Genomic DNA, 54,690 nt, shown 5'->3' on the forward strand with positions numbered 1-54,690 from the left:
ACACCGAAGCCGACCGCAACACCGGCTCCGACCGCTACCCCGGCGCCGACCAATGTGCCGACTGCTACACCGAAGCCGACTGCTACACCGGTCCCGGGCACCCCGACCGCGACCCCGGTTCCGTCGGCAGGCGGCAAGGAAGTCGGTTCCTACTTCGCTCAGTGGGGCATCTACGGCCGCAACTACCAGGTAAAGGCCATCCAGACCAGCGGCTCCGCGGCCAAGATGACCTTCCTGAACTACGCCTTCGGTAACGTCTACCAGAAGAACGGCGGCTACGAATGCGACATCCAGTACCGTACCGAATCGGGCAATGGTGACGGTGGCGATCCGTTTGCCGACTACAGCAAATCGTTCGATGCCGCTTCGTCGGTTGACGGCGTGGCTGACAAGTGGGACGACGCACTGCGCGGCAACTTCGGCCAGATCAAGCGCCTGAAGGCCCTCAACCCCAACCTGAAGGTGTACATCTCGGTCGGCGGCTGGTCGTGGTCCAAGTGGTTCTCGGCCGCATCCGCGACCGACGCCCTGCGCAAGCAACTGGTCTCCTCGTGCATCAACACCTACATCAAGGGCAACCTGCCGGTGTATGACGGTGCAGGTGGTACGGGTGCCGCTGCCGGCGTATTCGACGGCATCGACATCGACTGGGAATTCCCGGGCGTACAAGGCTTCGGCTACAACACCGTCTCGGCGGCCGACAAGCAGAACTACACCCTGCTGCTGAAGGAATTCCGCACCCAGCTGGATGCAGTCACTGCCACCACCGGCAAGAAGTACGGCCTGACCGTCGCGATCAGCGCGGGCAAGGACAAGATCGACATGACCGAGCCGGCTGCCTACAGCCAGTACCTCGATCACATCAACATCATGTCCTATGACTTCCATGGCGGCTGGGAAGCCACGGGTCCGACCGACTTCCACAGCAACCTGTACGCCGATCCGGCCAGCCCGAACTACAACGACCCGAAGACCGGTCAACCGGGCCTGGGCGCCACCTACAACATCGACAGCGCAGTGAAGAACCTGATCGCTGCCGGTGCACCGGCTGGCAAGCTGATCGTGGGTGTACCGTTCTACGGTCGTGGCTGGACGGGTGTGACCAACGCCAACAACGGTCTGTACCAACCGGCCGCCAAGGCAGCCACCGGTACCTACGAAGCGGGCATCGAAGACTACAAGGTGCTGAAGAACGCAGCGGGTACGGTGTACACCAACGCGATCACCAAGCAATCGTGGAAGTTCGATGGCAGCACGTTCTGGTCGTATGACACGCCGGCGGACATTGCCACCAAGGTGAGCTATGTGAAGTCGAGTGGTCTGGGTGGCGTGTTCAGCTGGGAGCTGGATGGTGATGACACCGCTGGTACCCTGATGAGCGCAATGAGTGCAGTTCGCCAGTAAACCGGCGAGCATCACAGAATAACTAAGCGCGGTAAGTTGAGCCCTCCTGGCAACAGGAGGGCTTTTTTCTTTGTGTGCGTCTCGCCGGGGTGTGCGTTGCGGCTGTTCAGGGGCGCAGGCGTGCCCGAGTACCGGCCGTGCCGCCGGTGGCCGCTATGGCCGGGCTGCTGCGTGGTTCTGGGGGCTTGCCGGTCTGCTTGGGGTAGCGACCCACCCAGCCGGCATCCCGTTGCTGTGAGCATGGTCTGCCGCGCAGGTCTTTGGTGTGCGCCACTCCTGCAAATCAATCCATCGGGCGTGGGCAGGGCCCCAGGGCAAGCGAGGAAGGGGCGTCTTAGAAGGGGGGGAATTGCTGGCCGGATGCGCGATTTTGCATAAACCGGCAAATACGCAGTGCGGTGGTGGCGGTAAACCGACAATGTGCCCGGCGGCGCGCTGCAGTACCGCCGGGAAAGTGCTGCAGAGGGCCTAATTGCGGCGGCGCAACACGGTGCTTGGTGCCATGCCGAAGTGCTGGGTAAAGCGGCGCGAGAAACTGGCGATTTCCTCGTAACCGATCGCGGAGGCAACCTCGCCCACGCTGCCTATGCCGGCTTGCAGCATTTCCATGGCGCGGTTCATGCGGTGCGACAGCAGCATCTGCTGCGGCGATACGCCCAGATAGCGCACGCACAGGCGCTGGAAGTGCGCGACGCTGACGCCAAACTCGGCCGCCAGCGCATCGACGCGCCACGGGCGGGCCGGGTACAGCAGCACCGGGCCGAACAGCCGTTGCAGGCGCAGCGCGATGTCGCTGGTCTGCGGCTCGGTATTGAGTTCGCGCTGCAAGAGCTGCATCACCAGCGTCAATGCCGGCGTGGCAAAGGATTGGTCGAACTCGGACAGCCATGCTTCCTCGCACAGTGTCAGCACGGCCGGATAAAGGCTGGCGGGGCTGCGGGCGGGGCGGATCAGTGGCTCCTCGCGCTGCAGGCTGCTCCAGCGTGGGCAGTCGTTGAGCAGGAACCATACCAGTCGCCAGTTCGGGCCCGTCAGTTCGAAGCCGGCGCGCTGCCCGGCGGGCAGGATGGCGAAATGGCCTGCCGGTAGTGGTTGTGCGGTTTCACCGTTAGTGATCTGGCCCTCACCCTCCAGCGCGAACAGTACGACATGGAACGGTGCGCCGGTGCGCTCGACATGGAACATGTCGTGGGCATCGGTAATACCGGCCAGCAAGACGTCGTAATCGTTCAGCGCCCGCAGGTAGGGTTTATAGAAGACCCGCGCGCCCACGCTTTGCTGGATCGTGGTTGGCGAGACTTCAAAGTATTCATGGAATGGGGTGGTCATTGCGTGATTTGAACAAACCAAAGTCGTATTCAGACATTCTAGCTACCCACGCAAGCCTGTATCTTTCGGGGTGTCGTGCGAAAGCATGTATTTGCCTTCGTGGTATTTCGACAAGGATCAACAGGCTCGGCGGGGTGTGGACTACCCAGCCTTACGTCGTTGGTTCTCCTTCTTCATCATCTTGATGGCCGGACTCTTGTCCGGCTATTTTTTTGCCTGCGCACCCGGCCGGATGTGGTGCTCGGCGATCTTCTCCAAGCCGCAGTGTGCACGGAAATCGCGCATCGTGCGATAGCACTGTGGTGCATCTCTCTCTGGCATATGGTGCACGGTCAACTGGTTTTGTCTAAATCGCGCACAACTGTAATAAATTAGAATTTTCTCAATTAAATCAACGGGAAATATCTTTGACATTTCCCGGCCAAACACCGCAATATGGACGCGCAGGCCAGCATAGGCACTAAAAGCAATGCCACAGAGGCATTGCGCTGCGGGCGGGCGCATTCAGCCTGCTGACGAAGGCGCGCAAATCACCGGGAAATATCCTGCGGTTCGCACCTTCCAAGCCACCAGAGGAAAAAAAGCAGTGCCGGCAAGGCCGGCGGATGACGTCAGCAGTGTGTGACGGCATGCGCGCGACCATGGCCGCGTGTTGCGCAGTAACCGGCATGGCGCACAGCCAGCCGTCCCTACAAGAAGGAATGGAGAAGAGTACGATGAAAAGCTCGCGTCTCACGCGACTGCTGACGGCCATGTTCATGGCTGGCAGCGTGATCGCCGCATTCGCTGCCCCTGCGTGGCAGGAAGGCAACACCTATACCGCCGGTACCGTGGTGACCTACAACGGTCACGACTATCAGGCTCTGGTCACCCACACCGCTTATGTCGGCGCAGGCTGGAACCCGTCCAGCACCCCGACGCTGTGGAAGGACCTGGGCGTGACCACCGGCACGACCACCCCGACACCGACCACGGCACCGACCGTGACCCCGACCAGCAAGCCGGTCACCCCCACACCGACCGTCACCAATACCCCGACACCGGTTGTCACCAGCACCCCGACCCCGGCCACCGGTTCGTGTACCGCTCCCGCCTGGAGCAGCAGCACTGCCTATAACGGCGGCGCGCAAGTGAGCTACAACGGCCACACCTACTCCGCCAAGTGGTGGACACAGGGCAATGTGCCGTCCAGCAGCACCGGCGATGGCCAACCCTGGAATGACGTTGGCGTGTGCAGCGGTGGCAACAACACGCCGGTGCCGACCGTGACCCCGACACCGACCAAGGTCGTGACCCCGACCCCGGTGGTTACCAGCACACCGACCCCGGTCGTGACCGTGACCCCGACGCCGGTAGTGACCCCGACCGTCACCCCGACCCCGGGCCCGACCCCGACACCGGGTCGCAAGCAACTGGTGGGCTATCTGCACGCCAGCTTTGCCAATGGCTCCGGCTATATCCGCATGGCCGACATCTCGGATGACTGGGATGTGATCAACCTGTCGTTCGCCGAGCCGGATTCGCCGACCAACGCGCTGCTGCACTTCAACCGCTGCTCGGTTGCCGAGTGCCCGAACGTTGAAAGCGATGCCGACTTCCTGGCCGGCATCAAGGCCAAGCAAGCCAAGGGCAAGAAGGTACTGATTTCGATCGGTGGCCAGAACGGTGAAATCCAGCTCACCACGACCGCTGCGCGCGACAACTTCGTGAATTCGATCTCGGCCATCATCGACAAGTGGAATCTCGATGGTCTGGATATCGACTTCGAAGGTCACTCGTTGCAACTGAACCCGGGCGACAACAACGTTGCCGCACCGACCACCCCGGTCATCGTCAACCTGATCTCGGCACTGAAGACGCTGAAGGCCAAGTATGGCAGCAAGTTCATGCTGACCATGGCGCCGGAAACCTTCTTCGTCCAGCTGGGTTACCAGTTCTACGGTGGCAACTGCTCGGGTTGCGATACCCGCGCGGGCGCTTACCTGCCGGTGATCTACGCCATGAAGGATGACCTGAGCTGGCTGCAGGTGCAGGACTACAACTCGGGCCCGATCACCGGCCTGGACAATGCCTACCACACCATGGGCAGTGCTGATTTCCATGTCGCGATGACCGACATGACCCTCAGCGGCTTCAAGGTGGCCGGCAACGGCTTTGCCTTCCCGGCGCTGCGTCCGGATCAGATCATGATCGGCATTCCGGCCAACGCCAATGCAGGTAACGGCTACATCACCCCGACGGAAATGACCACGGCGCTCAATTGCCTGACCAAGGGCACCAATTGCGGCACCTACAAGCCGGCCAAGACCTATCCGGGTCTGGGTGGTTTGATGACCTGGTCGATCAACTGGGACAAGTACACCAACTACGAGTTCTCCAAGAGCTACCGCGCGTACTTTGGCCAGTAACCGTCCCTGAAAGCAGCCCCCGCCCGGAATGGCCGGGGGCTGTTTGCATGACCCCATAAAACCGATAACGCTGTCGCAGCGCACTGGCTGCTGCGCGACAGCAGGAGTACGGACATGAATACACGCAATATCCGCCCGCTCAAGGGCTGGCTGCTGGCCATCGCCATGGCCGGCGCCGTCATGGCTGCCCACGCAGCACCGGCCTGGCAGGAAGGCAACACCTACAGCGCCGGCACCGTGGTGAGCTACAACGGCCACGATTATCAGGCACTGGTCACTCATACCGCCTATGTGGGCGCAGGCTGGAACCCGGCCTCGACCCCGACGCTGTGGAAAGACCTTGGCGTGACCACCGGCGCTACGCCGACGCCCGCCCCTACCGCCACGCCGGCACCGACTGCAACACCGAAGCCGACGGCTACCCCGGCCCCGACCGCTACGCCGGTACCGAGCAGCACACCGACTGCCACACCCAAGCCCACCAGCACTCCGGTACCGACCGTCTCCCCGACCCCGACTACCGGTGGCAGCTGCACCGCAGCCGCATGGAGCGCCAGCGCTTCCTACAACGGTGGTGCACAGGTCAGCTACAACGGCCGCAATTACACCGCCAAGTGGTGGACCCAAGGCAACGTGCCGTCCAGCAGCACCGGCGACGGCCAGCCGTGGGCCGACAATGGTCCGTGCTCCGGCGGCAATCCCAGCCCGACGCCGGTTGTGACCGCCACACCGACCCCGGTGACCCCGACCGCCACGCCGGTACCGGGCCCGACGCCGACACCGGCGCCGGTCAGCGGTTATCGTTTCGCGCCGTATATCGATGTGAGCGGCAGTGTGGATCTGGCCGGCTGGGCGCAAGCCACTGGCGGCCGTTTCGTTTCGCTGGCCTTCTTCAACTCGGCGGGTGGCTGCAATGGCGGCTGGCCGGGCAGCGAATCCAACCTGATCAGCCAGGCCGCGTCGCTCAAGGCGCTGGGTGGCGGCGTGATCCTGTCGTCCGGCGGCTGGAATGCCAGCGACATCGCGCGCAGCTGCACCGATGCAGCCTCGATTGCCACCGTGTACGAGAACGTGCTGGAGCGCTTCGGTGCCGATCACCTCGATATCGACCCGGAACATGGTGACAGCCAGAACAATCTGGAAGCCGCCATCGTCGACCGTCGCAATGCCGCGCTGAAGATCCTGCAGGATCGCTTCAAGGCCAAGGGCAAGACGGCCTATGTGTCGTTCACGCTCGGCGTGCATCCGGTCAGCGGCTTCGACGCCGAAAACCTCTATGTGCTGCAATCGGCCAAGGCCGCAGGCGTGGAAGTGAACGTCGTCAACCCGATGATCATGGATTACTACGACGGCGTATCGGGCAACCAGATGGGCGCCCGCTCGGTATCGGCGCTGCAGGGCGTGTTTGCGCAGATCAAGAACCTGTGGCCGGGCAAGACCGATGCACAGTACTGGGGCATGCTGTCGGCCACCGCCATGATCGGCCAGAACGACAACCCGAGCGAAGTGTTCACGCTGGCCGATGCCGCCATCGTGCGCGATTTTGCCAAGCAGAACGGCATGGCCCGCCTGGCCTTCTGGTCCATGGGGCGTGACAACGGCAACTGCCCTGGCAACACCACCGCCAACTGGCAATGCAGCGGCATCAGTCAGCAGCAGTGGGACTTCAGCAAGATTTTCGGCGCATTCTGATACGCGTTTTACGTGCGCCAGGCGAGGGCGGTTGACCACCCCGCCAAACTCACGCGGCGAAGTCTGGCCGCGTGATGCGGGCGACTGCCGCAAGGCAGCCGCCCATTCCGAAAATGATGGAGGATGACATGCAACATACCAAGCACCGCGCGTCGTTGATGACACGCGTCCTTGCTGCCGTGGTGATGGCAGGCGGCATCATGGCCGCCCACGCTGCACCTGCGTGGCAAGAAGGCACGACTTACACCGTCGGTACCGTAGTGACCTACAACGGTCATGACTACCAGGCACTGGTTGCCCATACCGCCTATGTGGGCGCCGGCTGGACACCGTCCAGCACGCCGACCCTGTGGAAGGATCTGGGCGTAACCACCGGTACCACACCGACTGCTACACCGACGTCGACACCGGTGCCGACCGTGACGCCGACGACCCCGGTAACCAGCATCCCGCTGCCGACCGTGACCCCGACGACCGTGACCGGCGGTTGCACCGCCGCGGCCTGGAGCAGCAGCACCGCTTATAACGGCGGCGCGCAAGTCAGCTACAACGGCCGCAACTACACCGCCAAGTGGTGGACACAAGGCAATGTGCCGTCGAGCAGCACTGGTGATGGCCAGCCCTGGAACGATGCCGGTCCTTGCGCAGGCGGCCCGACCGCTACGCCGAAGCCGACCGTGACCCCGACCCCGGAAATCCCGCCGGTCACCCCGACGCCGACCATCAAGCCGACAGTCACCCCGATCCCGTCTGTCACGCCGACACCGACCAACAAGCCGACCGTGACCCCGACGCCGACCGCTACGCCGACGCCGGTTGTCACCCCGACACCGACCACAGTGCCACCGACCACCGTACCGGGCACGGGCACACTGCCCAAGCACGCGCTGGTGGGCTACTGGCACAACTTCACCAATCCGGCCGGTGACACTTTCCCGGTGTCGCAAATCTCCGATGATTGGGATGTGATCGTCATTGCGTTTGCCGACAACGCCGGCAACGGCAATGTCGCCTTCAACCTCGACAGCCATGCCGGCAGTGAAGCGCAGTTCATCGCCGACGTCGCCGCCAAGAAGGCCAAGGGCAAGAAGGTCGTGCTGTCGCTGGGTGGCCAGGATGGTTCCATCACGCTGAACACCGCGTCCGATGTGACCAACTTCGTCAACAGCCTGTACGGCATCCTGACCAAGTATGGCTTCGACGGTATCGACCTTGATCTGGAGAGCGGCAGCGGCGTATCGAGCGGCGCACCGATCATCAACAACCTGATCACCGGCGTGAAGCAGCTGAAGGCCAAGATCGGCCCGAGCTTCTACCTGTCGATGGCGCCTGAGCACCCGTATGTCCAGGGCGGCTATATCTCGTACGGCAGCATCTGGGGCGCCTATCTGCCCATCATCGATGGCCTGCGTGATGACCTGAGCATCCTGCACGTGCAGTACTACAACAACGGCGGCTTCACCTACACCAACGGTGCCATGGTGAATGAAGGCACCGTGGATGCACTGGTCGGTGGCAGCCTGATGCTGATCGAAGGTTTCAAGGTCAACTACGGCACCGGCTGGGAATTCAAGGGCCTGCGTCCTGACCAGGTGGCATTCGGTGTGCCGTCGGGTAGCCAGTCGGCTGGCCGTGGCTTCGTGACCGCGCAAGTCGTGTCTGATTCGCTCAACTGCCTGACCAAGCTGCAAGGTTGCGGCTCGATCAAGCCGGCCAAGGCTTATCCGGACTACCGTGGCGTGATGACCTGGTCGATCAACTGGGACAAGCACGACGGTTACAACTTCTCCAAGCCGGCTGCTGCCGCGCTGAAGACACTGCCGTAAGCAGTATCAAGCTGTATCGGGAGCGGGCCGCTTTGGCGGTCCGCTGTCAGGAACCGGGGCATACGCCCCGGTTTTTTATTGCCTGTCTTTCGGAGGCGGAAAGCATTTGCTGCCGACCAACCACCGTTTATCGGCATTCATCGGGACACGGTGTCAGCGGTAACAATTTTTTATGTAGCCGGTTGTTTTTTACTACACCTTGTCTGTAAGATCGCCACACGGTTCCCCCGCATGAGCGGGGCGGGCCGAAGCGAACCGGGACTTGATCCTGGCCAAGAAGGGCCGGCTCCGTGGCAACGGCGCCGGCTTAAAAAGAATCCTGATGGAGGATGACCATGCAAAATCGTAAACGCGTTAGCGCGCGTATGACGGGCCTGCTTGCTGCCGTGATGCTGGCCGGTTCGATTACCGCTTATGCCGCCTACCCGACCTGGGCCGAAGGCAATACCTATAGCGCAGGCACCGTTGTTTACTACAACGGCCATGACTACAAGGCCGTGGTCACCCATACCGCTTATGTGGGCGCAGGCTGGAACCCGGCTTCGACCCCGACGCTGTGGCAAGACCTGGGCGTAGACACTGGCAGCGCCACACCGACTCCGGCGCCGACTGCCGCTCCGACTGCAACACCGAAGCCGACAACAACGCCGGCCCCGACCGTGACCCCGGCGCCGACCAGCACGCCGACCGCTACACCGAAACCGACCAGCACCCCGGTGCCGACCGCGACGCCGACGCCGGTTGCTGGCGGCTGCACTGCTGCTGCATGGAACACCGGCACCGCTTATAACGGTGGCGCACAAGTGAGCTACAACGGCCACACCTACACTGCCAAGTGGTGGACACAGGGCAATATCCCGTCGTCCAGCACCGGTGACGGCCAACCGTGGACCGATAACGGCGTCTGCGGCCCGACCCCGACACCTGGCCCGGCCACACCGACCCCGGTTGCTACCGCAACACCGAAGCCGACTGCTACGCCGGTGCCGACGGCTACACCGCTGCCGACCGCTACACCGGTTCCGGGTGTCTCCCCGACACCGGCACCGACCGGCGTACCGGTTACCGGCCTGCCCAAGCACGTGGTGGAAGGCTACTGGCACAACTTCGACAACGGCACTGGCACCATCCGCATCAAGGATGTGCCGGACCAATACGACATCATCAACGTGTCGTTCGCTGAAGGCGACCAGTCGGCTGCAGCCGGCACCGCCGTGTTCGTGCTGGACAAGGCATTCAACGAAGCGGACTTCATTGCCGACATCAAGGCCAAGCAGGCTGCCGGCAAGAAGGTGCAGATTTCGCTGGGCGGCGCCAACGGCGTGATCGTGCTGGGCACGACTGCCGCGCGCGATACCTTCGTCAAGACCATGGGCGACATCATTGCCAAGTATGGCTTTGACGGTATCGACCTCGACATCGAAAACAACCTGTCGATGGGAGCCAACGAAGACTTCCGCAACCCGACTACCCCGCAGATCGTCAACCTGATCGCCGCTACCAAGGCACTGAAGGCCCGCTTCGGCGCGAACTTCATGATCACCATGGCGCCGGAAGTGGCATATGTACAAGGTGGCTATGGCGTTGCCGGCGGCATCTGGGGTGCTTACCTGCCGATCATCTACGGCCTGAAAGACGACCTGACCATCCTGCACGTGCAGCTCTACAACACCGGCAGCATTACCGGTGCGGATGAGAAGAACTACACCCAGGGTACGGTTGACTTCGCTGTGGCGATGTCCGACATGCTGCTGAAGGGCTTCAACGTGAACCGTGACCCGAGCAAGCCGTTCCCGGCACTGCGCCCGGATCAGGTCAGCCTGGGCCTGCCGGCCACCAGCGGTGCCGCACCGTCGGGCGGTTACCTGAACAACGCCGGTGTACAGCAAGCGCTGGATTGCCTGATGAAGGGCACCAACTGCGCCAGCTTCAAGCCGAGCGCATCGTACCCGGGCTTCCGCGGTGTGATGACCTGGTCGGTGAACTGGGACAAGACCAACAGCTATCAATTCGCGACTGGCCACAAGGCTTACCTGAACCAGTACCCGAACTAAGGCGTAATGCCTGATTGAAGGGCGCCCCATGTGGGCGCCCTTTTTTATTGCCGTGATCCGGGGCGTGTATCGATTCCGACAAATGGGTATGTGAGCGTCATCTTATGCAGATAGAATGTGCCCGCCCCCGGCTTGCAGGCTGGCCAGGCAGGGCGTCAAACAATAACGATATCCATCAAGAAGGACACTCATGAAACCCCACGTACCGAAGATAGTCGGCGCGCTGGCCTGCCTGTGCCTGATGGCACCGGCGCTGGCCGAGCCCGTGCTGTTGCTGCAACTTGAGCGTGATCAGAACGGCATTCATCTGGTCAGCCAGGAAGTGCGCGACATCGCCTACAAACCGTCGCGCAGCGCGCAGAAAGACGCCGCGCAAGGCCGCGTGCACAAGGCGCGTGCCGGCTGGCTGGCGCAGATCGTGCGTGCCGACGGCAGCATCGAACGCGAGGTCGAGCTTGAAGACCCGCTGGCCATCCGGGGTGAGTTTGCTGCCAGCCAGCCGGGCCGCGACAGCCATAACGATCGCGTCGATCAAAGCCGCAGCAGCGGCCAGTTTACCGTGCAGGTGCCGGTATCGAGTGGTGACGTGAGCGTGCGCATCATCGAGCGCAAGGTTGCGCAACACGCCGCCGCCAAGGCGCGCCGCATGGCATCGGCAGCAGATGATGCCGGCAACGCGGACAGCGATGGCGATGACATCAAGGGTGAATTCAAGGTGAAGGGGGGCAAGCGATGAACAAGCCGCTGCTGCTGCCCCTGCTGTTTGCCGCCGCCATGGCGCAGGCCGCCACGCCGACGCTGGTCGAATACCAGGTGAACGGCCCGCGCGACAAGCGCGTCAACATCCTCTTCCTGGCCGAAGGCTATGTGGCCGGCCAGGAGGCGCAATTCCAGGCCGACATGGCCAAGTTCAATACCGCGCTGATGGATGCGCCGTGGTCGAGCTACACCAGGTACTTCAATACCTATGGCGTATTCGTGGCCTCGAATGCGCAAGGAGCGTCCAAAGAAGACGGCAGCACCGTCAAGGACACCTATTTCAACTGCAGCTATTACACCTCCAACATCGACCGGCTGCTGGCATGCAATACCAGCAAGACCACGGCGATCAAGAACCAGTACCTGCCCGAAGCCGACATCGTGATGGTGATCGTCAACAGCAGCAAATACGGTGGTTCGGGCGGCAGCATTGCCGTCGCCAACCGGCTGGATCCGGAAATCGTCGCGCATGAAGTCGGCCACAGCTTTGCCAAGCTGGCTGATGAATACGAATATGCTGGTGGTACACCGCACGAAGCGCCCAACGCCACCGCCATCATCTCGCCGCGCACCAGCCTGAAGTGGAATTACTGGGTGGATGGCAGCACACCGATCGCCACGCCGGAGACCTCGACCTATGGCAGCGTCGTCGGTGCATTTGAAGGTGCTGTGTATAGCGCCAGCGGCTGGTGGCGGCCCACGCAGAACAGTCGCATGCGCAACAACGGCATTCCGCTCGGCCCGGTGAACTCCGAACAATTCGTACTGGCCATGTATGACCATGTATCGCCGCTGGACGGCTACAGCCCGGCAGCGGGCACCGTCGCCTGGCAAGGCCCGGGCACCCTCAGCGTGGCCCCCAAGCAGCCCGATGGTTTTGATCTGGCGGTGGAGTGGTGGGTCAACGGCGTAAAGACCGCCGAAACCGGCAAGAGCTTCAACGGCAGCAACCTGCCGCTGACCGGCTCGGCCACCGTAATGGCCAAGGTCATCGACCGTGGCAGCTGGGTGCGCCAAGACCCCAAGGGCCTGCTGGATGATAGCGTGAGCTGGACGGTGACACGCAGCGCCACTCCCACGCCAACACCGACCATGGCGCCAACCAGCACCCCGGTGCCGACAGCCACGCCCAAGCCGACCGTGGTACCGACCAGTACACCGGTCCCTACCGCTACACCCAGGCCAACCGTAGCACCGACCAGCACGCCGGTACCTACGGCCACACCGAAGCCGACCGTGGCTCCGACCAGCACGCCGGTGCCGACGGCGACGCCCAAGCCGACCGTAGCTCCGACCAGCACGCCGGTGCCGACGGCTACGCCGAAGCCGACCGTAGCGCCAACCAGCACACCGGTGCCGACTGCCACCCCCAAGCCCACGGCGGTGCCGACCGTAACACCGACGCCGGTAGCAGCGTGCCCGGCCGCATGGGATGCCGGTGCCATTTATGTGGGCGGCAATCAGGTCAGCTATCAGGGCAAGCGTTACCAGGCCAAGTGGTGGACACGTGGCGATAATCCGTCGCTGTCCGGCCAGTGGGATGTCTGGCAGAACCTGGGCAACTGCCCTTGATGGATTGTGGCTGACCAGTGACCTCGCTGGTGAACCATGCAGTGCAAAGAACCCGGCTCAGGCCGGGTTTTTTGCGGGTGATTGCGCGAGCTGTCACCTGCGCATCGTTGTAAATACAACACGGTATGCGTGCTTACCCGCGTGCGCCGTCGTGGCTTTGCATGTTCAGGTTTTGTAAGCCTGTGGCCCGTTTCACAGCTGCTTATTCATGCCGTTTCTGCGCCGTCATGGTGCATTGCATCGCGGCTACAAGCCAACTCCCGCCTCATGACACCGACATTGCGCATGCCCGGGGTCATTACGCTTCATCCGCTCACCCTCCTGATTGCCGTTTTGTTTCTGTAATAAAGCGCGGCAATCAGGCAGGAATGGGCAGCGTATTGATTACCAGCTTACCGTAAATGAAAATACGCTAATATTTTCAAATAAAAACATTGAAAATCAGTGGCTTGTATTTGATTTGCACGCATTGACAACGGTGCTGGTTTAACTACGATGGCCCAGTTTGCGCTTGGTGCAGTACGGGTCGGCGACCGTTTGCATTTCCATCAAAAGTCCCGGCGCAGGCCCAGACCGGCTGCAAATGACGATTGCCCAAAGTGGCATTCATTCATCTGGTTTATAAGAAGAAGGATAGGAAGAGATGGCAAACAAGAAACGGTGGGCCGGGCTATTGCTCGCGCTCATGACGGCGGCTGTCGTTTACGCCGCGCCTGCCTGGCAGGAAGGCAGCACCTATACCAGCGGTACCGTGGTCAGCTACAACGGCCATGATTACAAGGCACTGGTAACCCACACCGCTTATGTCGGTGCCGGCTGGAACCCCTCGTCGACGCCGACGCTGTGGCAGGATCTGGGCCCGTCGAACAACGTCACACCGACCCCGGTCGTGACTGCGACGCCAACACCGACCGTTACGCCGACTCCCAAGCCGGTCACACCGACCCCGGTCGTCACACCGACGCCGGTTGTTACCCCGACCACCAAGCCCGTCACCCCGACCCCAGTGGTTACACCGACCACTACGCCGACGACCACACCCACCACCACCCCAACAGTCACGCCGACCCCGACTACCGGCTGCACCGCTTGGGCGCCGGGCCTGGCTGTGACCGCAGGTTTGAACGTCAGCTACAACGGCGTAGGCTATACCGCGCGTGCCGCACACACCGCACTGGCCGGCTGGGAGCCGCCCAATGTACCGGCGCTGTGGCAACCGGGTGGCCCGTGTGGCACACCGACACCGGTGCCGACCACCGTGCCGGGCCAGCCAACCCCGACCCCGCTGCCGACCGCCCACTACTGCGCGCCGGACTATCTGGCTACCAAGATCTATGCCAAGGGCGCGCTGGCCGGTTACAACGGCAAGGCCTATCAGGCACTGGTCGATACCTATGCCATTCCGCCTGACAGCACCGTGTACACCAATCAGTGGAAGCTGGTCGGCGTGCCGGATGTCGAGCTGTGCCCGGTCACCATCCCGAACACCATCAACTACGGTACTGCGCAACCGGTGGGTGGCAACACCAATTCGGGCAAGGTGCAGGCCTCCGGCAAGCTGTCGGCTGCACGCATCTCCAATACCGCGTCGACCCTGACCGGCGTGCGCGGCGGCATCAACCCTGCTACCGATCCGGGCGGCAACCATCCGGGCTTCGATTCGGATACCGGTGGTCGTGTGGCCAAGTTGCCGTCGGGCACCTTGCCGCTGCAGTACAACACCTATGACACCGGTGCCGGCCAGGAACGCGTGGCCTATCTGGGTGACTGGGCCATCTATGGCCGCCAGTATGACTTCAGCCGCCTGCCGGTGAAGAACCTGGACCGTCTGGTGTATGGCTTTGCCGGTATCTGCTTCCCGGCGGCCAAGAACACCCAGGAGCCGGGCTTCCCGACCACGGCACCGGCTGCGGTGCTGCGTACCTGCAAGCAGTCCAAGCTGCCGGATGGCGCCATGGCCATGGCCGACTTCGAGGCTGCTTTCCTGCGCACCTTGAATGGCGGCCAGACTGCCAAGATCAGCGGCACCGAGAGCATGTACGACATCGGCAAGGATGATGTCGCTGGCGTGTTCGGCGTGCTGTACAACCTGCGCAAGGCCAACCCCAACCTGCACCTCGATCTGTCGATCGGTGGCTGGACGCTGGGCGAAGGCTTCCCGTGGATGGCGTCCGATACCACCCGTCGCAAGGCCTTCGTGGATTCGGTGGTGAGCTTCCTGCAGCGCTATGACTTCGACGGCATCGACATCGACTGGGAATACCCGGGTACCGATGGCGCAGTCGCCGGCATGGCGCGTCCGGATGATCCGCAAAACTACCTGCAACTGTTGAAGGACCTGCGTGCCGGTCTGGACTGGCTGACGGTGAAGACTGGCAAGAAGTATCGCCTGTCGTCCGCCATCCCGGCCACCAAGGGCCCGCTGGACAAGCTCGACTGGCGCCAGATCAACCAGTACCTCGACCGTCTGTACGTGATGACCTATGACCTGACTGGTGCATGGGAGCGCAATATCAGCCATCACACCCCGCTGTACAACAACCCGAACGCCAATGGTTCTTCCACCGGTGTATCGGCCAGCTGGACGATCGAGTACCTGAACAGCCAGTACGGTGTGCCGTTCAACAAGATGATGATCGGCGTGGCGAATTACCACCGCGCCAAAGCCATCCTGCCGGGCGATATCAAGGAGTACACCAATGGCCTGAAGGGTGATTCGACCTTCGGTGACGTGAACGCCACCGGCGTAGCCAGCATCCTGGCGATTGCCGGCGTGGGTTCGTGGGAAGCCGGCGTGGTCGAAGGTTACGATTTCTACCAGAACTACCTGGATCGTGACCTGAAGCCGCGCAATGGCTACCACCTGTACACCGACAAGGTCACCAATGCCGATTATCTGGTGAACCCGATCGGCCCGGCCGGCTGGTCCTTCATCACTGCCGAAACCCCGCGCACTGCCGGTCTGAAGGCGCAATACGCCAAGGACAAGCAGCTGGCTGGCGTGTTCTTCTGGCAAGTGGAGCAGGATAACGGCTACAACCTGAACGCCGTCAACTACGTGCTGGGCAACAAGGTGCTGAGCGACGTGGCTGACGGCAAGCCGCAAGACCAGATCGCCACCTGCGGCGAGAACGTTACCGCGGCCGAGTGCCAGGCATTGATCGGCGCCATCAAGTAATTCGCCTTATAACGGGCCGCGTTCTCCAGGCATGGTCGGGTCTCACCGGGCCGCTGACCATGCCAGGCCCGCTCTCTCATGCCGGAACGGTTACGCCGTTCCGGCTTTTTTCTGCCTGCGGCTTTGAGGGGGCGGGGGCATGCCGGATAATGGGCAGCTTGTTTCCGCACCTGCCACGCCATGACCGCCATCCACACCGATGCTGCGCTGACCTCCCTCAATACACTGGGCCTGACTGCCTCTGCCGCACGGTTTGCGACGGTGCGCGAGCACGCCGACCTGCTGCAACTGCTGGCCGATGCAACGCTGCGCGCGCAGCTCTGGCATGTGCTCGGTGGCGGCAGCAATCTGGTACTGCCCGAAAGGGTAGAGGGCCTGACCGTGCAAGTGGCCGTGCCCGGCCGCCGGCTGCTGCGCGAGGATGACGACGCGTATTACGTGGCGGCGGGTGGCGGCGAGAACTGGCACGACTTCGTGCAATGGACGCTGGCGCAGGGCTGGGGCGGGCTGGAAAACCTGTCCTTGATCCCCGGCACGGTGGGCGCTGCCCCGATCCAGAACATCGGCGCCTATGGTGTCGAAGTGAAAGACCGGCTGTTTGCGCTGACCGCTTGGTCGCTGCAGGATGGCGCGCCGCGCGTGTTCAGCAATGCCGAATGCGCGTTTGCCTACCGCGACAGCATTTTCAAGCAGGCCGAGGCGGGCCGCTGGCTGATTGCCGAGGTGGTGTTCCGCCTGCCCAAGAATGCGCCGCTGGTCACCGGCTATGGCGATCTGCAGCAGGAAATCGCTGCTCAGGGCTTGCCGCTGTCACATGCCGGCGTGGCACAGGCGGTGATGGCGGTGCGCCGCCGCAAATTGCCCGATCCGGCGCAGATCGGCAATGCCGGCAGTTTCTTCAAAAACCCCATCATTGCCGCCAGCCAGCGCGATGCGCTGCTGCAGCAGTTTCCGCAGCTGGTGTCCTATCCGGCTGGCGAGGGACTGGCCAAGCTGGCTGCCGGCTGGCTGATCGAGCAGGCGGGCTGGAAGGGCCGCCGCTTGGGCCCGGTGGGCATGTACGAGAAACAGGCGCTGGTGCTGGTCAATCACGGTGGGGCTGCGCGTGCCGACGTGGCAGCGCTGACCGCTGCGGTACAGGGTGACGTGGCCGCCCGGTTTGGTGTGCAGCTGGAGGCCGAGCCGGTCTGGTGGTAACGCCGCTGCGCCTGGCGCGACGGTAGCGCTGCTGGCGGGGTCAGTGACGGTTGAGCATTTGCCGTTTGGCTTGCGCATCGGTTTGGGATGCATGCATTCCGCCGCCGCGCGTGCCAGCGGCCAGCATGCCGACCAGCGCGTTGGTTTCGCGCAGCCGTTCGGCCAGCATCAGCGCCAGGTTGTGATACAGCTTGGTCTGCAGCAAGGGAATGCGCACCAGCTGGCTGCGGTCGAACTCCAGCAGGCGCACTTCGGTCAGCGTATCGACACAGGCCGAGCGTGCGCCGAAATCGAGCAGCGCCAGCTCGCCGAAGGTATCGCCGGCAGCGAGCTCGGCCAGTTGCACGGGTGGGTAGACGGCGGTATTGAGCACCCGCAGCGTGCCGGCCAGCACGATATACATGGCGCGGCCGTGTTCGCCCTCGGCGATGATGCGTTCACCGGCAGAGCGGTTTTGTGCGCTGCAATGGCCGACGAACTCGCGCACATCGTCGTCGGAAAAGTCGTGCAACAGCGCTACGCCATTGCGCAATCGGTGCAGCAGGGCATCACTGAGCATGGCGGCAGGCCGGCAGGGGCGATGCTTACGTTATAGCGCGCCGGCTGGCGCTGCCAACAGCCGTTCAGCCGCTGGCAGTCGAAGTTGGTGGCCGGATTATTCAGCCGCTTCCTTCTTGCCGCCAAAAAACTTGCGGATGGCGGCAAAGCCACCGGCAACTGCCAGCAGGATCAGCTTGAATGATTTGACGAAGAAGGCGCCCATGATGGCAAGCAGGCCCAGTTTCTTTGCGCCCACGCCGGCCACCAGTGCGGCCAGACCATACTCGGCAATATGGTCGGTGGACGCGTTGAAGTCCTGATAGCGCTTGCCCTCGTTGAAGTTCAGCGCTGCCAGCATGGCTTTGACTTCGGGTTTTTCCTGTTCCACCGTGTTCATGCCGGTCACGAGGTTCATGCTCACATAACCTTCACGGCCCAGCGCATAGGTGTTGTAGTTGACGCCTTGTTCCTCGCTGGCCGGTGCACCCTTGTTGCGGGTATTGGCCGACCAGACCAGCTGGTGTGCATCGGCGCGGTAGTTCGGTTTTTCCACCCAGCCTAGCACCTCGAATTCCTGGATGCCGCGCTCCTTGCGCATCTTGTTGCCGTCCTCGGTACCTTCCTTGAGGCTGGTCAGCAAATCGTCGGCATTCCAGTCCTTGGCGTCGTCATCCTTGATGTAGCCGGATTTCTCGAAGCTCAGCTCCATGAACCAGCTGGATTTTTCGTTCTCGGGCAGGATGATGCCCAGCAGGTCATCGCTGGATTGATTGCCCATGGCATCCAGCAACTGGGCGGCTTCAGCCTTGGGGACAAAGGTGTAGCCTTGCGGCAGCTTGAGCACGGCCTGATCGATCAGCTTGATGTCGATCGGCCCGTGCTGGGCGGTCTTGGCGGCAGCCTTGTTGGCTTCTTCCTGGGTAACGGCCAGTGCAGGCAGGCTGGCGCAGGCCAGCAGGGCACCGGCCAGCAGGGCGGTAATGCGCTTGTTCATCTCGGGTCCTCGTGGTCGGGCGTCATGGCGCCCGTTCTATTCAGTGAACCCATTCACGAGCTGAATGGGTTCCAGAGGATCGATTGTTCAGCCTTCCTGCTGCCGCGTCAAAAAACCTTACCCTGATATGACGTCTGTTTGCGTCACGTTTACTGCGTCAGCTGTTCCAGCAGCTTGCCATGCACGCCGCCAAAGCCGCCGTTGCTCATCACCAGCACGTGATCGCCAGCGTGTGCTGCTGCGGCAACCGCTGCCACCAGCGCATCCAGATCATCAAAGCTTTGCGCCTTGCCGCCCAGCGGTGCCAGTGCTTCGGCCGGGTTCCAGCCCAGATTGGCGCCGTAACAGAACACCAGGTCGGCATCCTTGAGCGAGCCGGGTAGCGCTTCCTTCATCGTACCCAGCTTCATGGTGTTCGAGCGCGGTTCCAGCACGGCAAGAATGCGCGCCGCGCCGACTTTCTTGCGCAGGCCGGCCACCGTGGTGGCAATGGCGGTCGGGTGGTGGGCAAAGTCGTCATACACCGTCACACCGCCAGCCACGCCCTTGATCTCCATGCGGCGTTTCACGTTGCGGAAGCGCCCCAGTGCGGCAATCGCCGTTGTTGGTGCAACCCCGACATGGCGTGCGGCCGCAATGGCCGCCAGCGCGTTCAATGCGTTGTGCTCGCCCAGCAGTTCCCATTGCAGCCGGCCTTGCGGCTCGCCCTTGAACAGCACGTCGAAGCCGTCGGCATAGTGTGCGCCGACTGACCAGCCGCCCTCGACGCCAAAACGCTCGAATTCGGTCCAGCGGCCGCGCTGCAATACGCGGTCCAGACTCTCCTCGCGGCCGTTGACGACGAGCCGGCCGTTGCCGGGCACGGTGCGCACCAGATGGTGGAACTGCGTTTCAATCGCGGCCAGATCGGCAAAGATGTCGGCGTGGTCGAATTCCAGATTGTTCAGTATGGCGGTGCGCGGCCGGTAGTGGACAAACTTGCTGCGCTTGTCGAAAAACGCGGTGTCGTATTCGTCGGCCTCGATCACGAAGAACGGCGAAGTCGAAGCGGGGTCTTGCGCCGGCTTGCCCGGCATGCGCGCCGAGATGCCGAAGTTCTCCGGCACGCCGCCCACGAGGAAGCCCGGTGCAAGGCCGGCGTCTTCCAGTATCCAGGCCAGCATGGCGCTGGTGGTGGTCTTGCCGTGCGTGCCGGCCACGGCCAGCACCCACTTGTCGGCCAGGATGTGGTCACGCAGCCATTCCGGCCCGCTGGTGTAGGGCAGGCCGCGATTGAGGATTTCTTCCATCAGCGGGTTGCCGCGTTTCATCACGTTGCCGACTACGAAGAGATCGGGCTTGAGCTCAAGCTGACTGGCGTCCCAGCCCTCGATCAGTGCAATGCCCAGTGCTTCCAGTTGCGTGGACATGGGCGGATAGACGCCGGCATCGCAGCCGGTGACGGTGTGGCCTGCCTCGCGGGCCAGTGCGGCAAGGCCGCCCATGAAAGTACCGCAAATGCCAAGAATGTGGATGTGCATGCAAGACCCAAAAACGCTGATAGATGAACGGCTTGTAAAATTGGTGCAACAGTTGGCGAACCACGCCAGCTTGCGTAGAATCGGCCGGTTTCCGAAATACTGACGGACCCCAACCCAGATCATGACGACGACGCAGCCGGTCAATCCGGTCGAAGTGGCCAGAATCGCCCTCAAGCGATTGTCCGAGCGTGGCTTGCCGCCCACGCCGGAGAACTACGCCCAATTCTACAACGCCATCGTCACGATCAAGTCGCCGGAAACCAAAAACAACGCCGAGCTGCAAAACGCGTGGCAGATACTGGTCAAGCTGGATGACGCTGTCAGTGACGCACACGAAACCACGACCGAACTGGTCGAGGCACTGGTGGCCGGCGGTGAGCGCATGAGCGGCAGCCTGGATGCATTGCAGGATGCCAAGCAGGCGCACGAGAGCCGCAGCATGAGTGTGGAAGAGGCGCATACGGCGCTTGAATCGCTGCTCAACGAGCTGATCGATTCCACCAATGACATTCACAGCACGGTATCGACCTCAACCGCCGACCTGCGTTCGATCCGCGATGCGGTCAAGCATATCGAGCAGGACCTCGCGTTCAACCGCAAGATGCTGGAGCAGGATGCGCTGACCGGCGCACTGAACCGCCAGGGCTTCGATCATGTGCTGGCCACCGAGGTCAAGCGCGCGCAACGCCACAACAGCAAGCTGGCGGTGGTGATGTTCGATCTGGATGACTTCAAGCTGATCAATGATCGTCACGGTCATCTGACCGGTGACCAGGTGCTGATCCACGTCACCAATCTGGCCAAGGCCGTGCTGCGTGAATCGGATGTGCTGGTGCGCTATGGCGGCGAGGAATTCCTGCTGCTGCTGCCCGAAACCGATGTGCATGGCGCGCAATACGTGGTGGACCGCCTGCGCACCGTGGCACACCGCACCCCCTTCCTGCACAAGAACCAGCGCATCGACGTCAATTTCTCTACCGGCATTGCCGCGCTCAAGGCCGAGGAAAACGGCCGTGCGCTGGTCCTGCGTGCTGACGAGGCGATGTACCGCGCCAAGCACAGCGGGCGTGGCCGGGTGGAAGTGGCCGAGTAAGCGCTACCGCAAGCCCGGCGCCGCTGAACGCGCTGCCCGCTTGGCCTGCCATCGTCTTTCTGTCAGAACCATCGCCCGTAACGCAGGTAAACCACCTCGGCCCCGGCGTTGTGTTCGGCCGTGTCGGCATTCGAGTAATGCAGCACATGCAGCCCCACCTCCTGCATGCCAAAGCGGTAGCCCATGCCCAGCCGGTCGGCAAACAGCACGCGCGTACCCATATCGTGTTCGTCGTTCCAGTGCTGTGCCGAAACCCATGCCAGCCCGATGCTGGCCTCGACAAAAAACCCCCGCTGTTCCGCCGCATGCCACTGGTAGCGCAGCACCGGCGAAATCGCCGCGTGCCAGACATCGCCACTTGCGGTGCCGATGTAGCCTGCATCGACATCCAGCCTGGACTGCAACTGGCCGCTGTCGCTGTCCAGCCAGTGCCACGGCAGGTTCCAGCCGGCGCTTGCCTGCACTACGTTCGGGGCGCTGCTGCCGGTAGGGCGTGCCAGTTGCCCCACGGCCAGATCCACGTGATCCAGTGCCAGCACGGGGGCGGCAAACAGCACGATCAGCAATGCAAATGGCACCCGCAACTGTCCCATGGCCGGCCCCTGGTCGAGGTAAAAGAACGCTGCTTTCAGCCTAGGCGGAAATCCCGACGTTCCCAAGTGGCAGCTGCACCGTTATTCTTGTCGGGCGCAGGACATTGTGACCTGCCGGAACAGGAGCCCCAGACTGATGCACACCGCCGATTTCGTTGATTGGTTTCGCCAGGCCGCGCCGTATATCCACGCGTTCCGCGGCCGAACCTTCGTGATCGCGCTGGGCGGTGAAGTGGTGCGCGAGGGCAAGTTCGCCACACTGACCCACGACATCAACCTGCTGACCAGCCTCGGGGTAAGGCTGGTAGTGGTGCACGGCGCACGGCCGCAGATCGATGCGCGCATGGCCGAACGGGGCCTGGTGCCCGAGTATCACAAGGGCGTGCGGCTGACCGACCTGTCCACGCTGGAATGCGTGATCCAGGCGGCAGGCCACGTGCGCGTCGAAATCGAATCATGGCTGTCGATGGGGCTGGCGAACTCGCCGATGGCCAATGCCGACATCCGCGTGTCGGCCGGCAACTTCATCACTGCGCAGCCCATGGGCGTGGTCGATGGCATCGACCTGCAATACACCGGCCAGGTGCGCAAGGTCGATACCACGGCCATCAATTACCGGCTGGACGACGGCGAACTGGTGCTGTTGTCCACCATCGGCTATTCGCCTACCGGCGAAGTATTCAACATCACGCTCGAAGACGTGGCCACCAGCGCGGCGATTGCGCTCAAGGCCGACAAGCTGCTGTTTCTGTTCGGCCACGACGGCGTGATCGACCGTGAAGGCCAGCTGCTGACCGAACTGACCGCGCACGAGGCGCAAACCTTTATGGATGCCAATCCGGATGCCAACGAGGACATCCGGCTTTATCTGCCCTGTGCCATTCGTGCGGTGCGGCAGGGCGTGGCGCGGGCGCATCTGATTACCCATCATGTCGATGGCTCGCTGCTGATGGAGTTGTTCACGCGCGACGGTATCGGCACCATGATCTCGCGCGAACCGCTCGAGGCGCTGCGGCAAGCTACCATCGACGATGTGGGCGGCATGCTGGCGCTGATCGAACCGCTGGAAGAGGCCGGCGTGCTGGTCAAGCGCGGCCGCGAGCAGCTGGAGCGCGAAATCAGCCGCTATGCTGTGCTGGAGCACGACAGCAAGATCATCGGCTGCGTGGCGCTGCAGCCGTTTGCCAGCAGTGGCATGGCCGAACTGGCCTGCCTGGTGGTGGACCCGGATTATCGCGACGAAGACAGGGGCGCGCAGTTGCTGCGCCATATCGAGCAACAGGCGCGCAGCATGGGCTTGCGCCAGTTGTTCGCATTGACCACCCGCACCAGCCACTGGTTTGTCGAGCGCGGTTTTGCGCAGGCAACGGTGGATGAATTACCGATTGAAAAAAAGCACCTCTACAATTATCAACGACGCTCCAAGGTGTTTATAAAACCGCTATAAGAACGAAAGGCCGCTGCCAGATGGCGGCCGATCTCGAATAACTGAATGCCCGCGGCGCGGTTGCCGGAAACTGCGCCAGCGGGGCTGTGGGGAGATGCAGCCCGAGCAGGGCTGGCGACTATGCGGTTGAGGATTCCTTCGTTTCTTTTTCCTGCCACCTTGCGGGGCCGCTTGCTGTTGCTTGGCGGCGTGCTGCAGCTGTTGCTGATCGTGCTGCTCACGCTCAATACCGTCCGGCTTTGGCGCGACAGCGCGCGCCACACCATGCAGGTGCGCGTGCAGGAGGTCTCCCGCTTGTTCGGCGCCGCACTCAGCGGGCCGATGAGCAGCAACGACTACGCGCGTGCTGGCGACTTGCTGGATCGTTTGCGCGCGCCCGAAGGTATCGATTACCTGGTGCTGCTGGACGCGCAGGAGCGTGTGATCACCGCGCGTAGCTGGGATGTGGCGCAACAACTGCCGGCGGTGACCGAGCTGCAGGCTGGTCCTTTACCGCCTGTTGCACATGCCGAAGTACGCATCGAGCAGGGAGGGCTGTTGCTGGGCCGCTTGCGCTTTGGCCTGTCGTTGCAGGAGCAGCAGAGTGGGCTGGAGCGGCTGTTGCTGCAAAACTTGCTGTTGTTGCTCGGTGGCAGCCTGCTGCTGCTGCTGTTGCTGGCTACGTTGGGGCTGGCGTTCCGGCGCAGATTGCTTCATTTGATCGGCGAGGTGGAAAGCTCGGCCAGCAAGCGTTTTGAAGCCCTGCCGGAAATCCACGGCGACGATGAAGTTGCCCGGCTTTCGCGCCGCGTGGTGGCCATGGGGCGCAGCATCCGCGAGCAGATCGACGTGCTGGTGCAGAGCGAGCGCAAGTTCCACTCCATTGCCGACTACACGCCCAGCGTGGAATTGTGGCTTAACCCAGAGGGCAAACTGGTCTGGGTCAACACCATGGTTCAGCGGCTGACCGGCTATTCGGTCAATGCCTGCATGCTGCTGGGTGATTTTCCGCTGTCTCTGGCGCTGCCAGAAGAGCGTGCGCGGTTGGCCGATACGCTGCACAAGGGGCTGGCCGAGCACAGTGAAATCCGCGATTTCGAATTCCGTGCGGTGCGCCGCGACGGCAGTTATTTCTGGGCCTCGGTCGACTGGATGCCCATTTACGATGCCGACGAGCACTATCAGGGCTTGCGCCTGAGTCTGCGCGACAATACCGAGCTGAAGGATGATCGCCTGTCGCTGCGCAAGGCCGTGATCGAGCTGCGGCAGATCCAGTCGCTGGGGCAAAGCTATCTGCAGCGCGCCGAGAGCGAGCGCTCGCGCCTGACCGCGCTGCTGTCGGCCATGCGCTTTGGTGTGCTGTTCGTCGATAACGATAACCGCGTGTTGTTCCACAATCCGGCGTTCTCGATGCTGTGGGGCGTATCGGCTACCGCCGTGCTGGCCGGCCGGCCCATCGGTCAAGTGCTGCAGCAAGCGGAAAACCGCCCGGCCATCGGCGATATCATCGGCCATTATCTGGAGGACCATGCGCTGGGCGAGGAGCGCGTCGACTTCGGCGAGCTGACGATGAATGACGGCCGCGTGATCACCCAGCAGTGCTATCAGGTGCTGGACGCGCAGGGCGCAGCCAACGGCAAGATGTGGCTGTATGAGGACGTGACCCAGCAACGCCAACTGGCCGAGCGCATGATCAACCTGGCCGAACGCGATGCGCTGACCGGCCTCTATAACCGCCACCGCTTCCAGCAGGAGCTGGAGCGCATGGTGTCCGAGGCCGACCGGCGCGACGGCACCATGGCGCTGGTGTTCTTCGATCTGGACGAATTCAAGTACGTGAACGACACCTTTGGTCACGGCGTGGGTGACGATCTGCTCAAAAGCATCGGCCGCGAGATCGGCAGCCAGGTGCGCCGGCACGAGGTGCTGTCACGGCTGGGCGGCGACGAATTCGCCATCCTGGTGCCCGATTGCAACGAGTTCGAAGTCAGCAAGCTGGCCGAACGCATCGTGGCCAATATCTCGCAGCTGCAGTTTGCGGTGGACGGTCACGTGCTCAAGCCGTCCAGCTCGGTGGGGGTTGCACTGTTCCCGCAGCATGCCAATACCGCGGCGGAGCTGGTGGCGCATGCCGACTCGGCCATGTATCAAGCCAAGGCCGCCGGCAAATCGACCTGGCGGCTGTACCGCGCCGAGGCCGATCAATCCAAGAGTGCGCTGTCGCGTTTGTCGTGGAAAGACCGTATTCAGGAGGCGCTGGAAAACGAAGGCTTCGAGCTGTACTTCCAGGGTATTTACGACGCCCGCACGCGCGAGCTGGAGCACCTTGAGGCACTGGTACGCATGAAAGACCCGGCCAACCCGGGCAATATGATCATGCCGGGGCATTTCATCCCGGCGGCGGAAAAGACCGGCAAGATCATCGAGCTGGACCGCTGGGTGATCCGCCGCACCATCCAGTTGCTGGCGGAAAAACCACATGCGCCGTCGATTGCGGTGAACGTGTCGGGCCGCTCGTTCGACGAGCCGGGCATGCCGGACTTCATTGCCGGCATGCTGCGCGAATATCAGGTGGACCCGCGCCGCCTGCTGGTGGAGCTGACCGAAACCGCCGCCGTGTCCGACCTGCGCGATGCGCAGCGCTTCATCGACGCCTTGCGTGATACCGGCTGCGTGGTCTGTCTGGACGACTTCGGCAACGGCTTTGCCTCGTTTGCCTACCTCAAGCAACTGAAGGCCGACGTGCTCAAGATCGACGGCTTCTTCATCAAGGATCTGCCCAGCGACCGCGACAGCCAGGTGTTCGTGCGCGGCATGGTCGGCATGGCGCACGACATGGGCAAGACCACCATTGCCGAGTTCGTCGAGGATGAAACCATCCTCAACATGCTGGTCGAGATCGGCGTCGATCTGGTGCAGGGCTACTATCTGGACCGGCCGATGGCTGATCACCCCGGTCTGCGCGCCCCGCAGGAGCACCGGTCTTGAGCGTGTTTAACAACCCGCCCGATGCCGATATCCGCGATTTCCTGATCGCCATGCGCCGCATTGCCGTCGTCGGCCTGTCGCCCAAGCCCGAGCGCGCCAGCTACCGCGTATCGCGCTACATGCAGCAGCGCGGCTATGGCATCGTACCGGTGCGGCCGCTGGTAGCTGAGGTGCTGGGCGAGCCTGCCTGGCCGGACCTGGCCAGCGTGCCGGGCGAGATTGATCTGGTGAACGTCTTCCGCCGCGCCGAAGAGGTCGATGCAGTGGTTGATGCGGCCATTGCCTGTGGCGCCAAAGGGGTGTGGATACAGCTGGGCATCATCAACGAGGCTGCCGCGCTGCGCGCCCGCGCCGCCGGCCTGTTCGTGGTGATGGATGCCTGTCTGATGGTCGAGCACGCGCGCCTGCTGGGAATGTGAAACCGCCGCTGCCGCCTGCATGAATTGGACCGCTGGTTACACGCTGATGAACGCCCCGGGGTTACAATCCGGGGCGTTTTGTTTCGAAAGCCGACCATGACCTTTGATGCGCGCATGCGCTCCAACATCATTGCCCTGTATATCGTCCAGGGTTTGAACCCGCTGATCTCGCTGCTGACTTTTCCTTTCCTCACCAACACATTGGGAGCGGAAGGGTTTGGCGTGCTGATGGCGGCGTTCTATGCCGTGCAATACGGGGTGTTGTTTACCGATTTCGGCTTCAACCTGTCGGCAGTGCGCGAAATCGCGCAGCAGCGCGACAACCCGCAGGCTGTGGCACGGGTGTTCTGGAAGGTCAACGCCGCCAAGACGCTGTTGGCGCTGCTTGCGTGCGCGGTGCTGACGCTGCTGATTGCGTTGATTGGTGACTGGCGCGCGCATGCGCCGGTGTATGGCTTCTCGATGATCTACATCATCAGCTCGGTGTTCTTTCCGCAATGGTATTTCCAGGGTTTCGAGGAATTCCGGCTGGTCTCCTTGCTGACGGTGGTGTCGCGCGTGCTGATGCTGGGCCTTCTGCTCACGCTGGTGCGCGGGCCGGACGATGTTGCACTGGCGGTGGCCCTGCAGGCGGCACCGGCCATGCTGGCCGGCGCGCTGTGGTGGTGCAGTGGCTGGGGTTTGAAACGGCCGGCATGGCACACGCCGAACCGGGTAGAAATGCGCCAGTCGCTGATCGAGAGCTGGCCCTTTTTCCTGTCTGCGATTTCGACCAATCTTTACACCACGTCAACCGGCCTGATCCTGAGCTTTTTCGCTAGCCCCATGCAGATGGGCTTTTATGGGGCGGCTTATCGCTTGGTCTACGTGGTCCAGGGCACCTTGATCGCGCCGCTGGTGCAGGCCACTTATCCACGCATTGCCCAGCATGCGCAGTCCAACCCGCCGGCCGCACTGGCCGTCATCCGCAAGGCGTGGCTGCTGCAGGGCGGCGCTGGCCTGCTCGCGACGGTAGTCCTGATCATCGGGGCGCCGTGGATCGTCCCGCTGCTGGGCAAAAGCATGACCGGTTCGGCTTCAGCCGTGGCCTGGCTGGCGCCGGCCATTCTGCTGGGCGCGCTGTCCTATGTGTATGGCTCGCAAACCCTGCTGCCCTTCGGTCGCGAGCGCTACTACAGCCGCGTGCTGATGCTTGCCGGCCTGCTCAACGTGCTGCTGCTGTTCCTGTTGTTGCCGTCCGCTGCCGAGCCAGCCGTACGCGCCGCGCAGGTGGTCGTGGTGGTCGAGCTCTACATCGTGGTCGCCTTCTGGCTGGGCGCCCGCAAGGTCTACGCAGGGCTGCGCGCATGAGCACGCCGCTGATTTCCTTCGTGCTGCCGTGCTACAACAGCAGCCCGTTTTTGCAGGCTACGCTGGACTCCATTTCCGCGCAGACCGTGACCGATTTCGAGTGCATTGCGCTAGACGATGGCTCGACTGACGATACCGCTGCGATCTTGCGTGCACATGCCGCGCGCGACGCGCGCTTTACCGTCATCAGCCGCGAAAACCGTGGCCTGATCGCCACCCTGAACGAGGGCATCGCCGCCGCACGCGGCGCGTGGATCGCCCGCATGGATGGTGATGACATCGCCCACCCGCTGCGGCTGGAAAAGCAACTGGCCGCGCTGCAGGCGACTGGTGCCGACGTGTGCGGCGTGGGCGTGCGCTTTATCGGCGGCCGCAGCGGCGTGTGGCTGCCGCCTGCCACCGATGCCGCACTCAAGGCCGCGCTGCTGTTCAACCCGCCGTTTGCCCACCCTGGCGTGCTGGCACGGGCCAGCCTGTTCAAACAGCATGGTTACGATCCGCACGCGCGGCATGCCGAGGACTATGCACTGTGGTGCACCCTGGCGCGTGCCGGTGCGCGCTTTACCGCCGTGGCCGAGCCGCTGCTCGACTACCGCATCCACGCCGGCCAGATCACCCAGACCCGCCGCGACGAGATGGCGCATACCGCCCATGGGGTGCGCCTCGACTACGCGCGATTTGTACTGCCGGTGAGCTGGCCTGACGAAGACAAGCAGCGCTTTGTACGCCAGTCCGGCCCCGAGCAGGCGCTGACGCGCAGCGAGTGGCAGGAATTCTGCGGCAGCTTGCAGGAGCTGGTGCGCATCGAGCCGGCACAAGCCCCGGCCTTTTACACCGTCTGGCTGGATGCATTGATCCGCACCCGTGGCGTGACGCCTGGCTTGTGGGGCCAGTTCTGGCGGTTGAGCGAGCAGCTGCCACCCCCCGTCGAGGAGCAGGGAAAATGGCGCCGCCAGCGGCTGCGCGTGCTGCTGGGAGATGGCCTGTATGGCTTGGCCAAACGCTTGCGGGGGCGCGCATGAAGGTGCTGTTCCTGGTGCGCGATCTGGGCCTGGGCGGCGTCGAGCGTTGCGTTGCCCTGGTGGGCGAAGGTCTGGCCGAGCGCGGCATCGAGGTGACCGTGGCGCTGCTCGCCGGTAATCGCAATCTGTGGGCCGGGCGCACTGGCGCGCTGAATATCGTTGATCTGTCCAGCCGCTGGCATGGCCGCAAGCCGTGGACGTGGCTGGCAGGGTGGTGTGCGGTGCGCAAGCTGGCGCGCGGGCACGATGTGGTGATCGCCGCTACCTTTCTGTCGCCGCTCTACATGGCTTATCTGGCCACGCGCGGGCTGGGCAAGCGCGTGCTGGGCTGGGTGCACGGCCCGCTGGCCGAGCTGGATGCCTTCGCACGCATGAACCCGCTGCACCGCCGTGCCTGCCAGTTGGTATACCGCCGCGTGGCCGAGCTGGTGTTCGTATCCCAGCATGCGCTGGGGTCGATGGGGCGCTGGCTGGGCCAGCCGCCCGGCGCGCAATGGCGCGTGCTGCCCAATTTCGTCGATGCCCGTCAGCCTGTACCTGCACCGCAGCAGGGGGATGGCGTGCTGCGCGTACTCTTCGTCGGCCGCATTGCCGAGGAAAAACAACCGCATCTGTGGCTGGATACGCTGGCAGCGCTGAACGCACGCGGCATCCCCGCTGAATTGACCGTGGTGGGCGATGGCCCGCTGCAAGGGTGGCTGGAGCAGGCTGCCAGCGAGCGCGGCCTGCGCGATCAACTGCAGCTGGCCGGCCGGCGCGACAATGTGAGCGACTATCTGGCGCGCGCCGACGTACTGCTGCTGACGTCCAATTTTGAAGGCTGCCCGCTGGTGGTGCTGGAAGCACTGGCGGCTGGTGTGCCGGTGGCCTCGACCGACGCTGGCGGCGTGTACGAACTGTTTGCCGAGCGCCGCGCCGATTTCGTCACCACCGAGGCCAGCGGCGATGCACTGGCCGCGCTGATTGCCGCGCAACAACCGCAGCGTGAAGCACTGCAACGCTGGATGCGCCAGCGTGCGCAACACTATGCCGCCAGCGCCACGCTTGCGCAGTGGCAAACCCTGCTGGAACAGCGATGAACCGTATTGCCCTGTTGATTCCGCATTACAACAACCCGGCCGGGCTGAATGCCTCGCTGGCCTCGATCGGCGCCGATGAAGCGGTCGATGTCTACGTCGTCGATGACGGCAGTACGCGCGTGCCACTGGATGAGGCCGGCGCGCGTGCCGCATTCAAGGCGCGGGGCGAGTTGCATCTGCTGTATCTGCCGCAGAATCGCGGCATCGAACATGCGCTCAATACAGGCCTGCAGGCCATTGTCGACGCCGGCTATGCCTATTGCGCGCGCCTCGATTGCGACGACCGTGTAGCGCCAGACCGCTTTGCGCGCCAGCAGGCGTATCTGGATGCAAACCCGGACGTTGCGCTGCTGGGTAGCGCCGTTACCTTCTTTGATGCCAGCGGTGACCGCTTCACCCTGCACCAGCCGCAAACGCATGCGCAGATCGTGCGGCACATGCATAACGACAACGCCTTTACCCACCCGGCTGTAGCGTTCCGCATCAGCGCGGTGCGCGAAATCGGCCTGTACCCGGTGGATGCCCCGGCGGCAGAGGACTTTGCCTATTTCTGGCGCTTTGTTGCCCGCTACCAGACTGCCAACCAGCCCGAAGTGCTGACCTGGTCGGAGTACAACGACAGCGGCATTTCGCTGTCGCGCCGCCGTCGCCAGCAGTGGAGCCGTTTCCGCATTCTGGCGCGCCATTTTGACTGGTCGCCGCGCTCGCTGCTGCTGCTGGCCAAGCCACTGGTGTGGCTGGTGGTACCGTTTGGCGTGGTGCGCGCGGTGCGCCAGTGGCTGGGCGGGGGCGGCAAGTGGAGCTGAGCGTGCTGGCAGCGGCGCTGCAGCAGCAGGGCTATGCCTGGCTGCGTGACGCTGTACCAGTCGACCAGCTGGCACAGCTGCGTGCGCTCACCGCGGGCCATGCGCCAGCAGCCGGGCAGGGTGGTGTGCGGCATATCGACCGCCTGCTGCCCGAGGTTGCCGCGCTGGCGCGGCATGGCCGGCTGGCAGCACTGATCAGCGGTTTGCTTGGCACGCCAAGCAGCCTGGTGCGCGCCTTGCTGTTCGATAAATCGCCGCAGCAGAACTGGCTGGTGAGCTGGCATCAGGATTTGACCGTGACGGCCGCCGAGTGCTTTGATGCGCCCGGCTGGGGGCCATGGTCGCAAAAGGATGGCGCATGGCATGTGCGCCCGCCGCACGATGTGCTGGCGCAACGGCTCACCTTGCGCGTGCATCTGGATGACGCGGGCGAGGATAACGGCTGCCTGCGTGTGTTGCCCGGCTCGCATCTGGCCGTGGGCGGCGCCGTGCCGGATGGCGAGGCGGTGGAGTGCGTGGCTGCTGCAGGTGATGTGCTGCTGATGTCGCCGCTGCTCTGGCATGCCTCGCGCAAGGCGCTGCAGCCGGCGGCGCGGCGCGTGCTGCATTTTGAATACGCCTGCCACTCGTGCGCTGCGGCGCTGGGCTGGCAGCCCCTGGACGAGAACAATGACTGATCAACCGCTGCCGCGCGTGGTTCTGCTGATTCCGCACTACAACAACCCGCAGGGGCTGGAGCGCTCGCTCGCCTCGATCGGCAAGGACGAGGTGTGCGATGTACTGGTGGTGGATGATGGCAGCAATCGCGCGCCCATCGACCACAATGCCGCCCGCGCGGCATTTGCCGCGCGCGGCATCGTGCGCTTTCTGAACCTGCCGCAGAACCGGGGCATCGAACATGCGCTGAACAGCGGCCTGCAATGGATACAGGCGCGCGGCTACGAGCTGGTGGCACGCCTCGATTGCGGCGACCTCAACGTGCCGGACCGGCTGGCACGCCAGCTCGCCTTCCTCGATGCACACCCGGCGGTAATGCTGGTAGGCGGTGCGGCCAGCATGGTCGACCCGCAGGGGGTTGAGCAATTCGTGTTGCGCCATCCGGCTGCGCAGAGCGCCATCGTCAAGGCCATGCGTGCCAACTCGGCCTTCATTCACCCGACCGTAATGTTCCGCAGCGCGGCGCTGGCGCAGACCGGGTTGTATCCGCTTGATACCCCGGCCGCCGAGGATTACGCGCTGTTCTGGGAGTTCGTGAATCGTTTCGAGACCGCCAACCTGCCCGAGGTATTGATCCGCTACGAGCTGGACCCGACCAGCATTTCACACAGCAAGCGCGACAAGCAGCTGCGCTCGCGCCTCAAGCTGCAGCGCCGTCACAGTGATGGCAGCGCGGCGGCGCTGGCCGGCATTGCACGTACGGCAGCGCTGCTGGCCATGCCATACAAGCTGGTGTTCAAGCTCAAGTCGCGGCTGCGCAAGGAGCGCGCATGAGCCATATCGTGCACGTGGTCGAATCGTTTGGCGCCGGCACGCTGTCCATGGTCAGCGCCATGGCCAATGCGCAGGCGCGCGATGGTCACCAGGTGACCCTGATCCATTCGCTGCGCGAGGAAACGCCGGCCAACTGGTGCGCGCTGTTCGATCCACGCGTAGTCACCGTTGAGCTGCGCATGGGCCGCGCCATCAACCCCGGCAACGACTGGCGCTGCGGTCGGCAACTGGCCACGTTGCTGCGTCAGCAGCAGCCGGATGTGGTGCACCTGCATTCGAGCAAGGCTGGTGCGCTGGGCCGGCTGGTGAAGCTGTTCGTGCGCGGGCCGCGCTATTTTTTCTCGCCACACGGCTTGTCCTTTCTGCAGCGTGCCGAGGGGCGGCTGAAGAACAGCGTGTTCCTGTTGATCGAAAAGCTGCTGGCGCGCGTGCCGGTTACCTTGATTGCCTGCTCGCCGTCCGAGGGGCAGGAAATCCGCAACCATCTGACCTCGCGGGTGCTGGTGGTCGAAAACGCGGTCGATCTGGATGCCATTCCGGCCGCGCCGGGCAATGAGGGCGTGGTGCGCATCGGCACCGTCGGCCGCGTGGCGCTGGCGCGCAATCCCGAGCTGTTTGCCGAGATTGCTACCCTGCTGCGTGGTGAGGGCATCGAGTTCGTCTGGATAGGCGGCGGCGATGCCGATGGCGAAGCGGTACTGCAGGCGGCCGGCGTGCAGCTTAGCGGCTGGGTGGATCGTGCTGCGGCACTGCAGCAGCTCTCTACCCTGGACATCTACATCCAGACCTCGCGCTGGGAGGGGCTGCCGGTGGCGGTGATCGAAGCCATGGCTGCCGGCCTGCCGGTGGTGGCAACCAATGTAGTTGGTAATCGTGATCTGGTGCGCGATGGCGAAAATGGCTACCTTGCGCGCGACGCGGCCGACTTCGTGCAGCGTCTGCAACCGCTGATCGCCGCACGCGAGGCGCGCCGCCAACTGGGCGCGCAAGCGCGCAACTTTGCCCGTGCACACTACGGGCTGGATACCATGATGAGCAAACTCTACGCCGCCTATGGCATTGCGCCGGTGGCACAGGCAGAACCGCATGCTTGAAACCGAACACAATAAATCGCAGTTGCCCGAGCGTGCCAAACCCTGGCTGGCGCTGGGCGATTTTGCCGCGCTGGCGGTGTCCTTTTTGCTGGCGGTGGGGCTGCTGTGGCTGTTTCGCGGCCATCGTTTCGGCAACAGCTTGAATAACTGGTGGCATTGGGAAGGACAGCAACAGGCGGCAGGCTTCGTCGGTCTGGCGCTGATTACCGTCGCCACCTTCTGGTGGCGCGGCCACTACAGCCTGCGCCTGCCGTTCTGGGACGAGTTGCTGGAAATCCTGCGCGCGCTGCTGCTGGCAGCACTGCTCAACGGCATGCTGGTGCTGATCGGCAAGTTCGCCATCTCGCGTTTCCTGTGGCCGATGTCGTGGGGGCTGGCGCTGGTCTTGTTGCCCTGGCTGCGTGGCAGTGTGCGCGGCCTGCTGCTCAAGCTGGGGGTATGGCAATTGCCCACCGTCATCATCGGTGCCAACAGCAACGCGCAGGACGCCTATCGCGCCATGATGAGCGAGCCGCAGCTGGGCTTTACCGTGCAGTCCTTCATCGCCGTGCGCCCTGGTGCCCCGGCTGCATTTGAATTCGGCAAGGCGAGCATTCCGGTGCAAAGCCTGACGCCGGTCACCTTGCTGGACTGGCTGGACCGCAATGGTCGCCCGCATGTGGTGGTTGCGGCCGATCAGGACGAAATGCGTGATATCGGCCTGCAGATCGAGCAACTGTCCTTGCGCTACAAGGATCTGCACGTGATTCCGCCGATTGCCGGCCTGCCGCTGTTCGGCGTGGTGCCGCATCATTTCTTCAGCCACGAAGTGCTGCTGCTGCGCGTGCGCAACAACCTCACCGTCAAGTCGCTGACCATGCTCAAGCGCGCGTTCGACCTGTTCGGCGCCGGCGTGGGCCTGCTGCTGCTGTCGCCGTTGTTTGCCTTCGTGGCGGTACAGATCAAGCGTCAGGGCGGGCCGGGCGCAGTGTTCTTCGGCCATGTGCGCGTGGGCATGAACGGCAAGCCGTTTAAATGCTGGAAGTTCCGCACCATGGTGCACAACAGCCAGGAAGTGCTGGAAAAACTGCTGGCCACCGATCCCGAGGCCCGTGCCGAGTGGGACAAGGACTTCAAGCTGCGCAACGACCCGCGCATCACCCGCATCGGCGCTTTTCTGCGCAAGACCAGCCTCGACGAGATCCCGCAGCTGTGGAATGTGCTGCGCGGCGAAATGAGCCTGGTCGGCCCGCGCCCCATCATCACCGAGGAGCTGGAGCGCTATGGCGACAAGGTGGATTTCTATCTGGAAGCCCGCCCGGGGCTGACCGGGCTGTGGCAAGTCTCCGGCCGCAACGACACCACCTACGACGAGCGCGTGGCGCTGGATGCGTGGTACGTGAAGAACTGGAACCTGTGGTACGACGTGGCCATCGTTTGCAAGACGATACGGACGGTGGTGAAGGGGAGTGGGGCTTACTGACTTTGCCCGTCTTGCCGGGGACGCTGGTTCCGCCCTGCGGGCGGGTCAAGGGAATGTCTCGCCACTCCCTTAACGATCCCTGGCGACCCTGCTAAAGCGCCCCTGCGGGGTACTCTGCGCTGCGCGCCAAAACCGGCGGAAATCGAACTTGCGCTACGCGCTCAAGCATGCGATTTCCGACTGCCCCGGTTTTGGCTGTGCTGCTCGACGCTTTAGAAGGGAGTTGGCCGCAGTGGTGTGCTTGATATCGCGGTAGCAACCGTCCTGAGAACAGCTGGGGCGGGCCACTTCAAACTAACTTCCTCGCCCCATTCACGATCACCAGCACAGCAAAATACAGATACAGCGTCGCCGAGAGTGCGTGGCAGGCCTGGATGAAGCGGCGGCCGAGCAGTTTGCCGCCGTGTGCGGCGGCGTAGCAGACGAAGATGGACCAGGCTAGCCCGCCGGCAAAGAAGCCGCCGAGGAAGACGGCGGCCGATGCGCTGCTGCCGTCGGTGGCCTGCGCGATCAGGCTGCCGCCGACGGCGGCGAACCACAGGATGGCGGAGGGCGAGGCCAGTGCCAGGGTCAGGCCGCGGCCGAATAGGTGGCGCAGTGGCGGAAGCGGGGCGTGGGCGACTTCACCGCCGTGTGCATCGCGCCACGCGTGCAGCGCCATCTTGCCGGCCAGCCACAGCAGCACGCCGCCACCGACGATCCACGTCAGCCATTGCACGGCCACAAATTGCAGCAGCACGCTCATGCCCAGCAGCGACAGGATGGCGTAGGTCAGGTCGCCAAAGCACGAACCCAGCCCCAGCCACAGCGCCGGGCGTGCGCCATGCTTGAGCGCGATGTCTATCATCGCGACGTTGACGATACCGATGTCCAGACACAGCGACAGTGACAGCAAGAACCCGGTGATGAAAATGTCCATGCCGGCATGCTAGCTTTTGTCAGCGGCGTGGCCTATTGCCGCTATCCCCGCTGGCCGTCGCGGCCAACTGCGTCATGCCACGACGGGGCAGCCCCAGCCTTGATAGCGGCCACCGTACCTTGCCGCCAGCTCGCTCAGCGGCAGGGTGATGCTCGATATACTGGCATAGCTCGGGGTATCCACGCGTGAAATCTGCACCTGATACGGCAGCGCCGCATCCTGCTGACTGGTGGTCTGGCGCAGTTGGAACCCCTGCTCTGCCACGGCAGCAACAAAGGCATCCCGCTGCTTGGTGTCGGTAAAGCTGGTCCAGTGATCCACCTCGCGCGCCGCTTGCAGCGCGTCACCGTGTTGCTCCAGCGCCCGGCACACGCGCCGGTCTTCGATCATCAGCCGGTCAGCAGGACCAGGGTAGAGGAACTCGAGATAGGTGGGCCATTCCGGTTCATGGCGCATGCCTTGCTGGTAGTTGTATTCCGGGAAGGACTGCATGGCGACAGCCACGTCGGCACACCATTCTTCTGCACTGGCCAGATAGAAAATGAAATCGCGCCGGCCAGCCGTGGTGCAGCGGCCGACAAAGGCGCTGTCATCCTGCGTGAGGGCGGGAATGAGTGCGTCCTCCAGCTTGTTGAGCGCTTCGTATTCTTCCGGGCCGCACAGACCATCTGCTTGCGGGTGGCGCAACTTCAGGCTCACGAAGGCCATGAACGGCAGCGCGGCATCCGGCGCCGTGGCGATGGCATCAAGGTCGACAAAGATGGACGCTGGCTTGTCGTTGACCAGCAAGCTGTAGAAATCCCAATTGGCGGCCATGGTTTCCAACTCCTCTCAGAACGGGACATGCCCTGACGGGCATTATTCAGCAGCGCAGGGCGCCAGGGACTTTTCTTTTGAATGTGCCCGGTTTTTTGTTGTTTTGCAGCAGTGGGTTTGCCTAGGGCCTGTTAACACTTATTTCACGCTTGCGTTCGGGGTAGTTCGGGATGGAGCGCAAGGCGCAGAACGCGCCGCGGTACGGGTACCGCAAGCGGTTTGCAAGGCAGCGAACCGCCCGAAAAACCCCGAACCCGCAGGGCTGGGCCGCAAAGAGGCCATCTACGGCGTTACGCGCCTTGGCAATAACCGGTTATTGCCTGCGTTGCGTGCCTTGTAGCTGACCTCTTTGCGGCCCAGCGCAAGCGCGAAATAAGTGTTAACAGGCCCTAGCTGCGCCAGAATGCCGGCGTGAACACCACCAGCACCGACACGATTTCCAGCCGGCCCAGCAGCATGGCGGCAGTGCAGATCCAGATTTGCGCATCGTTCAGTACGCTGTAGTTATTGGCGGGGCCGACGATGCCCAGCCCCGGCCCGGCGTTGTTCAGGCAGGCAATGACGGCGGTGAAGGCCGAGAGGAAATCCATGCCGGTAATCAGCAGCAGAAAGGTCAGCACGACGGCGCTGATGAAGTACAGGAAGATGAAGCCGAGCACGGCAAAGATCACCGGGCCGGGTATGCTCACGCCGTTCACGCGCAGCGGGCGCACAGCGTTGGGGTGCAGCAGCGTAGTGAGCTGGCGGCCCGATTCACGCAGCAGGATCAGCGTGCGGATCATCTTGATGCCGCCACCGGTCGAGCCGGAGCAGGCAGTAATCGACGACAGCAGCAACATGGCCAGCGGCACCACCACGGGCCACTGGCCGTAGTCGGTGCTGACAAAGCCACTGCCGGTGGCAATCGACACCAGGTTGAATGCCACGTGGCGCAGGCTGGTGAGGAAGTCCGGATAGGTGCCCCACCATTGCAGATAGAGCGCGCACAGCACGATGCCGCCACCGATCAGGGTGAGCATGGCCTTGAACTCGGTATCGCGCCAGTACACTGACAGCTTGCGCCCCGTAATAGCCAGATAGTGGGTGGCAAAGTTGGTGGCGGCCAGCAGCATGAAGAAAATCATGATGCCCTCGACCAGCGGCGAATCGAAGTAACCCACGCTGGCATCGTGCGTGGACAGCCCGCCCAGCGACAGCGCGGCAAAGGCATGGCATACCGCATCAAACCAGCCCAGCCCGCCCGCATAGCGCAGCAGCAGCGCGCAGCAGGCGGTCATGGCCATGTAGATCAGCCACAGATTGCGTGCGGTCTCGTTGATGCGCGGCGTGAGCTTGGCGTCCTTGATCGGCCCCGGCGTTTCGGCCTTGAACAGCTGCATGCCGCCCACGCCCAGCATGGGCAGGATGGCGACGGCCAGCACCAGGATACCCATGCCGCCCAGCCAGTTGAGCATGTGCCGCCACAGGTTCACCGACATGGGCAGGTGGTCCAGCCCGCTGAAGGCCGTCACACCCGTGGTGGTCATGGTAGACATGCCCTCGAAGTAGCAATGCGTGAGCGACCACTCCGGGTTGTACAGCCGCAGCGGCACGGCGGCCAGCGCCGGCAGCATGGTCCACAGCCCGATCACCAGCACGAAGCCGTCGCGTATGCCCAGCTCGCGGCGGAAACGGCGCGTGAACAGCAGCAGGAGCAGACTGAAGGTCAGCAGCCCGGCCAGCGCGCGCGTGAACGGCTGCAGCCCGGCATCGTTGTTGAACCACGCAACCGTGATCGGCACCAGCAGGGTGAGCGAAAACAGCAGCGCCACACGCGCCAGCACGGCAATGACGGGCAGTACGCGGTAGGCCGTGCCGGTGCGCATCAGAAGAACCCCAGCTTGACCGCGAACAGGTGCTCCACCTCGCGGATGCGGCGCTTGTTGTCCACAAAAACGATCACATGGTCGCCGTCGGCAATTTCGGTATCGTGGTGCACGATGATCACTTCCTCGCCGCGCACCAGCGCGGCGAAGTGGATACCGTCCGGCAGGCGCAGCTCGGCCACCTTGCGGCCGACCACGCGCGAGGTGCCCCGGCTGCCGTGCGCAACGATCTCCATGGCCTCGGCCGTACCCCGGCGCAGGTTGTGCACCGCCTCGATATCGCCGCGCCGCACATGGGCCAGTAGCGAGCCGATGGTGACTTGCGCCGGCGACAGCGCCACGTCGATGCGGCTGCCCTGCAGCAGGCCGACATAGCGCGAGCGGTTGATGATGGCGATCACCTTGCGCGCCCCCATTTGCTTGGCCAGCAGGCCGGACATGATGTTGTCCTCGTCATCGCTGGTCAGCGCAAGATAGAGGTCGGTGCGCTCGATCTGTTCGGTTTCCAGTAGCCCCTCGTCGGTGCCGTCGCCCAACAGCACCAGCGTGTCGGCCAGATGCTCGGCCAGCCACGCGGCGCGCGCCGGGTTGTTCTCGATCAGCTTGACCTGGTATTGCCCCTGCAAGGCGCGCGCCAGCCGGAAGCCGACATTGCCGCCCCCGGCAATCAGGATGCGGCGCAGCTTGCGTCCGGCCTCGTGGAACAGCGCCAGCACGGCGCGGCGATCGCGCTGCGCGGTCAGCACGAAGACTTCGTCGCCAGCTTCGACCTGTGTATCGCCATCGGGGCGTATGGTGCGGTTGCGGCGGTAGATGCCGACCACGCGGCAGTCGGCCTTGGGCAGCAGCTCGCGCAGCGCACGCAAGGGCTTGCCGGCCATGTCGGCGTCTTCCTCGACACGTACCACCACCAGTTGCGCCAGGCCACCGGCAAAATCGAGCACCTGCAGCGCTTCGGGCGTTTCCACCAGCCGGCACAGGTATTCGGTGACAATCTGTGCCGGGGTGATCACGTGGTCGATGGCAAAGGCATGATCGGCAAACAGCTCGGGCCGCGCCAGCAGATCGGGGTTGCGGATGCGCGCCAACCGTGTCGGCACGTTGAACAAGGTTTGCGCGACCTTGCACGCCACCATGTTCAGCTCGTCGGTGGGGGTGACGGCCAGGAGCAGGTCGGCATCGGCCGCACCGGCCGCGCTCAGTACCTCGGGACTGCCGGCATTGCCCTGCACGGTGCGCAGGTCCAGCTTGTCCTGCAGCAGCTTGAGGCTGGCGGCGTTTTCGTCCACCACGGTGACGCGGTATTGCTCGTGGACCAGTTGCTCGGCCACCGATGCGCCGACGCGGCCAGCGCCCAGAATCAGGATATTCGACATGCGGGTTGCATCTCAGTGGCAGCCGGGCTGCCGTTCAACAAAACCTGTACCGCTCGCGGTCGCCGCGGCGGTCAATGCACCTTGCCGAGCGATGTGGCCAGCACCGGTGCGCTATATGAGCCGGCTTCGTCATTGGCCCGCCGCAAGGTGCGCGTGCGGATGTCTTCATCATGGCTGGCATCGGTGCGCTCGGCCAGTGCGGCGATCATGACGGTGGGCGGCTGGCTGTGGAAGGCAATGTAGTGCCGCTGGTGCGCGGCGCGATGGTGTTCGACGCCTGGCGTATTGCCCAGCCCGGCGTTGACCTTGGCCAGCGCCGCATGGATGCGGTAATGGATGTGCGGCGAGGGGAATGATTGCTCGGCCAGCGCCAGCGTGATTTCCAGCGTTTCGCGCGCGTCCAGCCATTCCGATTGGGCCAGCAGGCATTCGCCCAGGCCGATCAGGCTGACCAGCTCGCCCCACTGATGGCGTTGCAGGCGGCAGATTTTCAGTGCCGCCATGAAGCTGGCGTAGGCGTCTTCCGGGTTGCCGCGCGCCAGTAGCAGCAGGCCGCGCATGCGGTAAACCTCGGCCTCGTGTTCCAGGCTGCGGGCGGGCGCCATCACGTCGTAGGCGCGCTGCAGCGCGATTTCCGCCTCGTCCAGCCGCACCAGCCGATAGAGGTCATGTGCGAGATTGATGTAGACCATGCCGCGCAACACCAGATCATCGACCAGGTGTACGTAGTCATAGGCCTTGTAGTGGTGCTCAAGCGCCGCTTCGTAGCGTTCGTAGCCGAAAAACACCTGGCCCAGCCCGACTTGCGCACGGATGAAGGCGGCGTGGCAGCCTGCGCCCAGTGCCACGGCCAGCGCCTCGTGCCAGCAGCGCATGGCGGCATCGTAGTCGCCTGTACTGTAGTGGCAGCGGCCCAGTGCTTCGAGCAGTTCGGCTTCTTCACCGATCACGCCGGCCTGCACGGCCAGCGGCAGTGTTTCCTGCAGCAGCGCCAGCGAATCGCCGCTGCGCCCCAGATGACAGAGTGCGATGGCCGACAGCCGGCGGGCGCGCAGCGCGGCGTCGGTTCGGTCGGCGGCCTCGGCCTGGCGACGGGCGTGCTCAAGCAGTTGCAGCCCTTCACCGGCCTGCTGCTGGAGCAGCGTTTCCGCCGTGTCCAGCAGCCGGTCCAGATCGGCGTGGCGGGTCACGCGCTTTACTCTTCGTCGTTGCCGCGGTTCTTCTTGGGCACCTGGATGCCCAGTGACTTGAGCTTGCGGTACAGATGGGTGCGTTCCAGTCCGATCTTCTCCGCCACCCGGCTCATATTGCCGCCGGTCTGCTCAATGTGCAGCTCCAGGTAATACTTCTCGAACTGGTCGCGCGCTTCGCGCAGTGGCAGTGCGAAATCCACCATGGGCAGCGGTGCCGGGTTGCTCGATGTGGTGATCGGTGCCTCGCCACTGGGGGCGAACTGCGACAGGATGCGCGATACCGGCGCGGTATCGATCTCGCCATCGCGGCTGGTCAGTGCCAGGCTCTTCACCACGTTCACCAGCTCGTCGATATTGCCCGGCCAGTCCTGCTGCGCCAGCAACTGCAACGCGCCCAGGCTGAAGCGGCGCGGCCCCAGCTTGTTGCTGTTGACGATCTCGGCCAGCATGGCTTCGGCCAGCGGCGGAATGTCATCGCGGTGTTCACGCAGGCTGGGCACCGGCACGATCAGTTGCGACAACTGGTGCAACAGCTCGGGGTCCATGCCCGATGCCAGTGCATCCAGCGGCTTGCTCGATGCCGACACCAGTTTCACCCGCGCCTTGTCCAGCTTGGGCAGCACATTCTTCAGACCGGCTTGCGCACGGCGATCCAGATAGGCGATGTCGCGCAGGAACAGCACGCCACCGCTGGCCTTGTTGACCAGTTCTTGTGGCGCGACCGCGATATCGTCGTTCGACAGCGGTGCGATGAACGGCACATTGCTGCCGCCCAGATAGCGTGCGCAGATCTCGAAGCCTACGCCCGGCTCACCCAGCAGCATCACCGGAGTGCCTTGCTGCTTGGCGGCATCAAGTACGCGTGCCAGCTCGCGGATCAGCTCGGCCTCACCCAGCCGCGCCAGATTGGCGACGACCTTTTGCAGGTCGGGCTGCTGGGTCAGTGCGCGCTTGACGGCGGCCAGCAGCTTTTGCAGGCCGATGGGCTTTTCCAGAAAGTCCATCGCACCAATGCGCGTAGCTTCCACCGCCGTATCGATCGTGGCATGGCCCGACATCATGATGACGGGCATGGTGAGCTGACCGTTACGCGCCCATTCCTTGAGCAGGGTCACGCCATCGGTATCCGGCATCCAGATATCCAGCAGCACCAGTCGGGGTTGCGCCTGATTGCGCAGCTTGCGCGCGGTTTCGGCGTTTTCCGCCAGCGCCACGCTATAGCCCTCATCCTGCAAGATCTCCGACAAGAGCTCACGGATCCCTATTTCGTCATCGACGACCAAAATATCCTGACTTCCCACTTCATCCCTCCATGAGCGGCAATTCGATCCGTATGGATGCGCCGCCGCTATCGCGGTTGCCCGCTGTTATTCTGCCCTGATGCTCTTCGATGATTTTCTTGACGATCGCAAGGCCGAGCCCGGTGCCCTTTTGCTTGGTGGTCACGTAGGGTTCGAACACGCGCGAGAGCATGTCGAGCTGAAAGCCGGTTCCGCTGTCTTCTATTGTCAGCCGTGCAAATTTATCGGCTTTTTCTGTTTTCACGCAAATTTCCGCCGGGCGTTCCGACGCGAGGTCGACCGCCTGGATGGCATCTTGCGCGTTTTGCAGCAGGTTATGGATGACCTGACGCAAATGCGTGGCATCGCCGTTGACCAGGAGCGGGCCATGAGCAAGGTCGATGCGGGTGATGGGGGCTGCTTCGTACAGTACCAGTACGTCGGCCAGCAGTTGCTGCAGATCGACCTGTTTTTGCTTGCCGGTGGGCGCGCGCGCGTAGTCGCGGAAGGCATCGACCATCTGCTTGAGTGCACCCACCTGCTTGACGATGGTTTGCGTATTGCGCGCCAAGAGATCGGCACCGGCTTCGTCGAGTTTGTCGGAAAGCTTGAATTCCAGCCGCTCTGCCGCGAGCTGGATGGGGGTGAGCGGGTTCTTGATCTCGTGCGCCAGCCGGCGGGCTACTTCACCCCAGGCGGCATCGCGCTGGGCAGATAGCAGCTTGGTGATGTCGTCGAACACCACCACGAAGCCGCCCCCGGTTTCCTGTGCCAGCCGGGTGCCGCGCACGTTGAGTACGCGCTGGGTTTCATCCAGCTCGACCTGGCGTTGCCAGTGTTCTTCATCCGACTCGAAGCCTTGCAGGATCTCGTTGCAGAAGCGCGCGAAGCGCGGTTTGGTTTCGGGCCATTGCTGCAGCGGGGTATCGCCCAGCTCGACGATGTCCAGATCCAGCACGCGCAGCGCGCTCTGGTTGCTGCTGGTGAGCTTCCAGTCGTCGCCGAAGGCCAGCACGCCGGACGACAGTGAGCCCAGGATGGTTTGCAGATAAGCCTTGGCGGCGGCTTGCGCAGCTTCCTGCTTTTCCAGCGTATCGCGCGCCTCGGCCAGTTGGCGCGTCATGCGGTTGAACGAGTGGGTAAGGATGCCGAACTCGTCGCGGCTGGTGATCGGTTGCTGGCGCGAGAAGTCGCCCGCCGCCACGGCCTTGGTGGCATTGGCCAGTATGGACAGTGGTGCGGCCAGCTTGTCGGACAGGTAAATGGCCAGCGCGGCGGCGCCAAGGAAGGCCATCAGCAATGCCAGCGTGAGCGTGAGGCTGAAAATGAACTTCAGCCCCTGCCGGGATTGCGACTGCAGTTTATAGTCGGAGCGCGCGCGCTCGACCAGCTCGGCGTCGGCTGCGAGCTGGTGTGGCACCGGCTGGATGAGCTGCAGCACGCGCGAGCGATCGCCAAAACCGCTGGAGTGCATGGGGATCAGCACCCGCATCAGCAGATCCTGTCCCGGTTTGGATTCAAGCTGGCTGACCGGCGTGCGCAGCGCCTGCCTGAGCTGGCTGCGTTCGGGCTGGTTGGGGAACAGGCCGGCGCTTTCATTGCCGATATGGGCCAGCACCTGGCCGTTTTCGTCAAACAGACTCAGCTCTTGCACGCCGATCTGCTCGCGCAGCCGGGTAAGGCGGGTGAGCACGACGCTGCCGGTGTCATCGTGGATGTCGAGCGCGATGACCTTGCCCTTGCGGGTGAGGTCGGACAATTGGTAATCGATGGCGCTGTGGCCCAGGTTCAGGCCGCGATCCAGCGCGTTGTCTACACTGGCATTGAACCAGTTCTCGATCGAACGATTCAGGAACTGCACCGACAGCGTATACACCAGCGCCCCCGGCAACACCGCGATCAGCGCAAACGACAGCACCAGCCTCAGGGTGAGGCGCGAGCCGAATTCCTTGGCCCGGACCCGTTTCTTGAGCTGCCAGAAGCGCGAGCCGACCAGCACGATCAGGCCGACAAGCAGCAGGATGTTGAGTGCCAGCACCTGGTTGTAGTATTGCGAGAACACCGAGGTGCTGCCCGAGGCGGTGGCCAGCAGGAACAGCAGGATGGCGCCCAGCGAGGCGAGGATCAGCAGCATGCGTTTCACGAGCCACCTCCTTCGCTGCTGACATCAATCCAGCCCGACTCAAGCTTCCAGTCGCCCTGGCCCATGGTGGAGAGCTGGAAGGGCTTGGGCAGCTGCGACACATCCAGCCGCAGGCGGATCTTGCCGGCGAACGGGTCCTTGTCTTTGGCGATGCCGGTGTCGGCCAGCACATTCCAGTTGCGCACCACCCCCAGCGCCGACAGTGCTTCATCCAGCGAAGCAAAGCCGCGATAGAAGCTGCCGTAATTGACGCGGTACTGGCGCGATAGCGAGTGATAGGTGAGGCGATAGGTGAGCGAGGCGGTGGGATTGAAACTGTCCGCCGCCTGCCGGTACCACGCATACAGGCGTGGACGGGTGAGCTGGAATTCGTAGGTGAACGGCAGGGTCAGGCCGTTGGCCAGCGCGTCTTCCAGCGTCTGGCTCAGGCCAAGCTGGAAGCGCGCATTCAGCTCGATATGCTCGCTCGCATATTCTGCGCTGGTGCTGACCGGGTGCACGCTGTTTTCTGCCGCCCAAGCGGGCAGCAAAACGCATGCAGCCAGCAGCAATGCTGCCAGCTTACACAGGGCGTTTTGAAAACAGCGCGTAGAAAAAGCCATCATGCTCCGGGCTGGGCAGTAACTGTCCATCACCCGGCAGGTTCAGCGGCAGGCGTTCCGCGTCGGCATGACGCGCTGCAAACGCAGCCGCTTGTTCGCTATTTTCCGCCGGGAAAATCGAGCACGTAGCATAAAGGAGTTTGCCGCCGGGTGCCACGAGCGGCCACAGTGCGTCGAGCATTTCGGCCTGTTGGCGTGCAAAGCTGGCAAAGTCTTCGGGCCGGCGCAGCCACTTGATGTCCGGGTGGCGGCGCGCCACACCGGTGGCCGAGCAGGGCACATCGGCCAGAATGCGGTCAAAGAGTTTGCCATCCCACCAGCCCGTCGGTGAGCCGGCATCGCCGGTTTTCAGGGTGGCGGTCAGGTTCAGTCGTTTGAGATTATCAGCCACGCGGGACAGGCGTTGCGCATCGAAATCGACTGCAGTGAGGTCGACATCGGCCAGTTCCAGAATGTGGCCGGTCTTGCCGCCGGGGGCTGCGCAAGCGTCGAGTACGCGCATGCCATCGCGCACATCCAGCAACTGTGCCGCACGTTGTGCACCCCAATCCTGTACCGAGGCATCACCATCGAAGAAGCCCGGCAGCATATCGACACCGACGGGCTGCTTGAGCAGCAAGGCGCTGTCGTCATCCAGCGCGCGTGCAGCAATGCCGGCGTCCTGCAGCCGCGCCTGATAGTCGCCCAGCGTGCCGCGCCGGCGATTCACACGCAGCGTCATCGGCGGGTGCTGGTTACCGGCGGCAAGGATGGCCTCCCACTGCTGCGGGTAGGCTTTTTGCAGCGCAGAAATCCACCATACCGGGTGTGACCAGCGGCCCAGCGGCGTGCGCTCGGCGGCGCCCACCAGCTCGTTGCGCTGACGCATGAAGTTGCGCAGGATGGCGTTGACCAGTCCCTTGCCCTTGCCGGCGCCGGTATGGGCGGCCACTTTTACCGCGTGATCGACGATGGTGTAGGGCGCTGCGCGCGTGAAATGCAGCTGGTACAGGCTGACCAGCAGCAGCGCGCGCAGCTCCGGCTCGCGCATCGGCTTGTTCAGCAAGGATTCGAGCACGCGCTGCAGCAGGCCCAGGTGGCGCAGGGTGCCATAGCCCAGGTCCTGGATGGCGCCGCGCTGTTGCGGGCGCAGGTTGGGCTCCAGCTTCCAGACGCGGTTGAAGGCATCGGTCAGCGTTTGCCCGTCCAGCACGGCAGCAATGATCTCGCCGGCGTATTTCTGTGTTTGATACATCAGTACTCCAGCTGGCCGCGTGCCATGGCATGCAGGCGGGCAACGCGGTCAGCAGTTTGGGGGTGGGTGCGGAACAGATCGGTGAGCCCGCCGCCGAGCAGCGGGTTCATGATCATCATTTGTGCGGTTTCCGGGTGGGCCTCGGCGGCATGCATGGGGATGCCCTGCGCATAGGCTTCGATTTTCTGCAGTGCGTCGGCCAGTGCCTGCGGGTCGCCGCTGATGCGGGCGCCACCGGCGTCGGCGGCAAACTCGCGCGAGCGCGAGATGGCCATCTGGATCAGGCTGGCCGCCAGCGGCGCCAGAATGGCCAGCAGGATGCCAACGATGGGGTTCATTGGCCGGCCGTCTTCATCGCGCCCGCCAAAGAACATGGCAAAGTTGGCCAGTGCCGAGATCGCGCCGGCCATGGTGGCCGAGATGGTTGAAATCAGGATGTCGCGGTGCTGTACGTGGGCCAGCTCGTGCGCCATCACGCCGCGCAGCTCGCGGTAGCTCAGCACGCGCATGATGCCGGTGGTGGCCGCCACGGCGGCGTTTTCAGGATTGCGGCCGGTGGCAAAGGCATTGGGCTGGTCTTCGTCGATCACGTAGACCTTGGGCATGGGCAGGCCGGCGCGTTGCGCCAGTTCTTGCACCATGCCATACAGCTCGGGCGCGGTCGTGGCATCCACTTGCTGCGCGTTGTACATGCGCAGCACCATTTTGTCCGAGTTCCAGTAGGCGAACACATTCATGCCGCCGCCGATGAGCAGCGCAATCAGCATGCCGGTCTTGCCGCCGATCAGCCCGCCGATAAATACGAAGAGGGCCAGGATCGCGGCCATCAGGATGGTCGTTTTCAGCCAGTTGTTCATGATGCGTAAAGCTTTAAGGAGTGGGTGACATCGTTATAGATGTCGCAAAACGCAGAAAATTCAATCGGATGGGTACGATTTACGCAATCGGCATCCGGGCCCTTGCTCAGACACCGAGCACGCTGCCTGCCGGCAAGGCGCTGCCGGCCAGCAAGGCGGCGGCATCCATGCGCTTGCCGCCGGCTTTTTGCAGCTCCAGCAGCTTGAGCGCGCCATCGCCGCACGCCACGACGATGCCGTCGCGATCGGCCTGCAGCACCGTGCCCGGCATGCCGCTGCCTGCACAGGGGGTGGCGCGCCAGATTTTCAGCGGGTTGCCATCCAGCGTGGTTTGCGCCGAGGGAAAGGGGTTGAAAGCGCGGATCATGCGGTCCAGTTCGGCGGCAGGGCGTTGCCAGTCGATCTGCGATTCTTCCTTGCGCAGTTTTTCGGCGTAGGTCACGCCGTCGGCTGGCTGGGGCTTGCGCGCGGCCTGCAGTGCCGGCAGATCGGCCAGCGCGGAGACGATGGCCGCAGCGCCTTGCGCCATCAGCTTGTCGTGCAGCGTGTGCGCCGCGTCATCGGCGGTGATCGGCGTGACATGCACGCTGAGCATGTCGCCGGTATCGAGGCCGGCATCCATCTGCATGATGGTGATGCCGGTATCGGCATCGCCCGCCAGGATGGCGCGCTGTATCGGCGCAGCGCCACGCCAGCGTGGCAGTAGCGAGGCATGAATGTTGAGACAGCCCAGGCGCGGCATGTCGAGCACTGCTTGCGGCAGGATGATGCCATAGGCCGCGACGATCATTGCGTCGGCCTCGATAGCTGCGACCGGGGCCTGCTGCTCGGGCGTGCGCAGTTTTTCCGGCTGGTAAACCGGCAACTGGTGTTTTTGCGCAACGACTTTGACTGGCGACGGCGTGAGCTTCATGCCACGCCCGGCGGGGCGGTCAGGCTGGGTGAGCACGAGGACGATGTCGTGCCCGGCAGCAATCAGCGCTTCGAGTGCGGCAGCGGCAAAATCGGGTGTTCCGGCAAAAATCAGTTTCATTGCTTCAGGCAGGCTTATTCTCGGCGGGCGGCAATATTACCACCCGGTTTACATGGTTTTGCGCTGGTTTTTCTTCAGCTTCTGGATAATCCGATTCAGTTTCAGGCGCGACAGTTTTTCAACAAACACCTTGCCGTCCAGATGGTCGATTTCGTGCTGGATGCAAATCGCCAATAGGCCGTCAGCTTCGATTTCATAGGGTTTGCCGTGACGATCGAGTGCCTTGATGCGGATATGCTCGGCACGCTCGACTTCCTCGTAAATGCCGGGTACCGACAGGCATCCTTCTTCGTAGACAGTGTGGCCGTCTGCTTCGACGATTTCCGGGTTGATCAGCACCATCAGCTGATCCTTGCTTTCCGAAATATCGACCACGATCAGCCGCTGATGGAAGTCGACCTGCGTGGCGGCAAGGCCAATGCCGGGGGCTTCGTACATGGTTTGCGCCATGTCGTCGATCATGGTTTGCAGACGCTCGTCGAATTGCGTTACCGGTTTTGCAACGGTATGCAAGCGCTCGTCGGGATAGTGCAATATATTCAGAATGCTCATGGTTGCTTGCGACTTAAAAAGTTTATATGCAGAATCAGTAGAAACTCTAATCACACAGCGCGCCCGTTCCGGGAGCGCGGGATGAGCCCGACAATGCGAAAAACGATTATATCCCTTCTTTTGGTGCTCGGCGCCGTGGCCGGTACTGCTCACGCCGATACGCTGGATCTGCAGAAAGATGCGCCCGAGCGCTACGTGGTGGTCAAGGGGGATACGCTCTGGGGTATCTCCGGCAAATTCCTCAAGCAGCCATGGCGCTGGCCGGAGATCTGGCAACTCAACAAGGACGAGATCAAGAACCCGCACTGGATTTATCCGGGCGACGTGGTTGTTCTTGATCTGTCGGGCAAGGTGCCGCGCCTCAAGCTGCTCAAGAGCGACAAGAACGGCAATCGCCAGAGTGGTCCGCTCAAGCTCAGCCCTCAGGTACGTGTCGAGGAGTTTACCAACGGCGCGATTGCCAGTATCCCGCTCGACGCGATCCAGCCTTTCCTGAAGCGCCCGCTGCTGATCGAGCCGGCCGAGCTGGCCAAGGCGCCGCGGATTGCCGCCGGCCCGGATGCACGCCAGATCTATGCTGCGGGTGATCGCATTTATGCGCTCAACCTCAGTGGCAAGGACGGTGACGTGTGGCAGGTATTCCGTCCAGGCAAGCCGCTGTACGACCCGGCCGACCCCGAGCACAAAGCCGTGATGGGCTACGAGGTGAACTATCTGGGCGACGTGCGCGTGGTGAAGGTGGACGAAGTCTCGACCTTGAACGTGGTGACGGCCAAGGAAGAAATCCAGCCGGGTGACCGCTTGCTGCGTTACGACGAGATCCCGTTCGTCAACTATGTGCCGCACCTGCCGGAGCGTGGCGTGAAGGGGTTGGTGGTGTCGGCCTACGACGGACTCACTGATTTCGGTCCGTATTCGACCGTGGTGGTGAACCGTGGCTCGCTCGATGGCCTTGATATCGGTAGCGTGCTGTTTACCTACAAGCAGGGTCGCCCGATCAAGGCCGAGGAAGGCGAAAAGCAGGGTTTGATGACGCCGCCGGAAAAGAACGGCAATCTGTTCATTTACCGCGTGTTCCCCAACGTGGCCTATGGCTTGCTGCTCGACAGCACTCAGCCGGTCAATGTCGGTGACGCCGCGCAGTCCATGCAGTAAACGGATCGGACGGGGAACAAGGCCACGCAATGCGTGGCCTTTGTTTTGCACAGTCTGCCCGCATTGAAGGGAAAGCATGCCGCTCGACAACGATAGTCGCGATTGGTTGCGCTTCAGTCTGGTGCCCGGTGTGGGCACCAGACGCCAGTTGGCGCTGCTGCGCGTTTTTGCCGGTCCGGCTGCCGCGCTGGCGGCACCGCAGGCTTTGCTGGCCGAGCATCTGCCCCCCGCTGCGCTGCGGGCATGGTGCAGTGCGCCGGCCGAATCAACGGAAATCTCGCGGGCGCTGGACTGGCTGGCCATGCCCGATCAGTGGCTGCTGACCTTGGCCGATGCCGATTACCCCAGGCAATTGCTTGACCTGCCCGACCCGCCGCCGGTGCTGTACCTGAAGGGGCGGCGCGATTTGCTGGCCGCGAGTGCGATCAGCATTGTCGGCAGCCGCCATGCCACGCCGCAGGGCATTGCCAATGCCGAGGCGTTTGCCGCAACGCTCAGCAAGGCCGGGCTGTGTGTGATCAGCGGCCTGGCGGCCGGTATTGACGCAGCCGCCCATCGCGGTGGGCTGGAGGGGGTTGGGGCCACCATCGCCGTGGTCGGCACCGGGCTGGACCGGGTTTATCCGGCCGGCAACCGTGCGCTGGCGCACGAAATTGCCGCCAATGGCTTGCTTATTTCCGAGTTTGCACTCGGCGCCGAGCCCAAGGCCGGACATTTTCCGCAACGCAATCGCCTCATCGCCGCGCTGTCGCTGGGTACACTGGTGGTCGAGGCTGTGCTGGAGAGCGGTTCGCTGATTACCGCCAGGCAGGCGGTCGAGCTGGGGCGAGAGGTATTTGCGATTCCCGGCTCCATCCATGCCCCGCAGGCGCGCGGCTGCCACAGCCTGATCAAGCAGGGTGCCAAGCTGGTCGAGGCCGCTGACGACATCCTGCATGAGCTGGATTGGCAGGCCCGGCTGGTGCCTGTGCCGCAACCGTTTATCGGAACAGAAACAGCCGCTGCTGGCCCTGGTGATGACGATGGCGTGTTGCGGGCCATGGGCTATGACCCGGTCGATATCGACACCCTGGCCGGGCGTACCGGCTTGACGGCGGATGCACTCTGCGCAATGCTGTTCGGTTTTGAACTCGCGGGCACGGTTGCCGTGCTGCCCGGTGGGCGCTGGCAAAGGCTTGGAAAATAGCACTGCCGCCCCGATGTTGCCCTCATGCTAGAAGTCCTCGCTTATCTTTTTGAAGCTTTTCATTCCGCAGACGGCGTGCCCGAGCTGCCAGCACTGGCACGTCAGCTGGACGCGGTCGGCTTTGAGTCCGACGATATCCAGGAGGCACTGGCCTGGTTGTCCGAGCTGTCCAAGCTCGATACTGGTGTCTATGCCGACGTACCGGATACGCCGCGCTACCTGCATCCGCTCGAATCCGCGCGACTGGATGAAGACGCGCACGCATATTGGCACTATCTTGAGCAAGGGCGTGTGCTGACCGCCAGCGAGCGCGAAATGGTGCTCGACCGCGTGCTGGCAGACAGCCAGAGTGAAATTGGCGCTGAGCGCCTTAAACTGTTGGTGTTGATGGTGGTCTGGCGAAAGCGGGATCAACTTTCTAACCTGTTGATTGAAGAAATCCTGTTTGGCCGTAACGGCGCTACGCTGCACTGAGCGCCCCCTACCGAACTCCACGTCGAGGCCACATGGCTGAAAACCTGCTGATTGTCGAATCGCCGTCCAAGGCGAAAACGCTGCAAAAGTACTTGGGCAAGGATTTCCAGATCCTCGCTTCCTATGGGCACGTGCGCGGCTTGGTGCGCAAGGACGGCTCGGTGGATACCGAGCACGACTACAAGATGAAGTACCAGGTCATCGACAAGAACAAGAAACACGTCGATGCCATCTGTGATGCGGTCAAGGTAGCCAACAACGTCTATCTGGCCTCTGACCCGGATAGAGAAGGCGAGGCCATTTCCTGGCACATCCTTGAAATCCTCAAGGGCAAGAAGCTGCTCGACAAGGACAAGACCTTCAAGCGCGTGGTATTCCACGAAATTACCGAATCGGCTGTGCTCAATGCGGTGGCCAACCCGCGCGACATCGACAACAACCTTGTCAATGCGCAGCAGGCACGCAGCGCGCTCGATTATCTGGTGGGTTTCAACCTGTCGCCGCTGCTGTGGCGCAAGGTGCGCTCCGGCCTGTCGGCCGGTCGTGTGCAAAGCCCGGCTTTGCGGCTGATCTGCGAGCGCGAGATCGAAATCCGCGCCTTTACCAGCCAGGAATACTGGACCGTGCATCTGGACAGCCACAAGGGCCGCCAGAAGTTCGGCGCCAGGCTGATCGAGTGGCAGGGCAAGAAGCTTGAACAGTTCGATATCCCGACCGAAGCGGCGCAAGCCGATATCCTCAAGGCGCTGAACGGCGCCGAGGCCAGGGTTGGCAAGGTCGAGAAGAAAAAGAAGTCACGCAGCCCGGCGGCGCCGTTCACCACGTCCACCTTGCAACAGGAAGGCGTGCGCAAGCTCGGCATGACCACCGACCGCGTGATGCGTACCGCGCAGCAGCTGTACGAGGGTATCAACCTCGGTGGCGAAACCGTCGGTCTGATTACCTATATGCGTACCGACTCGGTGGCGCTGTCGAATGACGCCTTGGCAGATATTCGTGGCTATATCGGCGATCACTTCGACAAGGAATACCTGCCGAACGCGCCGGTGGTGTACAAGAACAAATCCAAGAACGCGCAGGAAGCGCACGAGGCCGTGCGCCCGACCTCGATCGCCCGTACGCCGGATTCGGTCAAGGCCTTCCTGAGCGCCGACCAGTTCAAGCTCTACCAGATGATCTGGAAGCGCACGCTGTCGTGCCAGATGTCGCCGGCCAAGTTCGATACCGTCAGTGTGGATATCCAGGTCGGCCCGCAGGCGGTATTCCGCGCCAGCGGCCAGACGCTGGTGTTCCCCGGCTTCATCGCCGTGTATCAGGAAGATGCCGACGACGTCGAAGATGACGAAGACGAAGCACGCCTGCCGCCGCTGGAAGAGGGCGAGGCCTTGCCGGTCGACAAGCTGTCCGGCGAGCAGCACTTTACCCAGCCGCCGCCGCGCTATTCCGAAGCATCACTGGTGAAGGCGCTGGAAGAGTTCGGCATCGGCCGTCCGTCTACCTATGCGTCCATCATCAAGACGCTGAAGGATCGCGAATACGTCGATCTGGACAAGAAGCGCTTCATCCCCACCGACACCGGTGAGGTGGTCAACAAATTCCTGACTGACCATTTCACCCAGTACGTCGATTACAACTTCACCGCCAAGCTGGAAGACCAGCTTGATGAAATCTCCAACGGTAGCCGCGAGTGGATACCGGTGATGGACGAGTTCTGGCACAAGTTCCACGATGTGGTGGTGGAGAAGCAGGGCCTGTCGCGCAAGGAAGTCACTCAGGAAGAGCTGGAAGAGGATTGCCCCAAGTGCGGCAACAAACTTGCCATCCGCCTGGGCAAGCGTGGCCGCTTCATTGGCTGTACCACCTATCCGGAATGCGACTACACGCGCAATCTGAACGAGGATGCCGATACCGCACCGACCGAACCGGAAGTGGTGCCAGATCGGGCCTGCCCGGAATGCGCGTCGCCGCTGCACATCAAGACCGGCCGCTACGGCAAGTTCATCGGCTGCTCTGCCTACCCGAAGTGCAAGCACATCGAGCCGCTGGAGCCGCCCAAGGACACCGGCGTCGAATGCCCGACCTGCCACAAGGGCACCCTGCGCGAGAAGAAGAGCCGCTACGGCAAGCTGTTCTATTCGTGCAGTACCTATCCCAAGTGCAACTACGCCACCTGGGATCCGCCGATTGCCGAGGCCTGCCCGCAGTGCAAGTGGCCGGTGTTGACCATCAAGACCACCAAGCGCCGTGGCGTGGAAAAGAAGTGCCCGCAGAAGGAGTGTGGCTGGTCCGAGGTGATTGAGCCGCCGCCGCCCAAGGAGTAAGTGTTCGCGACCAGCAAACCCTGCTGGTTGCGCGCACTGCGGGGCAAACAAAAAAGCCGGGCTAGCCCTAATGCCAGTCAGTTAAGCGCTAGCCGCTGGTATTGAGTTAAAAAGAGGACGTGATTCACGTCCTCTTTTTACATGACCCCCCTGCACCACGAACTCGCACATACCCTGAGCCGGATCCCCACCAATCTGGATCGACTCAGTACGCTGATCGACCCCGACTGGATCGAACAAGCCCTCTCATCGTCCGGTAAAGCCTCAATCCGCAGGCGCAAGCTGCCAGCTGAACATGTGGTCTGGCTCGTCATCGGCCTTGCCCTGTTTCGTAATCTGCCCATCTGGGATGTCGTCCGCCAACTGGACTTGGTGCTCGATGGTCATG

Annotated in this window: 44 protein-coding genes; 26 read left to right on the forward strand and 18 right to left on the reverse strand. The window is 63.0% G+C overall.

The annotated features are described in order from the left end of the window. On the forward strand, nucleotides 1–1,404 hold a 1,404-nt coding region (locus B9A19_RS16700), incomplete at its 5' end, for a glycoside hydrolase family 18 protein (protein WP_245804363.1). Between the two features lie 468 nt (nucleotides 1,405–1,872). Here the strand turns inward: B9A19_RS16700 and B9A19_RS16705 are convergent. Continuing rightward, on the reverse strand, nucleotides 1,873–2,733 hold the full coding sequence (locus B9A19_RS16705; protein WP_084092289.1) for a helix-turn-helix transcriptional regulator: 861 nt from the start codon (nucleotides 2,731–2,733) through the stop codon (nucleotides 1,873–1,875). Nucleotides 2,734–2,937: 204 nt separating this feature from the next. Next, nucleotides 2,938–3,237, reverse strand: coding sequence for a hypothetical protein (locus tag B9A19_RS22240; protein WP_139798922.1), 300 nt, complete (start codon nucleotides 3,235–3,237; stop codon nucleotides 2,938–2,940). 212 nt (nucleotides 3,238–3,449) lie between these two features. Here B9A19_RS22240 and B9A19_RS16710 point away from each other — a divergent pair, with 212 nt between their 5' ends. From B9A19_RS16710 to murB, 8 genes are all read left to right on the forward strand, one after another. Further along, nucleotides 3,450–5,141, forward strand: a complete 1,692-nt coding sequence (locus tag B9A19_RS16710; RefSeq protein WP_217807101.1) for a chitinase — start codon at nucleotides 3,450–3,452, stop codon at nucleotides 5,139–5,141. A gap of 114 nt (nucleotides 5,142–5,255) precedes the next feature. After that, nucleotides 5,256–6,833, forward strand: coding sequence for a carbohydrate-binding protein (locus B9A19_RS22655; protein ID WP_176216983.1), 1,578 nt, complete (start codon nucleotides 5,256–5,258; stop codon nucleotides 6,831–6,833). A gap of 128 nt (nucleotides 6,834–6,961) precedes the next feature. Further along, the gene (locus tag B9A19_RS16720) at nucleotides 6,962–8,659 is read left to right on the forward strand and encodes a chitinase (RefSeq protein WP_084092344.1); all 1,698 of its coding nucleotides are present in this window, start codon (nucleotides 6,962–6,964) and stop codon (nucleotides 8,657–8,659) included. 335 nt (nucleotides 8,660–8,994) lie between these two features. Then, nucleotides 8,995–10,713 (forward strand): chitinase, encoded by a 1,719-nt coding sequence (locus B9A19_RS16725; RefSeq protein WP_245804368.1) that lies wholly within the window; start codon nucleotides 8,995–8,997, stop codon nucleotides 10,711–10,713. Nucleotides 10,714–10,903: 190 nt separating this feature from the next. Continuing rightward, complete coding sequence (locus B9A19_RS16730) at nucleotides 10,904–11,449, forward strand: hypothetical protein (RefSeq protein WP_084092296.1); 546 nt, start codon at nucleotides 10,904–10,906, stop codon at nucleotides 11,447–11,449. Then, nucleotides 11,446–13,044 carry a M64 family metallopeptidase gene (locus B9A19_RS16735; RefSeq protein ID WP_084092298.1) on the forward strand — a complete coding sequence of 533 codons (1,599 nt, stop codon included), beginning with the start codon at nucleotides 11,446–11,448 and terminating at the stop codon, nucleotides 13,042–13,044. Before B9A19_RS16730 ends, B9A19_RS16735 begins: the two co-directional genes overlap by 4 nt. A gap of 643 nt (nucleotides 13,045–13,687) precedes the next feature. After that, nucleotides 13,688–16,222, forward strand: coding sequence for a glycosyl hydrolase family 18 protein (locus B9A19_RS16740; RefSeq protein ID WP_084092300.1), 2,535 nt, complete (start codon nucleotides 13,688–13,690; stop codon nucleotides 16,220–16,222). 180 nt (nucleotides 16,223–16,402) lie between these two features. Next, entirely contained in the window at nucleotides 16,403–17,419 is a 1,017-nt protein-coding gene (murB, locus tag B9A19_RS16745) for a UDP-N-acetylmuramate dehydrogenase (RefSeq protein WP_084092302.1), read from the forward strand. A gap of 40 nt (nucleotides 17,420–17,459) precedes the next feature. Here murB and B9A19_RS16750 read toward each other — a convergent pair whose 3' ends face one another. The 3 genes from B9A19_RS16750 to mpl all read right to left on the reverse strand — a co-directional run bounded on the left by B9A19_RS16750 (nucleotide 17,460) and on the right by mpl (nucleotide 20,473). Further along, entirely contained in the window at nucleotides 17,460–17,978 is a 519-nt protein-coding gene (locus B9A19_RS16750; protein ID WP_084092304.1) for a cyclic nucleotide-binding domain-containing protein, read from the reverse strand. A gap of 96 nt (nucleotides 17,979–18,074) precedes the next feature. Further along, nucleotides 18,075–18,953, reverse strand: a complete 879-nt coding sequence (locus B9A19_RS16755) for a DUF2167 domain-containing protein (RefSeq protein WP_084092306.1) — start codon at nucleotides 18,951–18,953, stop codon at nucleotides 18,075–18,077. A gap of 149 nt (nucleotides 18,954–19,102) precedes the next feature. Next, nucleotides 19,103–20,473 carry a UDP-N-acetylmuramate:L-alanyl-gamma-D-glutamyl-meso-diaminopimelate ligase gene (gene mpl, locus B9A19_RS16760; protein WP_084092308.1) on the reverse strand — a complete coding sequence of 457 codons (1,371 nt, stop codon included), beginning with the start codon at nucleotides 20,471–20,473 and terminating at the stop codon, nucleotides 19,103–19,105. Between the two features lie 121 nt (nucleotides 20,474–20,594). On the opposite strand from mpl, the gene B9A19_RS16765 reads away from it, so the two are divergent. Further along, a complete protein-coding gene (locus B9A19_RS16765) occupies nucleotides 20,595–21,566 on the forward strand; it encodes a GGDEF domain-containing protein (protein WP_084092310.1) in 972 nt (323 codons plus the stop codon). A gap of 62 nt (nucleotides 21,567–21,628) precedes the next feature. On the opposite strand, the gene B9A19_RS16770 is transcribed toward B9A19_RS16765, so the two are convergent. Further along, nucleotides 21,629–22,159, reverse strand: coding sequence for an acyloxyacyl hydrolase (locus B9A19_RS16770; protein ID WP_084092312.1), 531 nt, complete (start codon nucleotides 22,157–22,159; stop codon nucleotides 21,629–21,631). Nucleotides 22,160–22,295: 136 nt separating this feature from the next. Here B9A19_RS16770 and argA point away from each other — a divergent pair, with 136 nt between their 5' ends. From argA to wbaP, 11 genes are all read left to right on the forward strand, one after another. Beyond that, on the forward strand, nucleotides 22,296–23,606 hold the full coding sequence (gene argA, locus B9A19_RS16775; RefSeq protein ID WP_084092314.1) for an amino-acid N-acetyltransferase: 1,311 nt from the start codon (nucleotides 22,296–22,298) through the stop codon (nucleotides 23,604–23,606). Nucleotides 23,607–23,777: 171 nt separating this feature from the next. Next, nucleotides 23,778–26,573: a bifunctional diguanylate cyclase/phosphodiesterase gene (locus B9A19_RS16780; RefSeq protein ID WP_176216984.1), complete on the forward strand. Its 2,796-nt coding sequence runs from the start codon at nucleotides 23,778–23,780 to the stop codon at nucleotides 26,571–26,573. A gap of 2 nt (nucleotides 26,574–26,575) precedes the next feature. Next, complete coding sequence (locus tag B9A19_RS16785) at nucleotides 26,576–26,992, forward strand: CoA-binding protein (protein WP_084092318.1); 417 nt, start codon at nucleotides 26,576–26,578, stop codon at nucleotides 26,990–26,992. A gap of 96 nt (nucleotides 26,993–27,088) precedes the next feature. After that, nucleotides 27,089–28,342 (forward strand): oligosaccharide flippase family protein, encoded by a 1,254-nt coding sequence (locus B9A19_RS16790; RefSeq protein WP_084092320.1) that lies wholly within the window; start codon nucleotides 27,089–27,091, stop codon nucleotides 28,340–28,342. Further along, nucleotides 28,339–29,364, forward strand: coding sequence for a glycosyltransferase family 2 protein (locus tag B9A19_RS16795; protein WP_084092321.1), 1,026 nt, complete (start codon nucleotides 28,339–28,341; stop codon nucleotides 29,362–29,364). Before B9A19_RS16790 ends, B9A19_RS16795 begins: the two co-directional genes overlap by 4 nt. Beyond that, complete coding sequence (locus B9A19_RS16800) at nucleotides 29,361–30,443, forward strand: glycosyltransferase (protein ID WP_176216985.1); 1,083 nt, start codon at nucleotides 29,361–29,363, stop codon at nucleotides 30,441–30,443. Before B9A19_RS16795 ends, B9A19_RS16800 begins: the two co-directional genes overlap by 4 nt. Next, a complete protein-coding gene (locus tag B9A19_RS16805) occupies nucleotides 30,440–31,249 on the forward strand; it encodes a glycosyltransferase (protein WP_084092323.1) in 810 nt (269 codons plus the stop codon). The genes B9A19_RS16800 and B9A19_RS16805 overlap by 4 nt, the downstream gene beginning before the upstream one ends. Nucleotides 31,250–31,251: 2 nt before the next feature. Continuing rightward, on the forward strand, nucleotides 31,252–31,926 hold the full coding sequence (locus B9A19_RS16810) for a phytanoyl-CoA dioxygenase family protein (RefSeq protein ID WP_176216986.1): 675 nt from the start codon (nucleotides 31,252–31,254) through the stop codon (nucleotides 31,924–31,926). Continuing rightward, nucleotides 31,919–32,740 (forward strand): glycosyltransferase, encoded by an 822-nt coding sequence (locus tag B9A19_RS16815; RefSeq protein ID WP_176216987.1) that lies wholly within the window; start codon nucleotides 31,919–31,921, stop codon nucleotides 32,738–32,740. The genes B9A19_RS16810 and B9A19_RS16815 overlap by 8 nt, the downstream gene beginning before the upstream one ends. Beyond that, nucleotides 32,737–33,834 carry a glycosyltransferase gene (locus B9A19_RS16820; protein ID WP_084092326.1) on the forward strand — a complete coding sequence of 366 codons (1,098 nt, stop codon included), beginning with the start codon at nucleotides 32,737–32,739 and terminating at the stop codon, nucleotides 33,832–33,834. Before B9A19_RS16815 ends, B9A19_RS16820 begins: the two co-directional genes overlap by 4 nt. Continuing rightward, nucleotides 33,827–35,296 carry an undecaprenyl-phosphate galactose phosphotransferase WbaP gene (gene wbaP, locus B9A19_RS16825; protein ID WP_176216988.1) on the forward strand — a complete coding sequence of 490 codons (1,470 nt, stop codon included), beginning with the start codon at nucleotides 33,827–33,829 and terminating at the stop codon, nucleotides 35,294–35,296. The genes B9A19_RS16820 and wbaP overlap by 8 nt, the downstream gene beginning before the upstream one ends. Before the next feature lie 289 nt (nucleotides 35,297–35,585). On the opposite strand, the gene B9A19_RS16830 is transcribed toward wbaP, so the two are convergent. From B9A19_RS16830 to def, 12 genes are all read right to left on the reverse strand, one after another. Then, complete coding sequence (locus B9A19_RS16830) at nucleotides 35,586–36,215, reverse strand: LysE family translocator (protein WP_084092328.1); 630 nt, start codon at nucleotides 36,213–36,215, stop codon at nucleotides 35,586–35,588. Nucleotides 36,216–36,287: 72 nt separating this feature from the next. Beyond that, nucleotides 36,288–37,031, reverse strand: a complete 744-nt coding sequence (locus B9A19_RS16835; RefSeq protein ID WP_084092329.1) for a DUF695 domain-containing protein — start codon at nucleotides 37,029–37,031, stop codon at nucleotides 36,288–36,290. Between the two features lie 389 nt (nucleotides 37,032–37,420). Then, a complete protein-coding gene (locus B9A19_RS16840; protein WP_084092330.1) occupies nucleotides 37,421–38,896 on the reverse strand; it encodes a TrkH family potassium uptake protein in 1,476 nt (491 codons plus the stop codon). After that, complete coding sequence (gene trkA, locus B9A19_RS16845) at nucleotides 38,896–40,272, reverse strand: Trk system potassium transporter TrkA (protein ID WP_084092331.1); 1,377 nt, start codon at nucleotides 40,270–40,272, stop codon at nucleotides 38,896–38,898. The genes B9A19_RS16840 and trkA overlap by 1 nt, the downstream gene beginning before the upstream one ends. A gap of 71 nt (nucleotides 40,273–40,343) precedes the next feature. Further along, complete coding sequence (locus tag B9A19_RS16850; RefSeq protein WP_084092332.1) at nucleotides 40,344–41,462, reverse strand: tetratricopeptide repeat protein; 1,119 nt, start codon at nucleotides 41,460–41,462, stop codon at nucleotides 40,344–40,346. A 5-nt stretch (nucleotides 41,463–41,467) separates the two neighbouring features. Next, nucleotides 41,468–42,766 carry a sigma-54-dependent transcriptional regulator gene (locus B9A19_RS16855; RefSeq protein ID WP_084092333.1) on the reverse strand — a complete coding sequence of 433 codons (1,299 nt, stop codon included), beginning with the start codon at nucleotides 42,764–42,766 and terminating at the stop codon, nucleotides 41,468–41,470. A 1-nt stretch (nucleotide 42,767) separates the two neighbouring features. Then, nucleotides 42,768–44,879, reverse strand: a complete 2,112-nt coding sequence (locus B9A19_RS16860; protein WP_245804370.1) for a sensor histidine kinase — start codon at nucleotides 44,877–44,879, stop codon at nucleotides 42,768–42,770. Between the two features lie 5 nt (nucleotides 44,880–44,884). Continuing rightward, nucleotides 44,885–45,388, reverse strand: coding sequence for a DUF4390 domain-containing protein (locus tag B9A19_RS16865; RefSeq protein WP_176216989.1), 504 nt, complete (start codon nucleotides 45,386–45,388; stop codon nucleotides 44,885–44,887). A gap of 61 nt (nucleotides 45,389–45,449) precedes the next feature. Beyond that, nucleotides 45,450–46,724 carry a 16S rRNA (cytosine(967)-C(5))-methyltransferase RsmB gene (gene rsmB, locus B9A19_RS16870; RefSeq protein WP_084092336.1) on the reverse strand — a complete coding sequence of 425 codons (1,275 nt, stop codon included), beginning with the start codon at nucleotides 46,722–46,724 and terminating at the stop codon, nucleotides 45,450–45,452. Next, on the reverse strand, nucleotides 46,724–47,581 hold the full coding sequence (gene htpX, locus B9A19_RS16875; protein ID WP_084092337.1) for a zinc metalloprotease HtpX: 858 nt from the start codon (nucleotides 47,579–47,581) through the stop codon (nucleotides 46,724–46,726). The genes rsmB and htpX overlap by 1 nt, the downstream gene beginning before the upstream one ends. Nucleotides 47,582–47,687: 106 nt before the next feature. Then, nucleotides 47,688–48,614 (reverse strand): methionyl-tRNA formyltransferase, encoded by a 927-nt coding sequence (gene fmt / locus B9A19_RS16880; protein ID WP_084092338.1) that lies wholly within the window; start codon nucleotides 48,612–48,614, stop codon nucleotides 47,688–47,690. Between the two features lie 48 nt (nucleotides 48,615–48,662). Beyond that, nucleotides 48,663–49,166, reverse strand: coding sequence for a peptide deformylase (def, locus tag B9A19_RS16885; protein ID WP_084092339.1), 504 nt, complete (start codon nucleotides 49,164–49,166; stop codon nucleotides 48,663–48,665). A gap of 135 nt (nucleotides 49,167–49,301) precedes the next feature. Between def and B9A19_RS16890 the strand changes: the two genes are divergently transcribed. The 5 genes from B9A19_RS16890 to B9A19_RS16910 all read left to right on the forward strand — a co-directional run. After that, nucleotides 49,302–50,321, forward strand: a complete 1,020-nt coding sequence (locus B9A19_RS16890) for a LysM peptidoglycan-binding domain-containing protein (RefSeq protein ID WP_245804369.1) — start codon at nucleotides 49,302–49,304, stop codon at nucleotides 50,319–50,321. A 76-nt stretch (nucleotides 50,322–50,397) separates the two neighbouring features. Beyond that, nucleotides 50,398–51,507: a DNA-processing protein DprA gene (dprA, locus tag B9A19_RS16895; RefSeq protein WP_084092341.1), complete on the forward strand. Its 1,110-nt coding sequence runs from the start codon at nucleotides 50,398–50,400 to the stop codon at nucleotides 51,505–51,507. Between the two features lie 24 nt (nucleotides 51,508–51,531). Next, a complete protein-coding gene (locus tag B9A19_RS16900; RefSeq protein WP_084092342.1) occupies nucleotides 51,532–51,981 on the forward strand; it encodes a DUF494 family protein in 450 nt (149 codons plus the stop codon). 32 nt (nucleotides 51,982–52,013) lie between these two features. Beyond that, nucleotides 52,014–54,302: a type I DNA topoisomerase gene (gene topA / locus B9A19_RS16905; protein WP_084092343.1), complete on the forward strand. Its 2,289-nt coding sequence runs from the start codon at nucleotides 52,014–52,016 to the stop codon at nucleotides 54,300–54,302. Nucleotides 54,303–54,443: 141 nt separating this feature from the next. Next, on the forward strand, nucleotides 54,444–54,690 hold a 247-nt coding region (locus B9A19_RS16910; RefSeq protein ID WP_176216990.1), incomplete at its 3' end, for a transposase domain-containing protein.

This window comes from Andreprevotia lacus DSM 23236, from assembly GCF_900176275.1.
Lineage (GTDB): Bacteria > Pseudomonadota > Gammaproteobacteria > Burkholderiales > Chitinibacteraceae > Andreprevotia > Andreprevotia lacus.

Coding starts and splice junctions, on each gene's coding strand:
- B9A19_RS16705 (WP_084092289.1), bottom strand. CDS start 2,733: ATGACCACCCCATTCCATGAATACTTTGAAGTCTCGCCAACCACGATC.
- B9A19_RS22240 (WP_139798922.1), bottom strand. CDS start 3,237: ATGCGCCCGCCCGCAGCGCAATGCCTCTGTGGCATTGCTTTTAGTGCC.
- B9A19_RS16710 (WP_217807101.1), top strand. CDS start 3,450: ATGAAAAGCTCGCGTCTCACGCGACTGCTGACGGCCATGTTCATGGCT.
- B9A19_RS22655 (WP_176216983.1), top strand. CDS start 5,256: ATGAATACACGCAATATCCGCCCGCTCAAGGGCTGGCTGCTGGCCATC.
- B9A19_RS16720 (WP_084092344.1), top strand. CDS start 6,962: ATGCAACATACCAAGCACCGCGCGTCGTTGATGACACGCGTCCTTGCT.
- B9A19_RS16725 (WP_245804368.1), top strand. CDS start 8,995: ATGCAAAATCGTAAACGCGTTAGCGCGCGTATGACGGGCCTGCTTGCT.
- B9A19_RS16730 (WP_084092296.1), top strand. CDS start 10,904: ATGAAACCCCACGTACCGAAGATAGTCGGCGCGCTGGCCTGCCTGTGC.
- B9A19_RS16735 (WP_084092298.1), top strand. CDS start 11,446: ATGAACAAGCCGCTGCTGCTGCCCCTGCTGTTTGCCGCCGCCATGGCG.
- B9A19_RS16740 (WP_084092300.1), top strand. CDS start 13,688: ATGGCAAACAAGAAACGGTGGGCCGGGCTATTGCTCGCGCTCATGACG.
- murB (WP_084092302.1), top strand. CDS start 16,403: ATGACCGCCATCCACACCGATGCTGCGCTGACCTCCCTCAATACACTG.
- B9A19_RS16750 (WP_084092304.1), bottom strand. CDS start 17,978: ATGCTCAGTGATGCCCTGCTGCACCGATTGCGCAATGGCGTAGCGCTG.
- B9A19_RS16755 (WP_084092306.1), bottom strand. CDS start 18,953: ATGAACAAGCGCATTACCGCCCTGCTGGCCGGTGCCCTGCTGGCCTGC.
- mpl (WP_084092308.1), bottom strand. CDS start 20,473: ATGCACATCCACATTCTTGGCATTTGCGGTACTTTCATGGGCGGCCTT.
- B9A19_RS16765 (WP_084092310.1), top strand. CDS start 20,595: ATGACGACGACGCAGCCGGTCAATCCGGTCGAAGTGGCCAGAATCGCC.
- B9A19_RS16770 (WP_084092312.1), bottom strand. CDS start 22,159: ATGGGACAGTTGCGGGTGCCATTTGCATTGCTGATCGTGCTGTTTGCC.
- argA (WP_084092314.1), top strand. CDS start 22,296: ATGCACACCGCCGATTTCGTTGATTGGTTTCGCCAGGCCGCGCCGTAT.
- B9A19_RS16790 (WP_084092320.1), top strand. CDS start 27,089: ATGACCTTTGATGCGCGCATGCGCTCCAACATCATTGCCCTGTATATC.
- B9A19_RS16795 (WP_084092321.1), top strand. CDS start 28,339: ATGAGCACGCCGCTGATTTCCTTCGTGCTGCCGTGCTACAACAGCAGC.
- B9A19_RS16800 (WP_176216985.1), top strand. CDS start 29,361: ATGAAGGTGCTGTTCCTGGTGCGCGATCTGGGCCTGGGCGGCGTCGAG.
- B9A19_RS16805 (WP_084092323.1), top strand. CDS start 30,440: ATGAACCGTATTGCCCTGTTGATTCCGCATTACAACAACCCGGCCGGG.
- B9A19_RS16815 (WP_176216987.1), top strand. CDS start 31,919: ATGACTGATCAACCGCTGCCGCGCGTGGTTCTGCTGATTCCGCACTAC.
- B9A19_RS16820 (WP_084092326.1), top strand. CDS start 32,737: ATGAGCCATATCGTGCACGTGGTCGAATCGTTTGGCGCCGGCACGCTG.
- wbaP (WP_176216988.1), top strand. CDS start 33,827: ATGCTTGAAACCGAACACAATAAATCGCAGTTGCCCGAGCGTGCCAAA.
- B9A19_RS16830 (WP_084092328.1), bottom strand. CDS start 36,215: ATGGACATTTTCATCACCGGGTTCTTGCTGTCACTGTCGCTGTGTCTG.
- B9A19_RS16835 (WP_084092329.1), bottom strand. CDS start 37,031: ATGGCCGCCAATTGGGATTTCTACAGCTTGCTGGTCAACGACAAGCCA.
- B9A19_RS16840 (WP_084092330.1), bottom strand. CDS start 38,896: ATGCGCACCGGCACGGCCTACCGCGTACTGCCCGTCATTGCCGTGCTG.
- trkA (WP_084092331.1), bottom strand. CDS start 40,272: ATGTCGAATATCCTGATTCTGGGCGCTGGCCGCGTCGGCGCATCGGTG.
- B9A19_RS16860 (WP_245804370.1), bottom strand. CDS start 44,879: ATGCTGCTGATCCTCGCCTCGCTGGGCGCCATCCTGCTGTTCCTGCTG.
- rsmB (WP_084092336.1), bottom strand. CDS start 46,724: ATGTATCAAACACAGAAATACGCCGGCGAGATCATTGCTGCCGTGCTG.
- htpX (WP_084092337.1), bottom strand. CDS start 47,581: ATGAACAACTGGCTGAAAACGACCATCCTGATGGCCGCGATCCTGGCC.
- fmt (WP_084092338.1), bottom strand. CDS start 48,614: ATGAAACTGATTTTTGCCGGAACACCCGATTTTGCCGCTGCCGCACTC.
- def (WP_084092339.1), bottom strand. CDS start 49,166: ATGAGCATTCTGAATATATTGCACTATCCCGACGAGCGCTTGCATACC.
- dprA (WP_084092341.1), top strand. CDS start 50,398: ATGCCGCTCGACAACGATAGTCGCGATTGGTTGCGCTTCAGTCTGGTG.
- B9A19_RS16900 (WP_084092342.1), top strand. CDS start 51,532: ATGCTAGAAGTCCTCGCTTATCTTTTTGAAGCTTTTCATTCCGCAGAC.
- topA (WP_084092343.1), top strand. CDS start 52,014: ATGGCTGAAAACCTGCTGATTGTCGAATCGCCGTCCAAGGCGAAAACG.